61 protein-coding genes (2 of these 61 cut by a window edge) are annotated in these 56035 nt (G+C 62.8%); 35 read left to right on the top strand and 26 right to left on the bottom strand.

The window, feature by feature from the left end; genetic code table 11:
• From HME9302_RS01690 to HME9302_RS01660, 7 genes are all read right to left on the bottom strand, one after another.
• Positions 1-297, bottom strand: partial view of a flagellar biosynthesis protein FlhA gene (locus HME9302_RS01690; RefSeq protein WP_115367391.1) — the beginning only. Its footprint begins 1764 nt before the window's first position; the window shows 297 of its 2061 coding nt (coding positions 1-297); it begins with the start codon at positions 295-297; its stop codon lies beyond the left edge, outside the window.
• A gap of 65 nt (positions 298-362) precedes the next feature.
• Complete coding sequence (locus tag HME9302_RS01685) at positions 363-1382, bottom strand: lysozyme family protein (RefSeq protein WP_230079830.1); 1020 nt, start codon at positions 1380-1382, stop codon at positions 363-365.
• A 70-nt stretch (positions 1383-1452) separates the two neighbouring features.
• Complete coding sequence (locus tag HME9302_RS01680) at positions 1453-1815, bottom strand: flagellar protein FlgN (protein WP_230079829.1); 363 nt, start codon at positions 1813-1815, stop codon at positions 1453-1455.
• Positions 1816-1817: 2 nt separating this feature from the next.
• Entirely contained in the window at positions 1818-2105 is a 288-nt protein-coding gene (locus HME9302_RS01675; RefSeq protein ID WP_230079828.1) for a flagellar biosynthesis anti-sigma factor FlgM, read from the bottom strand.
• 103 nt (positions 2106-2208) lie between these two features.
• Positions 2209-2781 (bottom strand): flagella basal body P-ring formation protein FlgA, encoded by a 573-nt coding sequence (locus HME9302_RS01670; RefSeq protein WP_115365569.1) that lies wholly within the window; start codon positions 2779-2781, stop codon positions 2209-2211.
• Positions 2782-2804: 23 nt separating this feature from the next.
• Positions 2805-3311, bottom strand: a complete 507-nt coding sequence (locus HME9302_RS01665) for a hypothetical protein (RefSeq protein ID WP_147270743.1) — start codon at positions 3309-3311, stop codon at positions 2805-2807.
• Entirely contained in the window at positions 3308-4033 is a 726-nt protein-coding gene (locus tag HME9302_RS01660; protein ID WP_181815648.1) for a MotA/TolQ/ExbB proton channel family protein, read from the bottom strand. Before HME9302_RS01660 ends, HME9302_RS01665 begins: the two co-directional genes overlap by 4 nt.
• Positions 4034-4310: 277 nt before the next feature.
• On the opposite strand from HME9302_RS01660, the gene flgB reads away from it, so the two are divergent.
• From flgB to HME9302_RS01595, 13 genes are read left to right on the top strand one after another with little or no spacing between them, the layout of a single operon-like run.
• Complete coding sequence (gene flgB, locus HME9302_RS01655) at positions 4311-4658, top strand: flagellar basal body rod protein FlgB (RefSeq protein ID WP_115365566.1); 348 nt, start codon at positions 4311-4313, stop codon at positions 4656-4658.
• Positions 4659-4660: 2 nt separating this feature from the next.
• A complete protein-coding gene (gene flgC, locus HME9302_RS01650; RefSeq protein WP_407641303.1) occupies positions 4661-5074 on the top strand; it encodes a flagellar basal body rod protein FlgC in 414 nt (137 codons plus the stop codon).
• A 30-nt stretch (positions 5075-5104) separates the two neighbouring features.
• Entirely contained in the window at positions 5105-5455 is a 351-nt protein-coding gene (locus tag HME9302_RS01645) for a flagellar hook assembly protein FlgD (RefSeq protein ID WP_115365564.1), read from the top strand.
• The gene (locus HME9302_RS01640; protein WP_115365563.1) at positions 5452-6270 is read left to right on the top strand and encodes a flagellar hook-basal body complex protein; all 819 of its coding nucleotides are present in this window, start codon (positions 5452-5454) and stop codon (positions 6268-6270) included. Before HME9302_RS01645 ends, HME9302_RS01640 begins: the two co-directional genes overlap by 4 nt.
• Before the next feature lie 3 nt (positions 6271-6273).
• Complete coding sequence (locus HME9302_RS01635; RefSeq protein ID WP_115365562.1) at positions 6274-7017, top strand: flagellar basal body rod protein FlgF; 744 nt, start codon at positions 6274-6276, stop codon at positions 7015-7017.
• Positions 7018-7041: 24 nt separating this feature from the next.
• Entirely contained in the window at positions 7042-7830 is a 789-nt protein-coding gene (flgG, locus tag HME9302_RS01630; protein WP_115365561.1) for a flagellar basal-body rod protein FlgG, read from the top strand.
• A 23-nt stretch (positions 7831-7853) separates the two neighbouring features.
• Entirely contained in the window at positions 7854-8519 is a 666-nt protein-coding gene (locus tag HME9302_RS01625; RefSeq protein WP_115365560.1) for a flagellar basal body L-ring protein FlgH, read from the top strand.
• Positions 8519-9625, top strand: a complete 1107-nt coding sequence (locus tag HME9302_RS01620; protein WP_115365559.1) for a flagellar basal body P-ring protein FlgI — start codon at positions 8519-8521, stop codon at positions 9623-9625. Before HME9302_RS01625 ends, HME9302_RS01620 begins: the two co-directional genes overlap by 1 nt.
• On the top strand, positions 9622-9990 hold the full coding sequence (locus tag HME9302_RS01615; RefSeq protein ID WP_230079827.1) for a rod-binding protein: 369 nt from the start codon (positions 9622-9624) through the stop codon (positions 9988-9990). The genes HME9302_RS01620 and HME9302_RS01615 overlap by 4 nt, the downstream gene beginning before the upstream one ends.
• Entirely contained in the window at positions 9987-11333 is a 1347-nt protein-coding gene (gene flgK / locus HME9302_RS01610; protein ID WP_115365558.1) for a flagellar hook-associated protein FlgK, read from the top strand. Before HME9302_RS01615 ends, flgK begins: the two co-directional genes overlap by 4 nt.
• Positions 11334-11344: 11 nt before the next feature.
• Complete coding sequence (locus HME9302_RS01605; protein WP_115365557.1) at positions 11345-12262, top strand: flagellin N-terminal helical domain-containing protein; 918 nt, start codon at positions 11345-11347, stop codon at positions 12260-12262.
• A gap of 33 nt (positions 12263-12295) precedes the next feature.
• Positions 12296-13159 carry a flagellar motor stator protein MotA gene (motA, locus tag HME9302_RS01600; protein WP_115365556.1) on the top strand — a complete coding sequence of 288 codons (864 nt, stop codon included), beginning with the start codon at positions 12296-12298 and terminating at the stop codon, positions 13157-13159.
• Between the two features lie 31 nt (positions 13160-13190).
• Positions 13191-14042, top strand: coding sequence for a flagellar motor protein MotB (locus tag HME9302_RS01595; protein ID WP_115365555.1), 852 nt, complete (start codon positions 13191-13193; stop codon positions 14040-14042).
• 47 nt (positions 14043-14089) lie between these two features.
• Here the strand turns inward: HME9302_RS01595 and HME9302_RS13085 are convergent, their stop codons facing one another.
• The 3 genes from HME9302_RS13085 to HME9302_RS01585 all read right to left on the bottom strand — a co-directional run bounded on the left by HME9302_RS13085 (position 14090) and on the right by HME9302_RS01585 (position 17629).
• The gene (locus HME9302_RS13085; protein ID WP_147270742.1) at positions 14090-15232 is read right to left on the bottom strand and encodes a hypothetical protein; all 1143 of its coding nucleotides are present in this window, start codon (positions 15230-15232) and stop codon (positions 14090-14092) included.
• 502 nt (positions 15233-15734) lie between these two features.
• Complete coding sequence (locus HME9302_RS01590; protein ID WP_230079826.1) at positions 15735-16625, bottom strand: alpha/beta hydrolase; 891 nt, start codon at positions 16623-16625, stop codon at positions 15735-15737.
• Between the two features lie 185 nt (positions 16626-16810).
• Positions 16811-17629 carry a flagellin N-terminal helical domain-containing protein gene (locus HME9302_RS01585; RefSeq protein ID WP_115365554.1) on the bottom strand — a complete coding sequence of 273 codons (819 nt, stop codon included), beginning with the start codon at positions 17627-17629 and terminating at the stop codon, positions 16811-16813.
• Between the two features lie 223 nt (positions 17630-17852).
• On the opposite strand from HME9302_RS01585, the gene HME9302_RS01580 reads away from it, so the two are divergent.
• The 19 genes from HME9302_RS01580 to HME9302_RS01490 are packed head-to-tail and all read left to right on the top strand — an operon-like array spanning position 17853 to position 33851.
• On the top strand, positions 17853-19142 hold the full coding sequence (locus HME9302_RS01580; protein WP_115365553.1) for a sigma-54 interaction domain-containing protein: 1290 nt from the start codon (positions 17853-17855) through the stop codon (positions 19140-19142).
• Positions 19139-19519 carry a flagellar hook-basal body complex protein FliE gene (gene fliE / locus HME9302_RS01575; protein ID WP_115365552.1) on the top strand — a complete coding sequence of 127 codons (381 nt, stop codon included), beginning with the start codon at positions 19139-19141 and terminating at the stop codon, positions 19517-19519. The genes HME9302_RS01580 and fliE overlap by 4 nt, the downstream gene beginning before the upstream one ends.
• 3 nt (positions 19520-19522) lie before the next feature.
• The gene (fliF, locus tag HME9302_RS01570; protein ID WP_115365551.1) at positions 19523-21136 is read left to right on the top strand and encodes a flagellar basal-body MS-ring/collar protein FliF; all 1614 of its coding nucleotides are present in this window, start codon (positions 19523-19525) and stop codon (positions 21134-21136) included.
• A complete protein-coding gene (locus tag HME9302_RS01565; RefSeq protein WP_115365550.1) occupies positions 21133-22155 on the top strand; it encodes a flagellar motor switch protein FliG in 1023 nt (340 codons plus the stop codon). Before fliF ends, HME9302_RS01565 begins: the two co-directional genes overlap by 4 nt.
• Before the next feature lie 13 nt (positions 22156-22168).
• Entirely contained in the window at positions 22169-22822 is a 654-nt protein-coding gene (locus HME9302_RS01560) for a FliH/SctL family protein (RefSeq protein ID WP_147270741.1), read from the top strand.
• Positions 22815-24179 (top strand): FliI/YscN family ATPase, encoded by a 1365-nt coding sequence (locus HME9302_RS01555; RefSeq protein WP_115367385.1) that lies wholly within the window; start codon positions 22815-22817, stop codon positions 24177-24179. Before HME9302_RS01560 ends, HME9302_RS01555 begins: the two co-directional genes overlap by 8 nt.
• On the top strand, positions 24163-24564 hold the full coding sequence (locus tag HME9302_RS01550; protein ID WP_115365548.1) for a hypothetical protein: 402 nt from the start codon (positions 24163-24165) through the stop codon (positions 24562-24564). The genes HME9302_RS01555 and HME9302_RS01550 overlap by 17 nt, the downstream gene beginning before the upstream one ends.
• Positions 24565-24621: 57 nt before the next feature.
• Positions 24622-25986 carry a hypothetical protein gene (locus HME9302_RS01545; protein WP_115365547.1) on the top strand — a complete coding sequence of 455 codons (1365 nt, stop codon included), beginning with the start codon at positions 24622-24624 and terminating at the stop codon, positions 25984-25986.
• A 33-nt stretch (positions 25987-26019) separates the two neighbouring features.
• Entirely contained in the window at positions 26020-26595 is a 576-nt protein-coding gene (locus HME9302_RS01540) for a flagellar basal body-associated FliL family protein (protein ID WP_115365546.1), read from the top strand.
• Positions 26592-27530, top strand: coding sequence for a FliM/FliN family flagellar motor C-terminal domain-containing protein (locus HME9302_RS01535; RefSeq protein ID WP_115365545.1), 939 nt, complete (start codon positions 26592-26594; stop codon positions 27528-27530). Before HME9302_RS01540 ends, HME9302_RS01535 begins: the two co-directional genes overlap by 4 nt.
• The gene (locus HME9302_RS01530; protein WP_115365544.1) at positions 27527-27892 is read left to right on the top strand and encodes a FliM/FliN family flagellar motor switch protein; all 366 of its coding nucleotides are present in this window, start codon (positions 27527-27529) and stop codon (positions 27890-27892) included. The genes HME9302_RS01535 and HME9302_RS01530 overlap by 4 nt, the downstream gene beginning before the upstream one ends.
• Positions 27892-28176 (top strand): flagellar biosynthetic protein FliO, encoded by a 285-nt coding sequence (locus HME9302_RS01525; RefSeq protein WP_115365543.1) that lies wholly within the window; start codon positions 27892-27894, stop codon positions 28174-28176. The genes HME9302_RS01530 and HME9302_RS01525 overlap by 1 nt, the downstream gene beginning before the upstream one ends.
• Positions 28173-28952 carry a flagellar type III secretion system pore protein FliP gene (gene fliP, locus HME9302_RS01520; RefSeq protein WP_115365542.1) on the top strand — a complete coding sequence of 260 codons (780 nt, stop codon included), beginning with the start codon at positions 28173-28175 and terminating at the stop codon, positions 28950-28952. Before HME9302_RS01525 ends, fliP begins: the two co-directional genes overlap by 4 nt.
• A gap of 19 nt (positions 28953-28971) precedes the next feature.
• On the top strand, positions 28972-29244 hold the full coding sequence (locus HME9302_RS01515; protein WP_115367384.1) for a flagellar biosynthetic protein FliQ: 273 nt from the start codon (positions 28972-28974) through the stop codon (positions 29242-29244).
• Between the two features lie 7 nt (positions 29245-29251).
• Entirely contained in the window at positions 29252-30034 is a 783-nt protein-coding gene (gene fliR / locus HME9302_RS01510; RefSeq protein WP_115365541.1) for a flagellar biosynthetic protein FliR, read from the top strand.
• Positions 30031-31161, top strand: a complete 1131-nt coding sequence (locus HME9302_RS01505) for an EscU/YscU/HrcU family type III secretion system export apparatus switch protein (protein ID WP_115365540.1) — start codon at positions 30031-30033, stop codon at positions 31159-31161. Before fliR ends, HME9302_RS01505 begins: the two co-directional genes overlap by 4 nt.
• 43 nt (positions 31162-31204) lie before the next feature.
• On the top strand, positions 31205-32662 hold the full coding sequence (fliD, locus tag HME9302_RS01500; protein WP_115365539.1) for a flagellar filament capping protein FliD: 1458 nt from the start codon (positions 31205-31207) through the stop codon (positions 32660-32662).
• 10 nt (positions 32663-32672) lie between these two features.
• Positions 32673-33080 carry a flagellar protein FliS gene (locus tag HME9302_RS01495; RefSeq protein WP_181815647.1) on the top strand — a complete coding sequence of 136 codons (408 nt, stop codon included), beginning with the start codon at positions 32673-32675 and terminating at the stop codon, positions 33078-33080.
• A gap of 45 nt (positions 33081-33125) precedes the next feature.
• Positions 33126-33851 (top strand): pirin family protein, encoded by a 726-nt coding sequence (locus HME9302_RS01490; RefSeq protein WP_115365537.1) that lies wholly within the window; start codon positions 33126-33128, stop codon positions 33849-33851.
• Positions 33852-33897: 46 nt separating this feature from the next.
• Here HME9302_RS01490 and HME9302_RS01485 read toward each other — a convergent pair whose 3' ends face one another.
• Genes HME9302_RS01485 through HME9302_RS01470 form a run of 4 tightly spaced genes read right to left on the bottom strand, consistent with a single transcriptional unit; the run spans position 33898 to position 38331 of the window.
• Positions 33898-35349, bottom strand: a complete 1452-nt coding sequence (locus tag HME9302_RS01485; protein ID WP_115367383.1) for an efflux transporter outer membrane subunit — start codon at positions 35347-35349, stop codon at positions 33898-33900.
• Positions 35349-36449: an HlyD family secretion protein gene (locus HME9302_RS01480; RefSeq protein ID WP_115365536.1), complete on the bottom strand. Its 1101-nt coding sequence runs from the start codon at positions 36447-36449 to the stop codon at positions 35349-35351. The genes HME9302_RS01485 and HME9302_RS01480 overlap by 1 nt, the downstream gene beginning before the upstream one ends.
• Positions 36450-36460: 11 nt before the next feature.
• The gene (locus HME9302_RS01475) at positions 36461-37198 is read right to left on the bottom strand and encodes an ABC transporter ATP-binding protein (protein ID WP_230079825.1); all 738 of its coding nucleotides are present in this window, start codon (positions 37196-37198) and stop codon (positions 36461-36463) included.
• Positions 37195-38331 (bottom strand): ABC transporter permease, encoded by a 1137-nt coding sequence (locus tag HME9302_RS01470; protein ID WP_115367381.1) that lies wholly within the window; start codon positions 38329-38331, stop codon positions 37195-37197. Before HME9302_RS01470 ends, HME9302_RS01475 begins: the two co-directional genes overlap by 4 nt.
• A 131-nt stretch (positions 38332-38462) precedes the next feature.
• On the opposite strand from HME9302_RS01470, the gene HME9302_RS01465 reads away from it, so the two are divergent.
• Positions 38463-39143: a TetR/AcrR family transcriptional regulator gene (locus HME9302_RS01465; RefSeq protein ID WP_230079824.1), complete on the top strand. Its 681-nt coding sequence runs from the start codon at positions 38463-38465 to the stop codon at positions 39141-39143.
• A gap of 16 nt (positions 39144-39159) precedes the next feature.
• Here HME9302_RS01465 and HME9302_RS01460 read toward each other — a convergent pair whose 3' ends face one another.
• From HME9302_RS01460 to HME9302_RS01420, 9 genes are all read right to left on the bottom strand, one after another.
• Positions 39160-40416 carry an alginate lyase family protein gene (locus tag HME9302_RS01460; protein WP_181815646.1) on the bottom strand — a complete coding sequence of 419 codons (1257 nt, stop codon included), beginning with the start codon at positions 40414-40416 and terminating at the stop codon, positions 39160-39162.
• Complete coding sequence (gene kduD, locus HME9302_RS01455; RefSeq protein WP_115365534.1) at positions 40416-41174, bottom strand: 2-dehydro-3-deoxy-D-gluconate 5-dehydrogenase KduD; 759 nt, start codon at positions 41172-41174, stop codon at positions 40416-40418. The genes HME9302_RS01460 and kduD overlap by 1 nt, the downstream gene beginning before the upstream one ends.
• 61 nt (positions 41175-41235) lie before the next feature.
• Positions 41236-41868 (bottom strand): RpiB/LacA/LacB family sugar-phosphate isomerase, encoded by a 633-nt coding sequence (locus HME9302_RS01450; RefSeq protein WP_115365533.1) that lies wholly within the window; start codon positions 41866-41868, stop codon positions 41236-41238.
• A 132-nt stretch (positions 41869-42000) separates the two neighbouring features.
• On the bottom strand, positions 42001-43023 hold the full coding sequence (locus HME9302_RS01445) for a LacI family DNA-binding transcriptional regulator (protein WP_115365532.1): 1023 nt from the start codon (positions 43021-43023) through the stop codon (positions 42001-42003).
• Positions 43024-43062: 39 nt separating this feature from the next.
• On the bottom strand, positions 43063-44340 hold the full coding sequence (locus tag HME9302_RS01440) for a TRAP transporter large permease (RefSeq protein WP_115365531.1): 1278 nt from the start codon (positions 44338-44340) through the stop codon (positions 43063-43065).
• A complete protein-coding gene (locus HME9302_RS01435; protein WP_115365530.1) occupies positions 44340-44810 on the bottom strand; it encodes a TRAP transporter small permease in 471 nt (156 codons plus the stop codon). Before HME9302_RS01435 ends, HME9302_RS01440 begins: the two co-directional genes overlap by 1 nt.
• Positions 44807-45805, bottom strand: coding sequence for a TRAP transporter substrate-binding protein (locus HME9302_RS01430; protein WP_115365529.1), 999 nt, complete (start codon positions 45803-45805; stop codon positions 44807-44809). Before HME9302_RS01430 ends, HME9302_RS01435 begins: the two co-directional genes overlap by 4 nt.
• Positions 45805-46596 carry a 2-keto-4-pentenoate hydratase gene (locus HME9302_RS01425; protein WP_147270740.1) on the bottom strand — a complete coding sequence of 264 codons (792 nt, stop codon included), beginning with the start codon at positions 46594-46596 and terminating at the stop codon, positions 45805-45807. Before HME9302_RS01425 ends, HME9302_RS01430 begins: the two co-directional genes overlap by 1 nt.
• A gap of 14 nt (positions 46597-46610) precedes the next feature.
• On the bottom strand, positions 46611-49487 hold the full coding sequence (locus tag HME9302_RS01420; protein ID WP_181815645.1) for a TonB-dependent receptor: 2877 nt from the start codon (positions 49485-49487) through the stop codon (positions 46611-46613).
• Positions 49488-49638: 151 nt separating this feature from the next.
• Here HME9302_RS01420 and HME9302_RS01415 point away from each other — a divergent pair, with 151 nt between their 5' ends.
• Entirely contained in the window at positions 49639-51342 is a 1704-nt protein-coding gene (locus tag HME9302_RS01415) for a glycosyl hydrolase family 28-related protein (protein WP_115365526.1), read from the top strand.
• A complete protein-coding gene (locus HME9302_RS01410) occupies positions 51339-52370 on the top strand; it encodes a sugar kinase (protein ID WP_115365525.1) in 1032 nt (343 codons plus the stop codon). The genes HME9302_RS01415 and HME9302_RS01410 overlap by 4 nt, the downstream gene beginning before the upstream one ends.
• A gap of 3 nt (positions 52371-52373) precedes the next feature.
• Here the strand turns inward: HME9302_RS01410 and HME9302_RS13215 are convergent, their stop codons facing one another.
• The 3 genes in view from HME9302_RS13215 to HME9302_RS01395 are tightly spaced (at most 47 nt apart) and all read right to left on the bottom strand, a layout consistent with a single transcriptional unit that may run on beyond the window.
• Positions 52374-52616, bottom strand: coding sequence for a hypothetical protein (locus HME9302_RS13215; RefSeq protein ID WP_181815644.1), 243 nt, complete (start codon positions 52614-52616; stop codon positions 52374-52376).
• A gap of 47 nt (positions 52617-52663) precedes the next feature.
• A complete protein-coding gene (locus tag HME9302_RS01400) occupies positions 52664-53713 on the bottom strand; it encodes a phytase (protein ID WP_230079823.1) in 1050 nt (349 codons plus the stop codon).
• A 17-nt stretch (positions 53714-53730) separates the two neighbouring features.
• Positions 53731-56035 carry the 3' portion of a TonB-dependent receptor gene (locus HME9302_RS01395; protein WP_115365522.1) on the bottom strand. It continues 509 nt past the right edge of the window, so 2305 of the gene's 2814 nt are visible here — the last part of the coding sequence; its start codon lies beyond the right edge, outside the window; its stop codon occupies positions 53731-53733.

Raw genomic sequence — 56035 nt, 5'->3', positions numbered from 1 at the left:
ATTGCCATCGACCAGGAACGCGCCGAAGCTTTCGATCACCTGCCCCGCCGCCGCGCCGCCCTTGTGGCCTTCGACCAGCACGATGCGGGTGGAGGCGACGTTAAGCGCCAGCCTGAGCAGGGTCGCGAACAGCAGCACGGATGGAAAGGCGCTGAAATCGAGCGGCTTGGTGGCGTTCAAGGCCGCCATCAGGATGGCGATGCTCAGCGCGATGTTGAGCACGAAAAACGCATCCAGCATGATCGACGGGATCGGCAGCACCATCAGCGTGATGAGCGCGAGGATACCCAGCGGCATGGCCAGTGCGGCGGGCGCGGCGCCGATACTAGGGCCGAATCGCGCTGTGAGGGTCTGAAGATTGCTCAAAGCCCGAACGCCTTGATCTGGCCGTAAGCGCGCGCGGTGCGGGCCTGTGCGGCGGGGGAGAAGGTGCTTGCGGAACTGCCGAAGCTGTCGGCGAGAATGTCGGACATCGCGCGTCTGCCCGCCGGCTCGGGCGCGTCAGGTGGCGTGAGCGCAGCGCGGCGGGGGGTGTAATTGCCAACGTCCGATGCGCTGGTCCGCGTGCCGCGCGCTTCAGCCTGCGCCACGGCGAACTCCTGCGGCAGGCTGGTGGGCACCGGGCCAGAACCGAGCGTTTGCGCGGCGAATGCGGGCGCGGGTTTGCCCTCCATCGCGCGGGTGATCTTCGCCTCGAACAGCTGCATCACCTCGCCGACCGAACGCGGCGCACCGCTGCGTTCGTAGAAGATACCGCGATTGGCGGCGGCTGGGCGTGGCAGGATGGCGGCAGCAGATGTATCGGGCGACTCGCGCAGCGTTTGGAAGAATTGCGACGCCCCGCCCGCACCCAGGAAATGCGCGACATACAGCTCGCTCGGCCCCGGTTCGCGGCCCAGCACCGGCGTCAGCGCGGCGCGGTTGTCCGACGCCAGCGCGCCCGCCATCAGTGCGGATGCCTGCGGATCGAAGCGCAGCGCCATGATGGAGGCACGCTGCGACGGATCGGCAACGCGGGCGCGGCCCGAACTGGTGTCGATGGCCGAAGACATATTGCCCAGCCCCAGCCGCTCGCCATGGCGGCCCAACGTTTCCAGCCAGGTGCTGTCGATGAACTGGTACAGGCCCGATGCGCTGGATGTGCGCGCCTTGGCGCTTGGGTCGAGGCTGGATTCCAGCTTCGCCTGCGCCAGCAGGTAGTCGAAATCCATTCCCGTCCGGTTGGCGGCGCGGGCGATGGCATCGCGCGTTGGCGAAGCGGGCGCGGGCGACGGCGCAGGTGCGGATGTGGCGGAGGAGACAGGCGACCCGGCGTTACGGCCGAAAACCGCTCCACGAATGGGCGGTGTTCCCAACAATCCCATGAAACTGGCTTCGCTCACGAGTGGCATCCCCTGCATCGCCCCGGATGGGGCCTGCGAGGGGTTCAGCAAGCATCATGCCAAATTAAGGTCAGGCGCGCTGGAGCACCATTGCGGCGTTTGGCGAGGTATACAGCCCGGGGCTGCCCGACAGCGCATCCAGCCGCGCGGCCACATTGGTGGCCAGCAGGTTGCGAATGCGGCGGTTGGTCTCGTTTTTCTGGGCGGCGGCCCGCACCAAGGCGCGCCCTTCCTCGTCCAGCGAGCCGGGAATTGCGCCTGCTAGCACGCTGCAAAGCAAATCCTTGCGGTCCGCCGCGCTGGTGATCCCGTCGCGGTCTAGTCCGGCAAGCGACTGCCGCTCCGCTTCCAAGGCGGCAACCATCTGCCGGAGATTGTCGTTCAGCGTGGCGGGCGCGTTCGCATTGCCAGTTTGGGACGCGGGGGATTCCATGGTCACTCTCCGGAACTCAGCATCAGCTTGGCCGCGATAACGGCGTCGGCGATTTCGGTGGGAAGGATCGGGTAATTGCCTTGCTGCAGCGCGCTTCGGATCTGTGCCACGCGGTCGCCATCGACCGGCGGCTGGCTTGCGCTCAGACCGACCGAGGCTTCGACCGTCACGCCGCCATCATCGCTGCGGGCGTGGTTGGTTGCCGTATCTGGGCGCGGTGCTGCGGGCTGGCCGCCCGGATCACGGATAGGGAGCGAGGCGGTTATCTTGGTCATGTCGAAGGACGACATCATCGTTCTCCTTGAACGGTATGGGTTTCAGGTTTCAAACCCTAGAACGGCAGCGATTGCGAAAACTTAAGCAATAAAATTGCGCGTGGTTTCAACACGCTGATTACCCGAGCGGGATTTCCAGCAATCCGGGGCGCACGATCCGGCCGCGCATTTCGTCGCGGTTGCCGGTGGTCCGGCGCCCGGCAGCAGCGGTGGGCCGCACGCGGATCCAGTTGCCCGCCATGCCGTCCTCCAGCGCCTCACCCTGGCGGCTGATGGAAAAACCGCGCCCCTTGATGGTCATGGTCACCACTTCGCCGCGCTTGACGACGGGCTCGTCGCGGGCGGCAATGCTGCGGGCCGCACCGGGACGCTGGGCCGCGCCGTTGCTGCCCCCGGTGACGGCCACGAAGATGCGCCAGCCGCGCGGGTCCGGGCATTCCACGCGCACGGTATCGCGGCGCGGCGTATGCCAGTCAAGCGTGGGCGCGCTGCTGCACCGGGCCAGCCGCAAGCGGCGATCGACGGGGTCTTTCGCACCGCCAAGCGCACCGATCGGCGCGCCGGTAAAGCTTGCCACCGCCGCATCGATCGCGGCCGGATCGGTAAAGCCCGATTGCGCGCTGAGCGGGGCGGCGAGCGGCGCGGATAGCAGGCCTAAAGCGGCAAGGCTGACAGTTATAATGCGGGACATTGCGGTTTCTCCAACGGGAACGGCTAGTCCCGCAGTGCCTGCAAGGGCTGTGCCATATTTAAAGCCGCAGCATGTGGAGCCGCCGCCAGTTGCAGCCCATGCGCCGCCCCCGCCTCTTCGGGATCGGCATCGAAGGAGAACACTGCCGCCACAGTGTAATGTCCGGCAGGCCGCAGCACGATCCGGCTGGCATGGCCCTGCGCCTGCGCGCTGCGCGCCATCGCGCCTGCCGCCGCCCATGCCTGTTCCTGCGTGGCGGGCGTGTAACTGCCGGTGATAGTCAGCCGCTCGCGCGGGTCGCGCTGCTGCATCGCCAACCAGTCGGCAAAGGGCGGCGCATCGAGAGACGCGCGATAGACCGCCGCCGGATCCCCGGAAACGAGATGCGGTGCAGGCGGGGCAATTGTCTGCTTCAAGGGTGCTACCGCCCCGCTCCTTTCGCCGGCCAACGCAGTGGCGGTGGACAGGAACAGGATCAGCGACAAATCCGCCAGCAACACCTGCCAGTTCTGACCGCCTGGCATACTCATGCCGCATCGCCCATCGGAGTAAGCGCTGCCGCTCGGTCAGCTTGCGGCTGCGGAACCGCCCCGCTTGCCGGATGCGGCGTCAGGGCCGGAGCCGTCTGCTCCGCCAGCCAGTCGATCAATTGCTGGCGGGCAGCTTCCTCGCGTTCCCCGCGCCGTTCCAGCATCCGGGCGAGCGGATAGAACAGGAGATGCGCGGCGAGCAGGCCGTACAGCGTGGTCAACACAGCTGTCGCGACGGTTGCCATCAGGGCCACGCCGTCCGGCCCGCCCCCTGTTCCCGTGCTTAGGCCCTCAGCTGGCATCTGGCTCAACGCGAACAGCGTGCCCGCCAATCCGAATACGGGAGCGAGATCGCCCGCCTGCCCGACCACCCGCAACGCCGCATCGCGCGCCTGTTGCCGCCGCTTGATATAGCGTTGATGGGTTGCCAGCAGCGCGCCAAGCGATCGGTCGTGGACCAGCGCATCGGTGGCCTCGGCAATCTCGCTATCGGCCACCGTACAGGGCGGCGCGCGCAAGATGCCGTCGTGCCGGATCGCCTCCACCTGCGGCGCAAGCGCGGCGCGGGTCGCGGTATAATCGAAGCGGGTCCGCCGGGTCTTCGCCAGTTCGCGCCACAGCGCGGCGATGTCACCCGGACCGCAGCGCAGCAGCACGGCGAGCAGCGTGCCGCCCAGCACCAGCGCCGCGCTGAGCGGATCGACCAGCGCAGGCCAGTTCATCGGGCAAATCCTGTTCGGGGAATATCCATGCAGTCCAGAACGGACATCACGCGCCGGGTTTAAGCCCATCAACCAACCGGGCGGCGTTTTCCTGCCGGGGGCGGCAAACGCTTGCCGCCCGATCTGCCGCCCGCTTCTCGCTCGATCCTCTTATCGCCCGCAAACCCGCACAGGTGCGTCCTTCCGGCAAAACTGGCACGCCCTTTGCTTACCATTCACGCGACGACCCACGCCGCCCGCTTTCAATCAGCGGACCCGTAACCACAGGAGATACGCGATGAGTGACAGATTGTTCGGCATCCACGGCGCGGCCCTGGAATTGCGGTCGCAGCGGATGGGGATGCTGACATCCAACATCGCCAATGCCGCCACGCCCGGTTACAAGGCGAAGGATATCGACTTCGCCGCCGCACTGGATGCGCGCGTCGCGGGGGCTGACGTTGCCCGCTCCACCGATGCCGCCACCCGTTACCGCGTACCGGTCATGGCGACGATGGACGGCAACACCGTGGAACTCGCCAACGAACAGATGGCCTTTGCCGAAAATGCGGTCGCCTATTCGGCCACGCTGTCCTTCCTCGAAGGGCGCGTGAACAATATCAAACGCGCGCTGAAGGGGGACTGATCGTGCCTGTTTCCGCGCCGCCCACCAACATCTTCAACGTCGTTCAGCGCGGCATGTCCGCGCAGATGGTGCGCATGAATGCTGCTGCGTCAAACCTTGCCAATGCAGGGTCCGTCGCCGGCAGCGAGGAGGAGGCCTACCGCCCCTTGCGCGCCGTGTTCGCCGAAGATTCCGACCGCCGCACCGGGCTTTCCTCTGTGTCTGTGCAGTCTGTCACGCGCGCCGATGTCGCGCCTGTCAAACGCCACGAACCCGGCCATCCGCTGGCCGACGCAAACGGCGATATCTGGGCCAGCCCAGTCAGCGAAACCGCCGAGATGGTCGAGATGATGGAATCCGCCCGCCAATACCAGAACCTGGTCGAGGCGATGCAGACCGCCAAGCAACTGATGCTCGACACGATGCGCATGAAATAGCGTGAACAATACAGCGAGGATGACGTAATCATGGACATAGGTTCAACACCCGCATTGTCGCCGGAAATCCGGCGCTCCATCGACGCGGTCAATGCCGCCCGGTCCGGCCCCGTCGGCCCCAAATCGGACGCCGGCTTCGGCGCGCTGGGTCAGGGTGATTTCCTCACCCTGATGGTGGCGCAATTGCAGCAGCAGGACCCGTTCGATCCGGTCGATAACAAGGAAATGCTGGCGCAGATGGCGCAGTTCTCCTCGCTTGCCGGAACCGCCGAAACCAACGTCACTCTAGGCGATATCGCCGCCAAGCTGGACGCGCTGATTGCCGCCCAGACCCGGGCCAATTCCACAATGCCAACCACGACGCAGGAGCCTACCCCATGACCTCATTCTACACTTCATTGAGCGGCCTCAGAAACGCTGAGACCGATCTCGGCGTAGTGGCGCACAACATCGCCAATGCCGAGACCACCGGATTCAAGAAATCGAGCGTGGAATTCGCCGATATCGTATCCAACGGTTCGTCCGGCGATCCCCGCATGACGCGCGGGATCGGCTCCACCGTAACCTCGATCAACCAGGATTTCAGCCTTGGCGCGGTGGAACAGACCGGCCGCAGCCTGGACGTTGCGATCGACGGGGACGGCTTCTTCGCCACCCGCAACGAGGAAAGCGGGGACATCAAATATTCGCGCAACGGCAATTTCCAGCTGGACGGCGCGGGCTTCGTCACCGACTTTTCCGACAAGAGGCTGCAGATCTTCGAAACCGACGCCAATGGCGCGGTGACCGATCCGAACACCACGGTCGACGCGCAGATCCCGCCGGTCAACGCCGCCGGGTCCGAATTATCGGGCGTAACGGTGGAAGTGACCGGCATGGTCCGCGCCGCCTATGCCGACGGGTCCACCGCCGACGTCGGGCGGGTGGCGCTTGCCAATTTCCTTTCGCCCAACGGATTGCGAGCCGTTGGCGGCAGCAAATGGGAAGCCACCGGCGTTTCCGGCCAGGCCAGCTTCGGCGTGCCCGGCGTGGGGCAGTTTGGCGAGATGCGATCCGGCGCGCTGGAACGATCGAACGTCAATCTGGCGGAAGAAATGGTCGGGCTGATTACCGCCCAGCGCAACTTCCAGGCCAATGCGAAAGCCATCGACACCGCCAGCCAGCTTTCCCAGACCATCATCAATCTGCGGAGCTGATAGGTGGACCGCCTGATCTACACTGCACTGTCCGGCATGGACGCCGCGATGGACCGTCAGCGCGCGGTGGCGAACAATCTCGCCAACGCGTCCACCCCGGGCTTCCGCGCCGAAAGCTTCGCCGTCACCCCCATGACGGTGAAGTCGGACGCGCTGGAAGCCCGATCGGTGGCTGCAGGCGGCGTGCGCGGCGCGGATATGAGCGCGGGCCGCGTGGTGCCCACCGGCCAACCGCTTGATATCGCAGTGTCGGGCGATGCGCTGATCGCGCTGCAGGCCGAGGACGGCGCAGAAGTTTACTCCCGGCGAGGCGATCTGTCCGTGAGCGTAACCGGCGTGCTGCAGAACGGCGACGGTCGCCCGGTGATGGGGCAGACCGGCCCGATCACGGTGCCGAACGGACAGATACTTTCCATTGCCAAGGATGGCGCGATCTTCGCCGTCGATCCCGCCACGCCCGACGCACCGCCTGCCGAAATCGCGCGGATCAAGCTCGCCAGCCCGCAAGGCTCGGCCATTGCGAAGGACATGGCCGGCTTCCTGCGGGTGGTCGGCGGCGGCGTGCTGCCTGCCGACGCCACGGCCGAAGTCACTTCCGGTGCGCTCGAACAGTCCAACGTCGATAGCGCTGGGACGCTGGTCGACATGATCGAGGCGCAGCGAAGCTTCGAACAGCGGGCGAAACTCTTTTCCACCATGCGCGAACTCGACACCTCGGCCACCCGGCTGATGTCGCTCCGCAGCTAACACGCAAGCAGGAAGGACACACTTATGCCAACCTCCGCCCTCCACGTAGCCCGAACCGGCCTCGAAGCGCAGAACACCCGGATGCAGGTGATCGCGCACAATCTCGCCAATATCGGCACTACCGGCTTCAAGCGCGACCGCGCCGATTTCGAGACGCTGGCCTATCAGGACACGCGCGTGGCCGGACAGCGGTCGAGCGGGGAGACGGCCTATGCCGTCGGCCTCAATCTCGGCACCGGGGTGGCCGTGCAGGGCACCAGCCGCATCGGCACGCAGGGTACGCTGAACACCACCGGCAACGCGCTGGACCTGGCGCTGGACGGCGACGGGTTCTTCCAGGTCGAGCTTCCCGGCGGCCAGCTTGGCTATACCCGCGCGGGCAATTTCACTTTGAGCGCCGAAGGCCAGCTGGTCACACCGCAGGGTTACGCCGTGCAGCCCGCCATCGAAATTCCGCCCGGCGTGCAATCCGTGACGGTCGGCCCGGACGGCACAGTCACCGCGGTGCTGCCCGGCGAAAGCGCGCCGGCGGAACTCGGCCAGCTGACTACCGCAACTTTCGCCAATCCCAACGGCCTTCGCGCCCAGGGGTCGAACTTCCTAGTCGAGACAGCCGCCAGCGGGGCCGCCGAACTGGATGTCGCTGGCACGAACGGACGCGGATCGGTGCGGCAGGGCATGCTCGAAGCGTCGAACGTCAATGTCGTCGAGGAGCTGGTCGAGATGATCGAGGCGCAGCGCGCTTACGAGATCAATTCCAAGATGATCAGCGCGGTCGACGAGATGCTGCGCAACGCCAACCAGACGCTTTGATCCATTTCCCTGTGAGGCTCCTGATGACCATACTAAAACTTGCCATCGTATCCACTGCCGCGCTTGCGCTGGCCGGCTGCATGGGCGGCCCGGCGCGCACGCCCGGTTTCCATGCGGCACTACCAGCCCCGCCCCCGGCGGTGCGCCCGTCGGCGGATGGCGCGATCTATCAGGCAGCGCACGGCTATGCCGCCCTGCACGAGGGCAATCGCGCCCGCCGCGTGGGCGATCTGGTGGTTGTGGTGCTGACCGAAAGCATCGGCACGAACAAGCGCACGAACGGTCAGACCAGCCGCGACGGGTCTGTTTCCATCACCCCGCCCGGCGCAGGCCCGCTCGATTTCCTCAATCCCGATGCCCTTAAAGCTGCGGCGCAGGGGTCGTTCAAGGGAACGGGGAGTGCCGGACAATCCAGCTCGCTCGATGGCGCGGTCGCCGTGACCATCGCCGAAGTGCGCGCCAACGGCACCGCGCTCGTCATAGGAGAGAAACAAATGTTGCTCAGCCAGGGGGACGAATGGATCCAGTTCGCTGGCCTCATCCGGCTGGCCGACGTGGATTACGACAACCGCATCGCCAGCACCCGCGTGGCCGACGCCCGGATCATCTATTCGGGCAAGGGTGCGGTGCAACAGGCGAGCCGCCCCGGCTGGCTGAGCCGTTTCTTCAGCGCCGTGAGTCCGTTCTGATGCGCGCGCTCCTTCCCATATTCGCCGCGCTGTTCGCGCTCTTCGCCATGCTCATCCCGACCCCTGCCCATGCCGAGCGGCTGCGCGATCTTGGCAATTTTCAGGGCGTGCGCGCCAACCAGCTGACCGGATATGGCATCGTGGTCGGCCTCGCCGGAACGGGCGATGATAATCTTGCCTATCTTACACAGGCCATGCGCGGCGTATCCGGGCGGCTGGGAATGCCCCTGCCGCCGGGTGTATCGCCGGGCCTGAAAAACGCCGCTGCCGTTATCATCACTGCCGAACTACCCGCCTTTGCCAAACCCGGCCAGCGGATCGACGTTACCGTCAGCACCATGGGCAAAGCCAAATCGCTGCGCGGCGGAGCGCTGATCCTGACCAGCCTGCAGGGCGCCGACGGCGAAGTCTATGCGCTGGCGCAGGGCAGCCTCGCAGTCGGCGGACTGGGCGTTTCGGGTCGCGATGGCTCCAAGGTTTCGGTCAATGTGCCCACCGTGGGCCGGATCGCAGGCGGCGCGACCGTGGAACGCGGGGTCGGCACCGGCTTCGGCGATCACGGCACACTGCGCTTCAACCTCCACACCGCCGATTTCCAGACCGCCATGCGCCTGCGCAATGCGATCAACATCGAGTTTCCCGGCACCGCGACGATCGTCGACGGGGTGACGCTGGACCTTGTGCTGCCGTTCGGCGGGGATGCCCGGTCCGCCATGCTCGCCCGATTGGAAGGCATTGAAGTGACGCCTGCCGAAAGCGCGGCCAAAGTCATCGTCAACAGTCGCACCGGCACGGTTGTGATCAACAGCGCGGTCCGCCTGTCGCCCGCCGCGATCAGCCATGGCCGCCTGACTGTCAGGATCGAGGAAGACCCGCGCGTGGTCCAGCCCGAACCCTTTGCAAACGGCCGCACCGCCATCGAACAGTCGAGCGAGATTTCCATCGAGCGCGAGGAAGCGCGCGTGGTCCGCATGGACGGCGCGGCGAACCTGTCCGAAGTGGTCGATGCGCTGAACATGCTGGGTGTGGGCGCGGCGGACCTCGTGGTCATTCTCGAAGCGCTGAAGCAGGCGGGCGCGATGCAGGCCGAAATGGTGGTACTGTGAATATCGCCAGTCCCCTCACCATCGGCCCCCCTTCCGCTATCGCCTTGAATGCCGCCGCAGCCGAAAAACCGGCGGAGAACGCTCAGCTGCGCGAGGCTGCACAGGCGTTCGAAGCGGTGTTCCTACGCCAGTTCCTCGCCAGCGCTCGCGCATCCGATTTCGGCGGCAGCGATATCTTTTCCGCCGGCGGCGGTCAGGGGCTCGACCAGTTCGAGGCAATGCAGGACGAACATCTGGCCGACATCGCGAGCCGCACCGGCAGCTTCGGCCTGGCCGACGCGATCGAACGCCAGCTTTCCGCGCATCACACCGTTTCCGGTCGGCCCGCCGCCAGCACAGGTCTTCTCGCGGCTGACACCACATGAGCAGCAATCTCCTCTTGATCGGCAAAAGCGGCGCGCTGGCTGCGCGTAGCGCGCTGGAAACCACCGGCCAGAACATCGCCAACGCCGCGACCAAGGGCTATTCGCGCCGAACGGTCGAGCTCGGCGAAGTGGCATCCAGCGGAGGCGCGGATTTCCGGTCCAACGTGGCCCTGTCGGGCGTGCGCGTTGAAAGCATCCAGCGCTCCAGCTCTGTATTCCTGCAAAGCGAGGCCCGGCGTACCGGCAGCGATCTGGCGCGAGCAGACTCCGAATTGCGCAGCCTTGCAGGAGCGCTGGCCTCTGTCGAGCAAGCGGGTGTCTATCCCGCCATCGTAGAATTCGAAGCCAGCCTTGCCGGCCTCGGTTCCGATCCGCTCGACCAGTCTCTGCGTGCGGCCGTGCTGGAAAGCGCGCGCGCACTGTCCGGAACGTTGAACATCGCGGCCGGATCGCTGGCAGCGGTGAGCGAAGAAGCCCGTTTCTCGGCTCACGACGATGCCGCCCGCGTAACCGTGCTGGCAAGCGACCTTGCCCGTACCAATGTGGCGCTTACTCGCGCTGAAAGCGGCAGCGGCAGCCGGGCGGTCCTCCTCGACCAGCGCGACGCGTTGCTGGCCGACATGGCGCAGCGGATCGGCGTAACCGCAACCTACGATGCCACGGGCCGCGTGGACGTCCGCCTGGGCGACGCCGGCGGACCGGCAATAGTGTCGGGCAACGCGTCCTTCGCCCTCACCGCGACAGACCTGCCGGACGGTACGCTGGCGTACGAAATCGACACCGACCCGCCCGCCGCCGTCATTCCGGTGTCGGGCAGGCTGGCCGGAACCGGCCAGGGCCTGTCCGCGGTGCGCGATCTGGCCACTCAGCTCGACGAATTGGCAGCGAATATTGCGCAAACCGCAAACGACGCGCAGGCGGATGGCATCACGCCCGCGGGCGCTGCCGGACGGCCGCTGTTTTCAGGCAGTACGGCAGCCACGCTCGCAATGTCGCTTACCAATGGCAGCGGCCTTGCCACCGCGCCCGCATCGGCAGGCGCGAACAGCCGCAACACCGCCAATCTGGCGGCCCTGCGCGCGGCGCTCGCGAATAGCGGTCCGGCCAGCACGGCGGACGCCATCCTGTTCGGCGTTTCAAGCGCCGTCGCCGCACGTTCGGTCACCCGCGAGGCCCTGTCCGCGATTGCCGAAACGGCCCAAGTCTCGCTCACCCGGGAAACCGGCGTCGATCTCGATAGTGAAGCTGCCAACCTGTTGCGGTTCCAGCAGGCGTTCCAGGCATCGGGCCGGGTGATCCAGGTTGCCAGCGACATTTTCGACACGCTGTTGGCCATTCGCTGAAGGATGCCATCATGACCTTGCCCACGATCAATTCCTCATCCGCGTTTTTCCGCCGGTCGCTTACCGACATGACCTCGCTTCGCGGGCAGGCGGAACAGCTGCAACAGTCCATCGGCACAGGCACGCGGATCGCACGCTCGTCCGACGATCCGGTCGCTGCAGCTCAGCTGCGCGGACTGGGGAGAGCGGACCGGCTGGCTTCCATCGACAGCGCCAATACGGCGCGCGCGGCGGACGAGCTGTCGCGCGGCGGCGATGCGCTGTCCGATATCGCAGGCGAACTGATCCGCATCCGCGAACTCACCCTTCTTGCATCGAGCGAAGCCACCGGTGCCCAGCAGCGCAGCGTGATCGCGGACGAGATCGACCAGTTGCAGCAAAGCCTGCTTGCCGCCGTAAACACGCGCGGATTGTCGGGCGGTGCGTTGTTCGGCGGGGAAACCGACGGCCCCGCTTACCGCGAGAACGGGCGCGGCGTGATCTTCTACGACGGTACTGCGCAAGCGGGCGAGTTCGATCTGGGCGACGACATTGCCATCCCGCGCGGCATTACCGGGCCGACCTTCACCAATTTCGACGATAACGGCACCCAGACCAATGTATTCGCGTTCCTGACCGACCTGTCCGCTGCCCTGCGCTCATCCGCCGACCCTGCCGCCGCCGCGACCGGAGCGCTGGCCGGGCTGGACGAAGCGTTAGGGCAGGTGAACCGTTCGCAAACGGTGCTGGGCGCGCGTGCCGCCTGGATCGAGATCATCCAGACCCGGCAGGACCAGCTTTCTGAAAGCCGCAGCCGCGCCAGCGCCGATGTCGGCGGCACCGACCTCACCTCCGCCATCGCCGAATTGCAGCAGACGCTGACCGTGCTGGAAGCCAGCCAGGCCAGCTTCGTGCGGATGCAGAACCTGTCTTTGTTCGACGCGATCTGACGCGCACAGACCCTTTTACGAAAGCCCCGAACCATGTTTGCAGCCGCTGGTATCGTCATCCTCCTCGTCCTCGTTTTCGGGGGCTTCGTCATGAGCGGCGGCGCGCTGGGGCCGGTCATGGCCGCGATCCCTATCGAAATGACCATCATCGGCGGCGCTGCCATCGGCGCGCTGGTGGCGGGCAATTCCATGCACGAACTGAAGGGTCTGGGTCGCGGCGTGGCCCGCGTGTTCAAGGGCCCGATGTATTCGGGGCAGGACCATGTGGACGCCATCGCGCTGACCAGCCGCCTGATGAAAGTCCAGCGCGCGGAAGGCCCCGTGGCGCTGGAAAGCCATGTGACCGATCCGCAGAACTCCGCCATCTTCGCTGAATATCCGCGCCTGCTGGCGCAGCCCGCGCTGACCAATCTGGTGTGCGACGCGCTGACGCTGATCGTGGTAAGCTCCGGCACGCTCGACACCCATGCGATCGAGGATGTGATGGACAATGCCATCCGCACCCAGCTGCACGAGATCGAGGAGCCTGCCCATGCCCTGCAGAACCTGGCTGACGCGCTGCCCGCGCTGGGCATTGTGGCCGCCGTGCTGGGCATCGTGAAGACCATGGGTTCGATCGACCAGCCGCCAGAAGTATTGGGCAAGATGATCGGTTCCGCGCTGGTCGGCACGTTTCTGGGCGTATTGCTCGCCTATGGTATAGTCGGCCCGCTGGCCGGCCGGCTGAAGCAGGTAAACGCGCATGACAGCCAGATCTACCAATCGGTGAAGCAGGTCATCATCGCCAGCCTGCACGGCCATCCGCAGCCGCTGGTGGTGGAAAGCGCCCGCAGTGGTCTGCCGCCCGCGCACCGCCCGCCGCTGACCGACCTGCTCGACACGCTGCGGGGCCGCTGACATGGCATCGCAAGCCGTGGGCGCCCCGCTCATGTCACCCCCCGCAGACGCTCCCGCCGAGCCGGTGCGCCCGATCATCGTCAAGAAGGTCTTCGTGACCGAGGCGGGCCACCATGGCGGCGCGTGGAAGGTTGCCTATGCCGATTTCGTCACCGCGATGATGGCGTTCTTCCTGATGCTCTGGCTGCTGGGCGCCACGACCGAGAACCAGCGCAAGGGCCTCGCCGATTATTTTACCCCCACCCTCGTCAAGTTGAAGCAGGAAAGCGCCGGGTCCGACGGGATGCTGGGCGGCAGTTCGATGGTGGACGCAGACAGCTACCCCCACCGCGCCGGGCAGACGGGCAACCGCGAACTGACCATTCCAAAGGGCGCGCAAGGCGGCCCGCAGAAGGAAGATGCCGCGCCAGACAAGGATGGCAAGCGCCACCGCGACCTGAAGGCGAAGATCGAAAAGCGGCTGGAGATGACCGCGCGGCTGCGCCGTCTCGCCCGGCAGGTGCGCGTGATGCGGACGCCCGAAGGCACGCGGATCGACCTCGTCGACGATGCGGAGTTTTCCATGTTCGCGCTGGGCACCACGATCCTCGTCCCCGAAGCGCGCGAGCTGATTACCGCCGTGGCCGAAGTGATTTCGGACGACGCCGCGCAGATCGTGGTGCGCGGCCATACCGACGCGCTGCCGTGGAAGCCGGGCGTGGTGGCCAACAACTGGTCGCTAAGCACCGGCCGCGCCGAAGCCACCCGCCAGGCCATGCTCGCCACAACCATCCCCGAAACCCGCTTCGACCGCATCGAAGGCGTGGCCGACCGCGAGCTTTTGGTAAAGGACGACCCGGCAGACCCCCGCAACCGGCGGATATCGGTGTTGTTGCTGGATTGAAAACCAACATATCAATTAGCAGGTTTTGAAGCTTAATTCAAAATAATCTAGGCCACTTTTTGCACGGTCTCATCCACAAATAATATTATTGCATCAGCATGAGCAATCCCACTAGATGTTAGCGCAGCAATCGCTAGCCCGTAAGGCACTAGGATGTCATGAAAACTAAAAACTTGTCTATCTCGGCGATTTAACCTTGAACTAATACGGGTCATTTCATCTATCCTAATAGTTATCGCGGACATCGCCTTTTTCAGTTCTTCAATGTGAGAATTATTTCCTTCAACCATATTTCGCGCCGTCCGCTCATCAATAGCTGGAACCAAACCTAATGCATTTGATAGATTGCTCATCACAGGTTCGTTAAGTTCACGAAGTTCAGTTTCAGCGGCTTCAGCTTTTGAAATACTGGCTAAATAATCGATGTCGTGACCATGAGGTACATGATCTTGCGCGCCAAGCCAAGATAGACGCATTTCTTGTAAAGAATCTACAGCTTGTATAATTGGAGAGAATAGGCCTTGGGCATTCACCATCGCCTCCATTACTGCGCTTCGGTTTTCACTTTCTGCTGGTGCTTGTTCTAATGCTTGATTCCAATAAGATAATTTCTTTCCAATTTCTTCGAGCTGTTCGCGAAGCATTTTCTCAGCTGAACTAGCAAATCCTGCCTCATTTGCATCGTGATTATTGCTACCTGATTTCATACCAATCGCTATATCAGAATGAGAAGATGACAGGATGTACTGCTCGTGGTGGTATGCTATTAACAGATAAACTGTATAGATCATAAAAGACACCGCAAGGGGAGCAATCGCCAAACTGATGTCAAGAGCAGGCGCCTTAACTTCATTTCCAGTCGCGAAAGAAAGTAGTAACGTGACGCTTGAAGCCCATAATACGTTGCGTTTAGCCTTACGATACTCTTCTGATTTCTTGAAAAAAATTTTTCCGCCGGAACTTGGGGCAATAGCCTCTTGCAATGCACGGAATCTTTGTGCCGTAGTGCGTTTTATACGTGCAAACGCAAGTGAAGCAACGGAAGGAGTCCGATATTCTTTTGAATTTAATACGTTCAACAATTTTTCGTATTTATCTGGATTATGCTTTGCCGTATTAATCAAATTCCGCATTAGGTCTTGCGTTTCCATAAGACCTTTATTCGTTAATTTCTTTTGATCCTTTGTCATGTCCGAACAACTGCATTGTACGATCAGGAAACGATTCGTTTATAATCTGACATTTACGGCAAAACCTAATTGCTTATTTATAGAGTAAAACTATAGAAAAAACTCGCTGGTTTCGCAATCGGTTTCACCTTGATTTTGCATTCAAAATACCGTCAGCCGCACGATAGAAGGGTTTCATACACCCCCATTCTACCTAACTGATCCGGTTCCTTTCTACCCTTGCGGAGCGAACCGATGCCGGAAACGTTCCCCACTCTCGTGCCATCGTCTACGCGTGCGCGCGACCGGCCCAGCTAAACAGCCTTTTTCGCGCGGGTAGGAAACGGCGCATGTGGTTGCGCGGGTGGAGGCAAAGGAAATACTGGTGACGGGCGATCCAGCAGACCTTCGTAACTCGCGGATAATGAAGTTGCTGTTGGACAAGACAAACGATAGCCCGCTGCGTTTCGGCGAAGGGCTACGAGCCTAACCTCGCCAACCGGACAACACCTCGCAATTTAACTTAACGAGGTCGCGTGACCGCATCCGCAAACGCGGCTGTGTCGTCGAGCACTGGTGCTTTGCCTCGGAAAGGACGGGAAAGAGCGGTCAATATTTCGATATGACCGACTTCCGGATAGGTTTTAAGGGTCACTTCCGCTCCCGCCTGCGACAGCATATCACGCAATATCGCGCTGTGTTTCGGGTCCACGGTCGTATCCTTCGCGCCGTGCAGCAGGAGCACCGGCGGGTCGTCCGCGCTCGCATATTCGATCGGCTGAGTGGTTTCCGGCTGCGGTTCGTTGCCGAAAGCCGCCTTGGTTACCGGCCCGTCCAGCGGCAGGAAGTCATACGGACCGGCAAGCCCCACGAAACCACTGACATTCTCGCGCCTGTTACCCAGCCAGCGCGGATCGAGTGCAAGCATGGCCGCATTGTATGCCCCGGCGGAATGGCCCACCAGCACGATGCGCGATGGGTCCCCGCCATAGGCGGCAGCGTTGTCGATCACCCATTCCACCGCCGCTGCATTGTCTTGCAGAAAGGCCGGGTACTGAATGTCAGGCACTAGCCGGTAATTGGGAACGATGACCAGAAATCCGCGCGATGCCAGCGCCCGGCCGACGAACGAATATCCATCTTTCGAGCCGTCCTTCCACGAACCGCCATGAATGAAGACGATCACCGGCAGGTCGGTCTGTAGCGCATCCGAGCGCGCCTTGGCGGGCCGGTAGATGTCCAATTTCTGACGCTCGACGGGTCCGAAGGACACATTCTTGGCAGCCTGCTGCGCGTCCCCGTCCTTGGGGACGAGAGCGTCGAACGCGCCAAGAGGGGAGCAGGCCGACAGCCCCATCGCGAAAGCGAGCAGCAACATGGTTGCCCCGCGCGGAGAGAATGAAACATTGGTCATGACAGAAAGGCCGATAGTTGGAGCGGTGGGGAACCTGCCTATCAACGGTACGGCGCGAATTCGTTCCGTCCGAGGCCCCGTCAGGCACTGAGCACCCCGCGGCGGCACATGGCACACGGGAAAAGGCCCGAAGCTTGCGCCCCGGACCTTTCCTTTCGTTTGCGAACTATCTGTTCCGTTGCGAATTACCGCAGCAGCGACAGCACGTTCTGCTGGCTCTGATTGGCCTGTGCCAGCATCGCGGTGGACGCCTGGTTCAGGATCTGCGCCTTGGCCAGTGCGGTCGTTTCTGCGGAGTAGTCCGTATCCACGATCCGGCTACGGGCGTCGGACAGGTTGGTGGACTGCGTGGTCAGGCTGCTGATCGCGCTTTCCAGGCGGTTCTGTCCGGCACCCAGTGTGGCGCGGGTGGCGCTGACATCGTCCAGCACCAGATCGACATTGGTAATCGTCGTGGCGGCGGCGGCCGTGGTGGTCACGTCGAGCGCTGCCCCGGCGAAGTTCGTGCCGTCGATCGCCTTGCTGGTCAGCGTCACGCTCTGTGTTGCGTCGGTGGCGATGTTAAGCGCCACGTCGGTGCCTGCCGTGGTGCTGAACAGATCGACGCCGTTGAACTTCGTGTTGGCCAGAACGTCGGTAATCTGGGCCTGCAACTGCTTTACTTCGGCATCCATATAGCCGCGGTCATCGGCGGAGTAGGTGTCGGTGGCGCTCTGCACCGACAATTCGCGGACACGCTGCAGCATGTTGGTCACTTCGTCCAATGCGCCTTCTGCCGTCTGGGCCAGCGCAATACCGTCATTGGCGTTACGAATGCCCTGGTTCATGGCGCGGATGTCGGATGTCATGGTGGTGGCGATGGCGAGGCCGGCGGCGTCGTCTTTCGCGCCGTTGATGCGCTTGCCGGTGGAAAGGCGCTCCATTGCCTGGCCCATCATCATGTCGGCCTTGGTGTTGGCGTTGGAAGCCTGGAGGGCGGAGATATTCGTGTTGATTACAGCCATTGGTATGCTCCTGGTTGGTATGCGGTTGTTCAGGTGATGCCGGGGAAGCGAAATGCTGCGGCAGTCACAACAAAGGACGGGCCGGCCCCGCCGCGATTAAGGGACAGGAGGATCGACAGGCCGGAATCCGGCTAGGTAATCCTACCAGGGCTTAAATTACCGCCCCGTTTGTCGCTCACCCCCCAAAGCCTGCTTGTCAAGAGGGTTAACAAGGGGCCGGACGATGCAAGATATTACTGCCAGCGAGACCGCGAAAAATAATCATGGCGGGCTGTGCGCGGCTGGCGTCGCGCAGTTGGAAAGCCGTCCGGGCGATGGTTCGTGCAGGCTTTATGACACCGCCGAACGCCCTGCTTCGCTGCCGGGCGGGCAGGTCGTGACATTGGCCCGGGGCGAGCAATCGCGCCTCACCCGCCTCGCCCCTGCGAAATTCGCACTTGCCTATGACGATGCCGCCGGTACCGGGCCGCTCGCCGCGTTGCATGCCGCGGCCACTGCGCCCGGCCAGCCGGTCTGCGCGGATCCGGCAAGCCTCGCCATGATGGCGGTGGCCGGACGGGTTGCAGCATCGGATATTCCCGTGCTGGTGGAAGGGCCGACGGGCACGGGCAAGGAAGTGCTCGCGCGCTTCATCCACGAACATTCCGCCCGTAAGTCCGGGCCGTTCGTGGCGATCAACTGCGCGGCGATGCCGGAAACCATGCTGGAAGCGCTGCTGTTCGGGCACAAGAAAGGCGCTTATACCGGCGCGACCGAAGCTGCCGAGGGCTTCGTCCGCGCAGCCGATGGCGGCACGCTGCTGCTGGACGAGATCGGCGAAATGCCCATTGCGTTGCAGGCGAAACTGCTGCGGACCCTGCAGGAAGGCGAAGTGGTGCCATTGGGCGCGACCAAGCCGGTGCCGGTCGACATCCGCGTCATTGCCTGCACCAATCGCGATCTTCCCACCGAAGTGGCCGAGGGCCGCTTTCGCGCCGACCTCTATTACCGCCTCAATGTGTTCCCCCTGCAGATCGAGGCGCTGCGCAGCCGGAAGGGGGATATCGCCCCGCTCGCCTTCGCCATGATCCTGCGCCACTGCCCGGCGGAAGGCGCCGTGCCGTTCCTGACCGAAGCGGCACTGGCGAAACTGGCGGCGCATGCTTGGCCCGGGAATGTGCGCGAGCTGGAAAACGTTGTGCGCCGCGCGCTGCTGCTAGCAGGCGATACATTATCGATCGATGCGGAACACATCCGCTTCGACACCGCCGTTCGCAGACTGGGTACTATAGAGCATGCCGCACCGCCAGTGCTGGCAGACGGCAACCAGCTGTCCGACATCGCCCGCCATTCCGAAACGCGCGCCATTCTCGATACGCTGGAACTGACCGGCGGCAGACGCGGCGCAGCAGCGCGGAAGCTCGGCATCAGCGAGCGTACCTTGCGCTACCGCATGGCCGCCATGCGTGAAGCGGGAACCCTGGATAACGCGGCTGCTCAGCAGCCCCGCGTCAGCGCCGGAGCTGTACGGTGAGCGCAATCGGCGGAGCGGGTGCAGCGGGCCTCCAGCAGGTTATCGCTATGCGCCAGCAAATCGTGGACCAGTCCGACGCGCTGCGCGGCCTGCGTGATGCCGGGAGCACCGGAGCCGCCGGATCGCCGGCACCGGTGGATACGGCCAAACCTGCGGGCGGCGGCTTTGCCGATACGCTCGACAATGCGCTCGACACGGTCAAGCAGACGCAGCTGAAATCGTCGGAAATGACCGCCGCCTACGAACGCGGCGAAGTGACCGATATCGCGCAGGTCATGCTGGCGCGGCAGGAATCCGGCGTCGCTTTCGAAGCCACGCTGCAGGTCCGCAACAAGCTGCTCAACGCCTATCAAGACATCATGCGGATGGGGGTCTGATAGATGGCCGACGTGCTTTCCCAGACCACTCCCGCCATGCCGCTGACTGGCGGCACCGACGCCGCCCGCCAAAAGGCTGGGGCGTTCTTCGCGCAGCCCGCCATTCGCAAGGCCCTGCCCGCGATTGCCGGGATCGGCGCGTTGGCGGTGGTGGCGGCCATGTGGATGACGCTCGCCACCGGGCCGAGCCGCGTGCTCTATACCAGCCTGTCCGACGGTGAGCGCGCAAGCGTGGTGGAAACGCTGGAAACCGGCGGGATTGACTACGACATCGATAACGCAACCGGCATGCTCAGCGTGGCGGAGGACGACCTTTATCGCGCCCGGATGCTGGTCGCATCGGAAGGCGGCCTTGCCGCGCCCGAAACCGGCAGCGAGATGCTCAACAACATTCCCCTTGGCGCCAGCCGTACCCTGGAAGGGGAGCGCCTGCGGCAAGTGCGCGAACGCGAACTGATGCTGACCATCGGCGAGATCGACGGGGTGGAAGCGGTGCGCGTGCATCTCGCCACGCCGCAACGGTCCGCTTTCGTGCGCGAGAACACCGCCCCCAGCGCCAGTGTGATGGTGCGCCTGTCGCGCGGCCACAGCCTGACCCCGCCGCAGGTTTCCGCTATTGTAAACCTCGTCGCCGGATCCGTTCCCGGCATGACGGCGGATGCGGTGAAACTGGTCGACCAGCATGGCCGCCTGATTTCCGCCACTGCCGATGCCGGGACAGACCGCTTGAAGATGCAGGCCGACCATGAGGAAAAACTGCGGCTGCAGATCGCCAGCCTGCTCGTCCCGATGCTGGGCGAAGGCAATTTTTCCACCGAAGTGCAGGTCGATCTCGACATGAGCGAACAGACCAGCGCGCGCGAAACCTACGACAAGGAAGGCGTGATCCGGTCCGAGACCGAAATGCGATCGAGCCGCGCCGATGCAGCCGCCGCAGCCGGCATTCCCGGCGTCACCGCCAACACCCCGCCACCAGCGGGCGAGCTGGTGGATGGCGCGCCGGAAGGCACCGATGCGGCTGGCGCTGCCGGCACCACCGACAGCGACAGCACCGCGCGGCGTACTTATGAACTTGGCCGCGAGGTTGCGGTATCCAGCAATGGTCCCGGCACCGTGCGCCGCCTGTCGGTCGCGGTCGCGCTCAGCAAGGAGGCGATGGCCCAGATCGCCCCGGTTACGCCCAAACAGATCGAAACCCTTGTTGCCAGCGCAGTTGGTGCCGACGATCAGCGAGGCGACAAGGTCACCGTGGTAACGGGCAAGTTCGACCCGCTCGTAGTTACCGAACCGCCATTTTACGAGACAAGCTGGTTTGCCGCCATCCTGCGCAACGCGGTGGCGCTGATTGCCGTCATTCTGGCGCTTTGGTTCGGCGTCCGCCCGATGGTCCGAGCGCTCAAGCGCGATGATACTGCCGAACAAGGCGATGTTGCAGCGCCCGTAGATGGGCCAGTCGATGGGGGCGAGCTTCAGGCGTCTAACCCGGCACCGCCGGGTGCCACACGCGATAACGATGCCTTGCGCGAACAGGTGGCACTTGCCCGCTCGCTAGCGACGCAGCAACCAGACCGCGCCGCCACCGCCCTGCGCCGGATGCTGGCGGAGCCCGCCGCATGACCGCCGCGCCAGCATCGACCGCTGCGGGCATCAATAGCGAGGCCGAACGCGCCGCCGTTATCGTGATGCTACTGGGCGACGAGGAAGCAGCCGCCGTACTCGCCAAACTCGAACCTGACGAGCTGAAGCGCGTCGGCGAAACGATGTGCGCGATGGGAGAAATCGGACCCGACCGCATTGAGAGCGCTATCGCCGGTTTCATTGCCAGCGCCGATAACGAGGCCTTACCTGCGTATAACCGCCAGCGCCAGGTGCACACCACGATGACCCGCGCGCTGGGCGAGATGAAAGCGGACAGCCTGATGGCCCGCATCGCGCCCACCACGGCCAACGCCTCGCTCGAACTGGCGCGCTGGCTCGCACCTTCAATTATCCTGTCGCTGGTCGATGGCGAACATCCGCAGGCAATCGCCGTGCTCCTGCTGTTGCTGGAACCGGAACCGGCCGCCGAGGTGCTCAGTAAACTGCCGGCTGCCACCCAGTCGCAAGTGGTAGAGCGGGTCGCGCGGCTTGGTCCTGTATCCGCCAGCGCAGTCGAGATGCTCGACGAATTGCTGGCTGCGCGCATCGCCGCCCGTTTTGGCAAGGCCGCGCTCACCATGGGCGGCCCGCGCGAGGCTGCCGAACTTATCAACAACGCCGCCGCCAGCGTGGCCACGCTCGTGGTGCCGGCGATCGGCGAACGCGACGCCGATCTCGCCCGCAAGATCGAAGCGGAAATGTTTACATTCGCGATGGTGCTGGAACTGGACCCTAAGGATATGGGCCGCCTCATCCGCGACGTGGATGGCGAACAGCTGATAGACGCGCTGCTGGGTCTTCCCGAAGACGACCGCGATCCGGTGTTCGGCGCCATGTCCACCCGCGCTGCCGACGGCGTGCGTGACGAAATGGAACTGCGCGGGCGCATCCGCGGCGAGGACGTGAAAGCCGCACAAAAAGCCATCATCGCGCTGGCTCGCAAACTGGGCGAAAGCGGCGAAATTGCTTTCGGGGCGGGCGATGACGACTTTGTTTGAACCAGCGCCTTTCATGCAAATCGTGCCGGATCCGCAAGCCGCGGACGATCAGCCTGCCTGGCGAGGCGATGGCACGTTTGCGAAATCCTTCATGGCCGACAGGCGTTATGCCCGGGACCGCGCCCCCGCGCCCGAAGCCCCGCCGCAAAACGATGCCCATGCCGCCGCGCTGGCCGAAGCCAAAGCAGCTGGACGAGCCGAGGCCGAAGCCGAATTCGCAGATGAGAAAGGCCGGTGGGAACGCCTCGCCTGCGCTTTGAAAAAGGCCGACGACAGCGCGTGCAAGGCTCTGTCGCAGCGGTTGGTCGCGACGATTACGGCGTTGTGCGAACGCACCTTGCAACCGCTGGCGCTCGACGGAGAGCGGCTGGTTGCCCGCTGTGAGGCAGCAGCGCGGTGGCTGGGCGAAAATAGCGGCCATGTGACGCTGCGCCTGCATCCTGCCGATGTCGACTGCTTCGATCCCGACTGCCTGGAATCGCTGGAATTGCAGATCGACGAGACGCTGGAGCGTGGATCACTGGTGCTGTCCGGCCCCGATGGCGAAGTGCATGACGGCCCCGCCGAATGGCGCCGCGCGATTGCCGATGCTTTGGGCGGCCATTGCGACGAAGATAATACAGGCGATGCAGCCGATACTGGCCGCGCGTCAGACGACAATGCTTGAGCACCTCGAACACCATTTCAAACGCCATGACAAAGCCCGGCTGGCGCTCGATCCCGTCCGGCGCGGGCGAGTACAATCCTGCGATGGCGGTTTATTGGAAGTCTCCGGCCAGCCGGCGCCCATCGGCAGCCTGTGCACTATCGAACCGCAGGATGGTGCGCCCACGCTGACAGCCGAAGTCATCGGCTTTCGCGGTCGCCACAGCCTGATGATGATGTTGGGCGATAGCGTGATGCTGGCCCCCGGTGCGCCGGTCCGGGCGTCCGGGCGAGCAGGCAAGGTGCCGGTTGGCGATGCCTTTCTGGGACGCGCCGTAGATGGTCTCGGCCAGCCGATCGATGGCGGCCCGCCGATCCGGGGCGACCGGCTGTGGCCCTTGGGCGGTCTGCGCGAAACCGCACTGGAGCGCGCAAGCGTGGCGGAACCATTCGCCACCGGCGTACGCGCGATCGATGCGCTCACCACCATGGGCGTGGGCCAGCGTATGGGTATCGTAGCCGGGTCCGGCGTGGGCAAATCGGTACTAATCGACATGATTGCACACGGGGCCGAGGCCGATATCGTAATCGTCGGCCTGATCGGGGAGCGCGCCCGCGAAGTCAGCGATTTCGTATCTGCGCATATGGGCGGCGCGGGCAAGGCGGACCGGGCGAAGCGCACCATCGTGGTCGCCGTACCCGCCGACCATGCCCCCAACCTGCGCCTGCGCGGGGCGCAATATGCCGCTTCGCTGGCGGAATATTACCGCAAATCGGGCAAGCGCGTGCTACTCATCATGGACAGCCTGACCCGCGTTGCTCACGCAGCGCGCGAGATCGCGTTGCTTCTGGGCGAGCCCGGTGCAGCGCGCGGCTATCCCCCCAGTGCTTTGGCTGCGATTACCCGGCTGGTCGAACGGGCGGGCAATTCCACCAGCAGCGGCGGGGCGGTTACCGGGCTTTATACCGTGCTCGCCGATGGCGACGATGCCAACGATCCGGTGGTCGATACGGCGCGCGCCATTCTGGACGGCCATGTCGTTTTGTCGCGCGAACTGGCACAGCGCGGCCAATATCCCGCCATCGACGTGCCCGCTTCGCTGAGCCGGGTAATGACCGCAGTCACCGCGCCCGAACATCTCGCTGCGGCGCGGCAATTTCGTGCGCTGATCGCGGATTACGAAAGCAATCGCGACCTTGTGCTGATGGGCGCTTACCGCGAAGGGGCCGACGCCGATGTCGATCGCGCGATGGCGATGCACCCCGCACTCACCCGCTTCCTGTCGCAGGATGTGGACATACGCGCCGCGCTTGCGGACAGTATCGACGCGCTTGCCGCGCTGATGACGCAGGACGGCATACATGACGCAGAGCACTGACGCCGCGCGGATCGCGCGCTTGCGCCGCATGCAACGCGTGCGCGCGATCGAGCGCACCACGGCCATGCGCGACGCAGCCGAGCAGATGGACCGGCATCGCCGCCTGGAAACGCTTGCCCGGCGCAGCGAAACACTTGCGCCCAAACCGGTGACAGGCCCAGCTTCGGGGGCCGACCTGGCCGCCAGCGCCAGCTTTACCGCGCAGGTTTCGGCCTTGATCCGGCAGACCGCGCAGGACAGCCGCGACGCTGCCGGCGAAGCCACGCTCGCGGCGACCAGACTGGCGCAGGCGGACCACCGCTGCACCGTGCTGCGAGACCGGGCAGACGACGCGGTGCGCGACTTGGCGCGCGACTTGGCACGAAACGTGAAGGGCAAAGGATAACCCAGCGAAGCGCGCAACCGGCGCGCAGCCCGAACGGGCCGGAACGAGGAACCGTGCATGACGAGCCTGCCTGATCTGCTTTCTTCCACACCAATAAAAGGCGCGGAAATCTCCCAGAAAACCGCCGCTTTAGCGCAGGAAGCGGGAACTAGCGATGATGGCGTGGATTTCGCGTCGCTCGTCGAATGGTCTGCGATAATCGATGCGCCGGCCCCGACAGCGACCGCGCTTCCGGCAGCAACCGGCAAGGAATTGCCACCCGGCGGAGAGACGTTGCCGGACCTGCCGGTTTCGCTGCCGAAAATCGCGCAGCCGCTTGCCGCATTGGCGCCAGCCATATCGGCACCGGAAGATGATGCGCCAACCAAGTTCGATGCAGAAACGCTACCCGCCGCAAAGACTTTTCCCCTGCCGTTGCTGAACCGCGCACCTGTCGTATCGGGTGAGATCGGGGAAGTTGCAGAATCCGCCGGTCAGGCTGGAGGGCCAAAGGCCACCAATGCCAAAGGCATGCCCACAGATTTTCGTATCACCAGTATCGACGGGTTCCGGCAGGCCGCCTGGCAAGTGGTTCGCACGGTGGATGCAAGCGGCAAGCAGACCACCACGCACGCCGCCGACGCTCCGACACCCGGCGGGGCGGCACCCGCGCAACCCGCGCAACTCACGTCACCCACGCTGCCCACGCTGGCGGTTGCTGGTATGGCTGTTTCCGGCCCTTTGTACGCAGCGCTGAAGGATATGCGCGGCAGCGTAATGGACGCTGCGACCACGCCGCCGAAGGGCGCATCGGCACCATCCGCCCCCGTAACCGTCGCGGCACCTGAAACATCGGTTGCAGCACCGGCGCAAGTGCAACCGGCACCGTCCGTCACGCTGCAACCCGCGCCGATCGCTTCCGCCACGTCCCAGCCCATTACACAACCTGCACAAGCCGCCCCGACCCACGATTTCGAAGGGCTGGTAGACCGCCTCGCCGCCGCGCGGGAAACCGCCATGGGTGGCCGCGCACAGCTCGCCATGAACCACACCGAATTCGGTCCGGTGTCCATGCGGATGGAAGCGCTGGGAACGGCTGCCGGCGCTGCTGCCGGTATCATGAAAGTCGCGCTCGCCAGCGCCGACCCGGATTTCGCGCCCGCCGCGCAGCACGCATTGGCGCAGGCTGCACAGATCACAACGATCGCCCAACCCGAGCGTGTCAGCGCGGCCGAGGCCTTGCGCGACGCAGCCAGCCAGCATGGCGGCACCAGCACCAATGACAGCCAGGGCCGTGCGCAGGACCGTGATGGCGAAGCTGGCAGAGGCACGCGCCAGCCTACCGAGAACGTGTCCGCCTCCCCCGACAAGGCGATCGACAGGCACGCGCCCGACATCGCTATCCGGCAGGACGAACAGGCCGACCGCGCGCTTTATCTCTGATCCACACCCGACACTTCGACAGGAAACCGACCCATGACTTCGCCTGCAACCGACACCGCCGTCCCCAAGAAAAAGAGCAAGCTCAAACCCCTGCTGCTGGGCGCCGTATTGCTGGCGATGGGTGCAGGCGGCGCAGCGGGCGCGATGCATATGGGTTATATCGGTAGCGCGTCGGCAGATGATGGCCCGGACACGCCGCACCTCGTCCTAAAAGGTAGCGAGGACCCTTATTTCCCCGAAGGCACTGACAAGGAACAATCCGAAGCAGTCGATGGCGAAGGCGGTAGCAAATACCGCACCGTCTATTACAATTTCGAAGAAGGTTTTACATCCAACCTCAAGGATTCCAGCGGGCTCGTGCAGGTCAGCCTGGCTGCTTCCACCCGGCATGACGGGCGGGTTCTGCAATGGCTCGACCGGCACGAATTGGCCGTGCGATCCGCCATGCTGGTAGAACTCGCCAACACCAGCGAGGACGATGCCTATTCGGTTTCCGGCAAGGCGAAGCTGCAGAAGCGTCTGGCCGAGGCCACGAACCGCGTCTTGACGGAACGCGAAGGCTTTGGCGGCGTCGATGCGATCTATTTCCGCAGCTACCTCGTCCAGTGAACCGCGCCCATCCGACCAAGGCCGCGCATTGTGCCGAGCTGCTGCGCGAACCCCGCGCCGCCGCAGATCCTGCGATTGCCGCCGAAGCATTCGGCAAGGCATTTGCCGCCGCGCTGGTACAACCGCTTGCCAGCCTGTTGGGCGGCAAGGCCCCGCGCGTGACCTGCAAGCTGGAACGCGCCGACGCGTCGGTCTGCGTGACCGACGGCGGCGCGCTGGCTGCACATTTCCTGCTGGAAGACGACGTCCGCCCGCATGCCATTGTGGCGACGCTAGGCGGCGCGGCTGCACTGTCGCTATGCGACCGCGCGTTTGGCGGAACCGGCGAAACCGCCGATCCCCTGCCGGAAACCATGCCGATGTCCGCCAATCTCATGCTGGACCGCTTCGGCGCAGTTCTGGCGCGCGCTTGCGGATCGGCCCTTGGCGAAGGCAATGCGGTTTCGCTCGTGCGCCGTAGCGATGCCGTCGCCCGGATCGTGCCATTCGGGCGGATCGCGGAATGTTTCGTGTTGACGCTGGAGGTTTCGGAAGAAGCTGGGGCCGCGCCTGATGAAAACGCATCTGCCTCGTGGAGCATCCGGCTGATTGCTGATGTCCCCGGCCTATCGGCTTGGCTCCGTGCCGCCGAAGACAGCGCGCCATCCGCCGCTCTGGACAAGACGGACCAGACTACCACGACAACCAGCCCGATCTTCGGCGAGATCGACTTACCGCTGCGCGCGACATTGGCGGATATCAAGCTACCGCTGTCGCGTCTTTCGCGCCTCTCGCCCGGCGACGAGATTCCGCTGCCCTTGCGCCGCGATGTACCGCTGACGGTTGGCGGCAGGGGGCGCAATGCACGGATTATCGCGCATGGCACGGTCGGCAATTTCGACGACCGAGCCGCTCTGCGGCTGACCAGAATTTCCACCCAAGGGGACCGACCATGACCACTGATATTGCCGGCGATATTGCAGGCGACATTGCGGGCGACATCGCCGCCGAAGCCGCGCCGCACAAACCCGCTCCTGCTTCCGCGCCGGCTGGCGGGCTGGACTTCTTGCGCGACGTCGATGTCTGCGTTTCGGTCGAACTGGGCCAGACTACCATGCGCCTGAAGGATGTGATGGCGCTGGGGGAGGACAGCGTGGTCCCGCTCGACCGGATGACCGACGAATTGCTCGACGTACAGGTCAATGGCCGCACCATCGCCCATGCCGAAATCGTCAACAATGACGGGCGGTTCGCGCTGCGCATCGTGCATATGGCGGGCGAAGATGGCGGACACATGTCCGGCGGCGGAAACGGCTGATGGGCTGGTATATTCTCAAACTGGCACTGCTGCTGCCGCTGCTCGGCCTGATGATCTGGGGCTGCCTGTATTTGTCGAAACGGATGCAGGACAAATTGGCCCGCCCCGGCGCGGAAAAGGCCGTGCGGCTGGTCGAAACCAGCCTGCTCGCACCCGGCGTCAGGCTGGCCGTGATCGAGTTTCGCGGGCGGGAAATCCTTGTCGGCAGCACCAAGCAGGGCCTCACCCGGCTCGCGGAGGCTGACGCGCCCGGCAGGCCCGTCATTGCGGAGAACCCGTCGTGAAACGGTATTTCATTGTTGCGGTTGCGGTCGCAGCGGCCTTCCAACCCGAATTGGCGCTGGCTCAGGACGCAGCGGGTTCCGGCGCCGGGGCAAGTATCGGCGGCGCGCTCGAACGGGCGCTCGACGGCGCTTCGGAAGGGGGCGAGGCGCCCTTGTCGCTATCGTTGCAGATCCTGCTCCTCATGGGGCTGCTCACGATCCTGCCTGCACTGCTGCTGATGATGACCAGTTTCACCCGCATCCTCATCGTATTGTCGATCCTGCGCCAGGCGCTAGGCCTGCAACAGTCGCCGCCGAACCAGGTCCTCATTGGCCTGTCGCTGTTCCTCAGCCTGTTCATCATGGCGCCCACGCTCGACACGGTGAACCGCACCGCGATCGAACCCTATGCTGCAGGCACGATGCAGGCGGAGCAGGCGATCGAGGCGGCGGGGGACGCGTTCCATGGCTTCATGGTTAAGCAGACCCGCCAGAACGACCTCGTGATGTTCGCCGATATCGCCGATGCCGGCAGGTTCGAAAATCCGCAATCCGTGCCGTTCTCCATCCTGCTGCCCGCATTCGTCACCAGCGAGTTAAAGACGGCATTTCAGATCGGCTTCATGTTGTTCCTCCCGTTCCTCGTCATCGATCTGGTGGTGGCCAGCGTGCTGATGAGCCTCGGCATGATGATGCTCAGCCCGACGATCGTGTCGCTGCCATTCAAACTGCTTTTGTTCGTGCTTGTCGATGGCTGGGCCATGCTGATGGGCAGCCTCGCCATGAGTTTCGCGTGATGGGGAGCTTCGCATGATGATGGACGATTCCGCTTCGCTGCTGGCACTGGCCGACCGGATGCTGTGGGTTACGGCACTGATCGCTGCGCCGATCCTGCTTTCGGCGCTTGCCGTCGGGCTGCTGGTCGGGGTGATTCAGGCGGCAACTTCGGTAAACGAACAGACGCTGACCTTCGTACCCAAACTGGGGATGATCGCGCTGGTGCTGGTCCTGTTCGGCGCATCGATGATGACCATAACGGGCGATTTCTTCGCCGATATCTTCGCGGCTATCGCGGATATTTCCGGATGACGCAGCCATGATTTTGCCGGATTTCGGCTTTGGCGGGATCGAGGACCAGCTGTGGATGCTACTGTTCGTGATGATCCGCTGCGGCGCGGCCATGCTGGCGGCACCGATCTTCGGCGCAGCAGGCGTGCCGGTGCAGGTCCGCATCGTGCTGGCGGGTGCGCTGGGCGTGTTCATTCTCGCCTGGGTTCCCGTCACCGTGCCGCAGGATCTGTTCTCGCTTCCGGGAGCGGTAACGATCGCGGGCGAGGTGCTGATCGGACTGGCGATGGGCTTCGTCCTGCAACTGACATTCGCCGCGCCGGTAATCGGGGCGGAACTGATTTCGGGCACCATGGGCATGGCCATTGCCACCGCAATCGACCCTAACTCAGGATCGCAATCGGGCGCTTTGGGGCAATATTTCGGCATCGTCCTGACGTTGGTATTCCTTGCCGTGGGCGGACATCTGCTGTGGCTCGACCTCGTCATCGAAAGCTACCGCAGCCTGCCACCGGGTGCGGGCGCGTTTCGGCCCGAAGACGGCGCGCAGATTGCCGCCTTTGCCGCGCGCATGTTCGCCACCGGCCTTGCCATCGCGCTGCCCGTCACGCTGGTGCTGCTGCTGGTGCAATTGGCGACCGGCGTCGTCAGCCGCTCGGCCCCGTCGCTCAACCTGTTTGCGCTCGGCCTGCCCGCCGGTATCCTGGCAGGGCTCGTAGCGCTCATCATCTCCTTTCCGCTGATGACCGACCGCTTCGTCGAACTGTCGCGCGCAGGCATCGAACAGGTGGCGGAGGTCGCCCGGATATGAGCGATCAGGCCGGCGAAAAATCATTCGATCCGACACCCAAGCGCAAGGCGGATGCAGCAAAGAAGGGCGATGTGCTGCGCTCCAAGGAGCTGGCCACCGCGGTATCGATGGCAGTCGGGGGCGTCTGGCTGATGCTGGCGGGACCATGGCTGTTCGGAAATGTCGGCAGCGCGGCGCGCGCGGCGTTCGAATTCGAGCGAGACAGCATCGTCTATTTCGCACCCGAACAGCTGATGACCGGCCTGCTCGGTTCGATCCTGCCGCCGATCCTGACGCTGGGCGGCGTGGTCATGATCGCGACCGTCGCATCGCAACTGGGCTTCGGCGAAGGGCGTTTTCTGATGGGCAATCTCGCGCCCAAGGGATCGCGCCTCAATCCGGCCAATGGCTTCAAGCGGATGTTCGGTACGCAGGGTCTGGTGGAACTGGGCAAGAGCATCCTCAAGCTGGTGCTGCTGAGCGGGCTGACCGCGTGGTGGGCGTATCACAATGTCATGCCGCTGCTGCGCCTTGGCGATGGCGATCTGGTGGCGCAGCTTGGCGCCGCGTGGGATGCGATGGCGCAGCTGCTGATGCTGTTGTCTGTGGGTCTTGCGCTGATCGCGCTGATCGATTTCCCGATCCAGTTGCTGCGCCGTCTGGGCCGGCTCAAGATGACGCAGCAGGATCTGCGCGACGAGGACAAACAGGCGGAAGGTTCGCCGGAAAAACGCATGATGATCCGCCAGCGGCAGCGCAAGATGGCGCGCGGCGGCGTGGCGAAGGCGGTGGGCGAGGCGCAGTTCATCCTCACCAATCCCAGCCATTTCTCGGTCGCGATGACTTACGATCCGGAGCTTGCATCCGCGCCCGTGGTGCTGGCCAAGGGCCGCGATGAAAAGGCGTTGGCGATGCGCGAACTGGCGGGCGAGCTGGATATCCCGGTGCTGGAATATCCGGCGCTTGCACGTTCGGTGTATTTCACCACCCGCGAAAATCAGGTGATCCGCGCCGAACTCTATGCCGCCATCGCCAGCATCCTTGCCTTTGTGTTTTCCCTGAAGCGCGGCACCCCGATTGCCCGCCCCCTGGTCAGCGTACCGGTCGAGCTGCAATTCGATGCCACCGGCAAACTGAAGGCGGCATAGCGCACGCCCTTAACATGCGGCCCGCCCGGCCGTTCTCGGGGGCATGGAAACCACTGCTACACAGAACACCGGCTCGCGCATCATCTCTACTTTGGGGGTAGGCAGCGGGGTGGATATGGTCCAGCTGGCAAGCGACCTGTCCGAAGCGCGCTTCATGGCACAAAAGGCGCGGCTGGAGCAGCAGAGCGAGACGCTGGACACGCGCATCTCCTCCGCCGCGGCGCTGCGCGGGCAGCTTACCCAGCTGGCAACCGCGCTTGGCGACCGGGTTCGCAGCGGCGACCTGGCCCCTGCCGCCACCATCGGCAACAGCGCCGTAGCCAATGTGTCGGTGGGATCGGGCAGCGCACCTTCAGGCACCTATTCGCTGGAAGTGACCAGCCTCGCCGCATCGCAGACGTTGGCCAGCAAGACCTATGCGAGCGGCGCGGCCACTGTCGGGGCAGGCACGCTGGATATCAATTTCGGTACGGTTGCGGGCGCGAATTTCACCGCCGACACCTCCCAGAACACCCTGTCGATAGCAGTGACGGCGGACGATACGCTGGAAACGCTGGCGGCAAAGATCAACCAGGCGGGCGGTCCGGTGCGCGCCTATGTGGCCACTAACGCAAACGGCGCGCAGCTGGTCATGAAAGGCGATGAGGGTGCGACCGGCGGTTTTACAATCGAGACCACTCCGAGCGGCGTGACCCGCCTGCCCGGTACTGCCGCACGTGCTGGCGAGCTGGATTATCTCAACTGGCAGCCATCGTCGGACACCGGGCAGCTTAAACAGACGGCTGGCGATGCCGCATTTCTGCTGGATGGGGTGGAAATGACATCCGGCTCCAACACCGTATCCGGTTTGCCCGGCGGGCTGTCGCTGACGTTAAAACAAACCAATATCGGCGCACCGACCACGATTGGCTTCAGCGATCGCACCGCAAACATCGCCGGCCTGATGAGCGATTTCGTCGCCGCGCTGAACGACATTACCGGCACCTTGCGCGAAGCCGCCGCACCGCTTGGCGGGGAACTGGGCAGCGATCCCGGCGCGCGGGCACTGAAGCGGGCCTTTGCCAGCATGACCACCGCGGTCGTAATGCCGAACGCCGTGGCGGGCGCGCCCAATACGCTGGGCGATCTGGGGCTTGTGCTGGGCCGCGACGGTACGTTCTCGCTCGACAGCAACCGGTTGAACGCCACGCTCGCCACCGATCCGGAAGGGGCAGCCGCCATGTTCACCACCGGCATTCACGGGGTCTATGCCACGTTCGACAAGCTGGCCCGCAACACCGCAAGCCGCAAGGATCCCGGCTCCCTCGCCGGATCCGAAGCACGTTACAATGCGCAGTCGGAACGGATTGAGGACAAGCTTGCACGTATCGCCGAACAGCAGGAAAGCTTGCGCGAACGCCTGACCAAGACCTTCGCCGCCGCCGACCGCAACGTAAACGCATCGCAATCCACGCTGAGCTTCCTGCAAAGCCAGATCGCGGTCTGGAACGCGGACAAGTGATATGACCCTGATGACACAACTTCAAAACGGGTCGCACAACGGCGCACGAAATGGGGCCGCCGCCGCTTACCGCCGGGTGGAACTGGACGCGCTGGTGCTGGGTTCCTCCGGTCCGGCGCTGGTGCATCTTTGCCTTGGCGAGGCCATCGCCGCCCTCGACCGGGCAGCCAGTCCCATTGCCGGGTCCCAGCGCAGCATCCGGTCCGCTGCCCTGTGCCGTGTTTTGCTGGCGCTATCCGCCCTGCGCGCCGGGGTGGACGCGGCAAAGCCGATCGGTCCGGCACTTCTTGAGATCTACGCGGCGGCAAGCGATGCGGTGACTGCCGCAACGCTGCAATACCGCGCCGAACCGCTCGCCCGCGTGCGGCAGGACCTGTGCGATCTGCGGGACGCGATCCCGCGATCTTCCGCCCCTTGACAGGGTTCCTATATAAGACGGGCAACCCCAGTGGGAGAACCCGATATGACCACCGACACCGCTACACTCGCCCAGGTAGAATTGCGCGCCTTCGACACGCTCGGCGCTGCGAACCATGGCTGGCTCGACGCGCGCCATCACTTCAGCTTCGCCAGTTATCATGACCCCGCCCGCATGGGCTGGGGCCCACTGCGCGTCTGGAACGACGATCATATCGCCGCGAAATCCGGCTTCCCGCCGCACAGCCATGCCGACATGGAAATTATCACCTATGTCAGGAAAGGCGCGATTACGCATAAGGACAGCCTGGGCAATGAAGGCCGTACCGAGGCAGGCGACGTTCAGGTCATGAGCGCGGGTAGCGGCATCCAGCACGCCGAATATAATCTGGAGCCGGACGAAACCAGCCTATTCCAGATCTGGATCATGCCGAGGGAACGCGGCGGCAAACCAAGCTGGGGCGCGCGTCCTTTCCCCAAGGCCGACCGCACCGGCCAGATGCAGGTGCTCGCCAGCGGATACGATGGTGACGGTGATGCTCTGCCGATCCGGGCCGATGGCCGAGTTTACGGCGCTACGATGGTACCGGGAGCCACGATTACGCACGACATCGCCGGAAATCGCCTCGCCTATCTGGTGGCCGCGCGCGGTAAGTTGGTAGTGAACGGAGTAACGGTCGATGCTCGGGACGGTTTGGCCATACGCGGCGGTCGGCTGGAAATTCGCGCGGAAGCGGACAGCGAATTCGTGATGGTGGAAACGGCCGAATAAACTTCGCCCGACATGCGGGACGAACCGGGTCTGGTTCGGCTGCCGGTCAGTCCATTTCGTCCTGCATGTCAGCCCCGTCACCATAGGCTCCGCCGCCGCCCAGCACCTGCCATAGCACCACACGCGCGCGGCGGGCCTGACCCAGAGCTGCGGCAGCGCGTTCGCCGGAGGCATCGGCGGCGCGGCGGGCTTCCAAGACTTCGAGGAAATTGCTCAGACCGGCGCGAAACCGTGTATCCGCCAGCCGTGCCGCGCGCTCCGCCGTATCGCGTTCGGCATTGGCGGCGGCCAGTTCGCGGTCGGCGGCGGCGATTACGCCGTAACCTGCTTCCGCCTCGCCCAGCCCGGTATAGACCGCCCCGCGATAGGCCTGGAACGCCGCGCGCTTGTCAGCGGCGGCAAGGTCGATCTCCGCTTCCACCCGCCCGAAATCCACCAGGGGCGCAGCGACGGCAGCGACCAGTGAACCGACGATGGAATCCGTGTCGAACAGGTCGGCGGGGCTGAAGGCCAACAGGCCTAGCGTGCCGGACAGGCTGAAATCGGGGAAGCGACTGGCGGCGGCGGCATACAGCTCCGCATCGTTGGCCGCCAGATTGGCCGCAGCGGCGAGCACGTCGGGACGGTTCGACAAGAGGACGGCAGGCGCGGCTGCGGGCGCAGGGGGAAGCGCGCCGGTTTGTTCGTACCCGGCGCCCTGAGCCAACGCCGCCGTCACGTTTTGTGCAGGGGTCGCCGTCAGCGTAACCAGCCTACCGACCAGCCGCGCGCGTTCGGAGCGCAAGCTTTCCAAACGCCGCCGCGATGCCGCTGCCGCACTTTGCGCGCGAACCCGGTCAAAACCCGGAGCGATACCTGCTTCTTCGCGCACCCCGGCCAACCGCACGAGCTCGCTCGCTGCATCGAGATCCTGTTGTAGCGCTGCGGCGCGCTCGTCCAGCGTGCGCCAATCGATTACACTGGCAGCAATTTCCGCGACCAATGCTAGCCGTATCGCAGCGGCCTGCGATCCCGCCGCGTCGACGCGCAGCGTTGCGGCACGGTCCCGCAAGCGCAGACGGCCGAAGATGTCGGGGTTCCAGCTGGCGTTGAGGTTCGCGCCGTAGCTGACCTGTTCGGTGTCGATATCGATGCCGGGCGGCAACGCGCCGCCGAACTGGGCCGGATTGGTGCGCGTCGCCGTGACATTTCCGCCAGCGCCAATCGTGGGTAGTCGTTGCGCCCCGGCGCGCGCGGCGCGGGCCTGCGCCGCGTCGACCCGGGCAAGCGCCTCCGCCAGGGTGGGCGAGCCTTCCAGAGCAGCGGCGGCGAGTGTCTCGAACGCGGGGTCGCCCTCTGGCAACAACGCGCCCACGCTCGCGCCGGTCACGGCATCGGGCGCATAGGCGAAATTTTGCGGCAATTGCGGTATGGGCGTCGAGATTTCAGGTGGCGGACCCGCAACACAGGCGGACAGTGCCAGGGCCGATCCGAACGGCAGAAGCAGGCGATGTCGCATCATTCGTCCTCGGCAGCGGCGGCGGCCGCAGCTTCGGCCGCCTGTTTGCGCGCGGCCTCTCGGGCGCGGGCGTTGGCCGGGATGAATGCATCGACCTGTTGGCCTACGCGGAACAGGCCCCGGGTCCGGGCGGTCGGCGCGGGCAGCGCATAAATTACCTGCAGCACCCGTACATCGACGCGTTCCGCCGCGGTGTTGGTGAGCGAGCGTTTGGGCACGACTTGCGGTTCGGCGCGCACGAAGCTCGCCTTCACCTGCCGGTCGGCCGCCCCGCGCGGGGACACGGTCGCAGGCTCACCCAGCGCGATCTTGCCCGCCTCGTCCTCGTCGATATCCACCCGGATATGCAGTGGGCGCGTCTGCCCCATCTGGATGTAACTGGCCGCACCGCCGCCACCGGGCTGCCCGGCGCTGACGAACTCGCCCGGGCGGATATCGACGCTAAGAATTTCACCTGCGATCGGGGCACGCACGACCAGCCGGCCAAGCTCGGTCTGCGCGCTGCCCGATGCGGCCTGCGTGCTGCGCAGCCGGGCCTGTGCCGCATTCAGCCGCGCTTCGGCAAGCTGGCGGCGCTGGCGTGCGCTGGCGGCGTCGCCTTCCGCGCGAATGACTTCGGCCCGGCTGACGGCGGCGGGATCGGAAATGCCGCGATAGAGCGCAAGCTGGCGGCTGGCTGTCTGTTCCGCCGTGCGCGCTTCGGCGATAGCGGCGCGTGCTTCTGCAATGGCGGCGCGTGCCTCGCCCCCGGCGGCTTGCGTTTCGGTCAGGCGTGAGCGGGCTGCACGGTCATCCACCGTGAACAGCGGCTGGCCCTTCTCGACATAGTCGCCCGGCTCGACACGTAAATCGGTGACGAGGCCGGATAGCGCGGTGCCGATATCGATCAGCTCGCTCGATGGTTCCACCACACCACTGCCCGCGACCCGTGCCGCTTCCGCCAGTTCGCCGGTCGCCTTGGGTGGCTGTTCGCGCGGATCGGCCAACTCACGGTCGGGCTGGCCCGCCATGATGTAGAACACCGCCAGCACCAGCGCGAGAACCGCGATGATCGGCAGCACTTGCCTCGAAAAGCTGACATTGTCGGGCAGCAGTCCCATAATTCGGTCCTTCAGTGTCCGTCCGGCATTTCGGTGCCGTCATGTATGATATTGCCGTCTTCCAGCACCAGGATGCGGTCGGCGAGGTCGAAAATGCGATTGTCGTGAGTAACGATGATGACGCTGCGATCTTCCGCCACCGCCACTTCGCGCAGCAGGTCCATCACCCGGCGGCCAGATCGTGCGTCGAGCGCTGCAGTCGGCTCGTCGCAAACCACCAGCCGGGGTTCGTGAACGAGTGCACGGGCGATGGCCACGCGCTGTTGCTGGCCGCCGGATAGCTGGCTTGGCAGTTTGCTCGCCTGATCCGCGATATTGAGTTTTTCCAGCATCTCGGTCGCGCGCCGCCGCGCCTCGTGCCGGTCCATTCCTTGCGCAATCAGCGGCACGGCGGCGTTGCTGGCCGCATCGATGCTGGGGATCAGATTGTACTGCTGGAATATGAAACCGATATTTTGCAGCCGGAAATTGACCAGCTCGGTATCCGACAGGCCGTAGATGTCCGTGCCGAACACCTCCACTTCGCCCTGCGTCGGATAGAGAATGCCGCACATGATCGAAATGAGGGTCGTCTTGCCCGATCCGGATTCGCCCACCAGGAACGTCAGCTCGCCCGCGCGCACATCGAGGTCGATGCCGTGCAGCACCGTGATGGTTTGCTGCCCGGCCTCGAAATCGCGCGTCACTCCGCGCGTGGAAATGGCGTTGGACACAGCTTCGTCCGTGGCTGTCTCGTGCAGCGGGCTCACCGGAACACCGCCGCCGGTTCGGTCTTCAGTACGCTGCGCAGCGCCAACCAGCCGGTCAGCGCGAGGATAATGGCCACCGCAACCAGGCTGATAAGCGGCACCTGCCACGGAATATAGAAGCCCTTGAAGGTCGGGTTCGCGGAAAACCCCTGGATGAACGCGATCGTGCCCAGCACGCCCAGCCCGTATCCGATCAGGCCCACCAGCCCCGCTTGCGCGGCAACCATCCGGCGGATCTTGGCATTGGTCACGCCAATCGCCTTCAGCGCGCCGAACTGCTTGATATTGTCGCGAATGAATAGGCTGAAGGTCAGGCCGACGATAGCCACACCGACAATGAAGCCGAGCGCCACGGTAATCCCGAAATTGAGCGGAATACCGGTGTTCTCGATGATGAAGTCCACCCCGTCGCGCGCGAATTCGTCACGGGTGCGGGCGCGCAGGCCGGTTGCTTGCGTGATACGCTGCGTCAAAGCTTCGGGCGGCACGCCATCCACCGCTTTCACCAGCACGAAGCTCATCCGGTTGCGGGTACCGGGGACATATCCGAGTGCGCGGGAATAGCGGGTGTAGAGCACCACCTGACTGGTGAAGCTGGGGATCGCATCGACGATCCCGCTGATGATGGCACGGCGGTCGTTCAGTTCCAGACGTTGCCCTATCGGAGAAATCTCCGGCGGGAACATGCGCGTCGCGCCGACATCGTCGATCAACACTGCATCAGGGTTGTCGAGCGCTGCGAAATCGCCTTCCACCATGCTCTTGGGCAAACCGATCAGCGTGGCATCGTCCACCCCAATCACCGTTACCCCTTCCAGGTCGCCATCTGCCGTCCGGACCGAGGCCCCTGCACGCAGATGCGGTACGGCCCAAGACACGCCGGGCACTCCGCGCACCTTGTCGAGCGCAGTTGCGGGTAGCGGAAAATTCACATCGGTGGTGCGGCTGACCGGGTCCATCACCCAAATATCTGCAGTTGCCACATTATACGCGCCGCTCGCGCCGCGTTCGATCAGATTGACGAAAATCGTCAGCTGCTGGGTGATAAGCAGAGTGGAAAAGGCGATGCCGAACAGAAGCCCGTAGAACTTCTGCCTGTCGCCCGTCAGCATGCGGATCGCGATCCAGGTCATCCCGGCAGGCCCATCGATGTTCCGCCTTTCCACCTCGGCTACCGAAACGGCGATCGGCAACACGGGGTTGCGCAAGTCTGCCGCACGGTCGATATTGAACGCTGGCGTTTAACTGAACGGGTGAGTTCACTTTGTCAAGTAAGGTTGGATCGATTGGAACTGGTTCGGGCAAAGTCGAATCCGACGGGTCCGAATACAAGGATATCGAACGGCGCAGTGGCCGCCCGACCGACCTTGCCAAACGCGCCGCCATCATTTCCGCCGCCTCGCATTCGTTTTTCGAACATGGCTATGGCGACAGCTCGATCGAGCGCATTGCGGCAGACGCGGATGTATCCAAGGTCACGGTCTACAACCACTTCGGCAACAAGCGCGCCTTGTTCAGCGCCGCTGTGGAAGCCGAATGTGAGAAGATGCGAAGCCACCTTTTGTTCGACGACCATAGCGGCCCGCTGCGCGAGCGGCTGGTGGCGTTTGGGCATGCAATGCTGGCCTTCCTCGCACGCCCGCAGATGATCCGCTTCGAACACCGGATCGCCGCCGAGACCGAACGGGAACCGGAACTCGGCATCGCATTTCTGGATGCCGGCCCCCGCCGGATGCACAGCGCTTTGTCCGGCCTGATCGCCCGCGCAGCCGATCGGGGAGAACTGGTAGTCGACGATCCCGATACCGCCGCAGAACAGCTCGCCTCCATGGTCAAGGGGCTTGGCGATCTGGAACGCCGCTTCGCCGGAACGGTGGATGAAGCGGCAGCCATCAAACGGGTCGACAACGCCGTCGACGCATTCCTGAAAATATACGGCGTTTAGATCTGCATGTCGCGACTTATGGCAGGGCCGCGAGCGTCATGTCCTGTGCCGCGTCTGGAAACAGGGCGGCCAATTCGGCATACTCGGCGCGCATCCGCTCGATCCGCCCGCGGTCGAGGTCACTATCCGGAAACGGCCAGCTTGCAGGGTCCGCCGCATAGCGCGCGAGGAACTGGCGCGCCGTATCCAGCCCGCGTCCATCCTCCAGCCGAGTTGTCCATAGATCGAGGCCCACGCATTCCGCGATCGTCGCCAGCCGTGCCGCAGCCTCGACCGCGTAAACCGAATAGTGCCAACTTCGCGTGCGCTTTAACTCTGCAATGAAGCGCCCCTGCCGGTCCATCTGCCGGCCGAGCCGATATTCCGGAAACGCCTTCGCCACATTTTCCGCGGCGTTTTCGGCACCTGCGAACAGAGCGAAGTGAGCGAGGTAGAAATCGTAGAACAGGCCGTGATTGTTGGCTTTACGCATCTCGTCTTCACCGTTCTCGCTGGTTGCCATCCAGACCACGAAATCACGGTACCATGCGCGAAGCGCGTTATGTTCGTCTGGCGACAGCACGTCTGTGGGTTCCAGCAGGCCGGCCGCTTCCACGATCGTGGACAAATGCGATGCTTCGATGATGCCCTCGCCGCGTCCCGCGACCTTGCCCGGGATGCCCTGCGCAAAAGCGAAACTGGGGTTCATCCGCGTGGCCGGGGTGATGAACCATGTCCGCAACAACAAAGCGGCATGGCGCGCGTAACGCTCTTCTCCCGTAACATAATGACCCACGGCCAGATCGCGCACAGCGTTGGCCAGGTTTCGAAGTCGGTCCTTGTCGAATTCCGGTCCGTCGCGCTCGGGGTTAACCTCCCCATCCTTGCGGATATAGGGCAGACCGTCTTTCTTTTTCGGATCGGGCCACCAATAAGGGCCGATGGAAACGTAATCATTGGCGGACGCACCCGGCGGAAGTTTCGTCTTGTCGGTCACGCTGTAAGGACCGCTGGCGAGCGCGCTTTCCGCGGCGCTGCGAATGCCTTTCGCAATTTCAGGGTCCGCTGCCGCCGCGGCCTTTATCCCGTGCAGCCAATCAGGACGCCAGAGGAACGTGCGGCGGCCGTCGAAATCGGCGGCGTAGCCTGCGCTGCCGCGGCATTGCGGGGATGGGGATGGGGAAGGAGCCGGGGCCGGGGATGGGGCATCCTGCGCCGAAGCGGCTCCCAAACCGAAGTTCGAACCTGCGATCAGGCAGGCAATCCCGAACGCGCGTAAAAGGCCGCCAGCCATTAGCGCGCCAGCCATCCGCCATCGACGGCGAGGATATGACCCTGCACATATTTCGCAGCATCTGACGCGAGGAACACCGCCGCTCCGCCGATGTCGCCGGGTTCGCCCCAGCGCCCTGCCGGAATCCGCTCCAGTATCTGGCGGTTGCGATCGGCATCGTCCTGCAGGGCGGCAGTGTTGTTGGTCGCGATGTAGCCCGGCGCGATAGCATTCACATTGATGCCTTTGGCCGCCCATTCATTTGCGAGCAGCTTTGTCAGCCCACCCACCCCACTCTTGGAAGCGGTATAGCTCGCTACGCGAACGCCGCCCTGGAAAGTCAGCATGGAAGCAATGTTGATGATGCTGCCACCATCATGCGCGGCCATGTGCCTGCCCGCAGCCTGACAGAGGAAGAACAGCACTTTCAAATTGGTGTCGAGCACCGCGTCCCAGTCGTCCTCGCTAAATTCCAGCGCGTCGCTACGCCGGATTATCCCGGCATTATTGACCAGCACGTCCAGCCTGCCGAACGCTCCCATTGTCTCGTCCACGATCCGCTGGCATGGTTCGATGGAAGAAAGGTCCGCCATGACCACATGAGCGCGCACACCGGCAGCTTCCACCAGCGCGCGCGTTTCGGAAGGATCCCGGCGTGCGGTCAGCACCACATCCGCGCCTGCATTGGCCAGCGCGACGGCAATCCCCTGCCCGATGCCGGTGTTGGCTCCTGTTACGAGCGCGACTTTGCCCGAAAGATCGAACGGGTTGCGTGTCATGATGTTTCCTTGTCGGTGTCAGGTAATCTCAGATGCGCGGTCCATAGCCGGACGGAGGCCGTCAGACGCTGCGAAGATAGTCGCTGATCGCCTCGTCCTGCGAATTGGCGTAGAACTGGTCGGCGAATTTCTCACCCGCGATGGCGGATTTCAGGAGCTCCTGATCGACATTCTTCAGGACGGTCAGCATGTCGTGGCAGGTAGCCTTCTTCAAGTCGGCCAAAACTCCGCGATTTTTCTTCATGATCGCGGCGCGCTCCTTGGGATAGCCTACCCCGCTCTCACCTTCGAACAGCTTGCGATAGCAATCCTGCAGGTTCAGCTCTGCCGCCCAGCCGAAGCCCTTGGCATAAGGCATCGCGATGGCGTTTCCGTCGTTGATCTGCGCGAATAGGAAGGCATCGGTCGGGTCGATTACCAGGCCGCAGAACACGCCCGGCATCGCATTGGCGGCCAGCATCGAACCGGACCCCGTCCCGCAGCCGGTCACTACAAAATCGGCTGCCCCTGAGTTGAGAAGAATACCGGTCAGCAGCCCGACCATCGGGTATGTAACCTGCGCGCCATCGTCGGCGGTATACATCCCGTAATTGTGGACTTCGTGCCCCAACGGTTCGACGACCGAAGTCAGCGCATCGTGGATAATGCCATTTTTCGCGGCCTGGCTGTTCTCGTTGATAAGAGCAATTTTCATGAAATCTCGCTTTCCCCGGTTGATACGTCGCGCCGGTTCCGGCCGACCGGATTGCGCGTTTGTTCGAAACGTAAGGTAACCGGTGTCATTTAACGATGCAAGCGCGGATCGCAGCCCGTCGTTTATAGCCTTTCAATCCTGCGGTGGCGGACCGACCGAGTCGCGTTTTACCAGCACCGACGGCAGCAGGGTTTCAGCGACCGGCGCATCTTCAGGCCCGGCAATTAGCTTGCACGCCGCGATCCGCGCCATATCGGATATGGGCCAGCGAACGGTGGTAAGCGGCGGCCAGACATGGTTGGACAGCGGCGTATCGTCGAAGCCCGCGATGGAAAGGCCGCGCGGCACTTCGATGCCCTTGCGCCGAGCGGCGATCAGCGCACCCACGGCCATTTCATCGTTCGAGGCAAAGATTGCGGTGGGGCGGGTCGCTGCTTCCAGAAGTTTGGTGGCAGCTTCCATGCCGGACTCGAACGTGTAACCGCCCTGTTCGATAAGTTCGGTGCGCACTTCCAAGTTGGCCGCCGCCAGCGCTTCTTCATAACCCAGCCGTCGCTCGATGGCAGAGCGGGAGTTGCTGCGGCCTTCGATCAGGGCAATGCGCTTGTGACCCTTGCCCGCGATGTAACTCACCGCCTCGCGCACGGCTTCTCGGTCGTTGGATGTGACCATCCTGTCCGGTTCGTCCAGCGCGACGGATGCCATGCGGACATATTTGCACCCCGCATCACGGCACACCTTCGCCAGCTCGTCATTCTCTGAAATAGGCGGCAACAGGACGATGCCATAGGGCCGTTGGCGTTCGATAAAGGCGCGTAAATCCTCGGCTATGGTCGGGCTTTCGCGGTCGACCGGCTGCACCATCAATCCGAATGCGGTACCTTCCAGCGCTTCCAGCACACCCTGTTGCACTTTCACCAGGAATTGCGCGTTCGGGTTGTCGTGCACGGCGGCAATGATGAAATTGCGCCGCAGCGCCAGCGCGCGGGCCTGCGGGTTGGGAACATAGCCGATATCCGCAATTACGGACTGGACGTGCTCACGGGTCTTTTCGCTTAGCAGCGGGGAGTTGTTGATGACGCGGCTGACCGTTTTCTTGGACACTTCGGCCAACCGGGCCACATCGTTGATCGTCGGATTGCCCTTGTCTGCCATGCGGGACCCATAGCCCTATTGGGATAGCCGGGAAAAGGGTCAGAATGCGCGCGGCAATGCCAGCGACAATTCCGGCACGAACGTCACGATGACCAGCGCAGCGAGCAAGGTGAAGTAAAACGGCCAGATCGTCTTCACCAGGGTCGCCACAGGTATTCCCCCCACGGCAGAGCCGACAAACAGGACGGAACCCACCGGCGGTGTGACTAGTCCGATACCCAGGTTCAGCATCAGTATAATTCCGAAATGCACTGGATCGACGCCCGTTGCCATCACCACCGGCAAGAAAATCGGGGTGGTGATCACGATCAGCGGCGCCATATCCATGAAGGTACCAAGCATCAGCAACATCACGTTGATGATCAGCAATGTGAGGATCGGATTGTCCGTCATGACTCCGATCAGGGAAGCCAATGCAGCCGGCACTTCCAGCAGGGCCAGCGCGAAACCGAACGCGGTTGCCGCAGCGATTATGAACAGCACCATGGACGCCGTGCGGACCGACTTTTGCGCCGCTTCCCAGAACCCGCTCCAGCCCAGATTGCGATACACGAAGGTGCCGACCAGGGCCGTATAGATAACTGCGATGGCAGAGCTTTCGGTGGCGGTGAACACTCCGCTCAAAATGCCGCCCATGATGATTACGGCGGTCATCACGCCGGGCAAGGCGAACAGGCCGGCACGCAGGAACTTGTACCAGCCGGGAAATTCGCCGCGCGGTAAATTGCGGCTTCGCGCGACCAGCCATGCCGTCAGCATCAGCATGGCGCCGGTCAGCAGGCCGGGCATTATACCGGCGAGGAACAGGTCACCGATGGACACGCCAACCCCTGAAGCAGCGGCATAGATTATCATGTTGTGCGACGGCGGGATCAACAGCCCGACAATCGCCGCAGTTACGGTTACATTGACGGAATAGTCCCGATCATAGCCCTTCTCGTCCATCAGCGGCACCATCGTGGAACCAATGGCCGAGGCGCTGGCGATGGCAGAGCCGGACACCGCGCCGAACATCATTGACGCGCCGACATCGACCAGCCCCAGCCCGCCGCGCACCCGTCCGAAAGCCGCATCCGCCACGCGCACCAGCCGGTCGGCAATACCCGCACGGTACATCAGGTCCCCAGCGAAGATGAAGAACGGGATCGCCATCAATGTGAATACGCTGATCCCCGCCGCCATCCGCTGGACCGCCACCACCAGCGGAATGTCGATCACGAGGAACGTCGCCAAAGCCGCGCCAAACAACGAGAAAGCGACCGGCACGCCAAGCGCTAGAAGCAGCAGCAAAACGCCCATCAGAACCAGAATTTCCATCAGGGTTCACCCCGCCAGCGGGCATGCATCCGGCCAAGCGAAAAGAGTGCGATCAACAGGCCCGACAACGGTATCGCCAGATACGCAACCGCTCGGCTAATCCCGAGCGAGGGGATCACGAAATCGCGGACCATCCATGCCAGCATCGCGCCATAAACGCACAGCACCAGCCCAAATACCGCGATGAGGGCATGGATCGCAATCCGCAGCCATTTGCGCCTGTGTTCGGTAAGCCGGTTCTCCAGCACTTCGATCCGGATATGGAACCGCTCCCACACACCGGCGGCGGCGGCGAAAAATACGTACCAGATCATCAGCAGCAAGGCCGTCTGTTCCGACCACGAAGGGCTGGAATTCAGAACGAACCGTCCGAATACCTGCCAGCCAACCACCGCAGTCATCAGCACCAGACCCGCCGCACCTGCCTTTATCAGCAAGCTGGATGCCTGATCGGCAAGCCCCCGCTTCATAGTCCGCCCTCCCGCTGGGCGAGTATCTTGTCCACCAAGGCGCGTTGTTGCGGCGTGGTGATAAATTCGTCCCACATACCGGTCATCCGCGCGGTGAAAGGCGCAGGATCGACCTCGTTCACGGCCACACCGGACTGCATCACGATGGCGCGGCTCCTGGCGACCTGCGCGTCCCACAGTTTGCGCATATAGGGCACCGAATCCTTTGCCGAGCGCCGCACGATGTCCCGGTCCGCCGCCGAAAGCTTGTCCCAGCTGACCTTGGACATCACGAACACTTCGGGTGCGAGCAAATGCCGCGTCAGGCTGTAATAGCGTGCGACCTCGAAATGGCGGCCGCTTTCGAAGGACGGCCAATTATTCTCCGCTCCGTCGATCACCCCCTGGGCCAGCGACTGGTAAACTTCGTCGAGCGGCATCGGCGTTGCATCCGCGCCCAGCGATTTCACCATCGCCACATACAAATCCGAACCCGGCACGCGCAGCTTGAGGCCGCGCATATCGTCAGGCGTTTCGATCGGGCGCTGCGTGTTGTAGAAACTGCGTGCTCCGGAATCGTAGAAGCACAGGCCGATCAGGCCGTGCCGTTCCAGGGAGGCGAGGATCTCCTCCCCGATCTCGCCATCCAACGTGGTGCGCATGTGGTTGGTGGATTCGAACAGGAAAGGCAGTGCTGCCACTGTCGTCAAAGGTTCGATGGAATTGAGCGGAGCCAGGTTGACGCGGTTGAAGTCCAGTCCGCCGAACGTAGTGATTTCCAGCGTATCGCGCTCGTTGCCCAGTTGCCCGCCGGCATACATGTTGAGGCCCAGCCGCCCTGCCGTTCGCTCAGATAAAAGCTCGCCGAAGCGCAGCACAGCCTGCACTGTAGGATAATCGCGCACATGCGTATCGGCCGCCGTAAATAGTCCGGACAGGCGCATTTTGCAGGCTGCAACACTTGCGGTCGCGCCCAGGATCGCGGCGCGGCGGGAAAGGCGAAAGCTCCCATCCATCAGCGCGTATCAGCCGCCGGGACGAGTTCCAGCTCCAACTGGCCGAGCGCACCGAAATCGATTGCCGACTGCGCTCCAGCCAAGGCTTCGTGCACTCCGGTAATCGCGCCGCATGAGATATAGGTGCCTTCCGGCAAAGCAAAGCCCCGCCTAGCGGCATGGTCTGTAAGAAATTCGCGGGCCGTAGCCACGCCGGTTTGCAGTTTCGCCAGCTCCTTAGTCCCCACGCTTCGCCCGTCGATCACCGTATCGACCCGCACCGGTTGGTCGTAGTCCCGCCAGTCGGTAATCTCGTCCCCGATCAGCAGGCCGCGATTGTTGCCGAAGTCGCAGATGACGGCAATGGGGCCATAGTCGTTGATATCGGGGACCGGGCTGCTCGCGATCTCCGCCCCGATAAACAGCCGGTCATCGTCCCCAGTTTCCCCCATCCGCAGGACGAATTCCGGTTCGATGGCCGCGAAACCGCTCGTGAACACGGGCATTTGCGCGCGTTTGTTGCTGTCTACCTGCACCACCGACTGTTCGAAAATTGGCCCGCACAACCATTTTGCGTCGAAGCGCGAAAGGAATGCCCTCGGCACACCGCCGACCTTCCACCCGGCAACCCGGTCTGGCCATTTCGCCCGCGAGGCGTCCTGCACATCATACGCTTCGTCCAGGGTCGCCGGTAGTTCCCCCGGGAAGCCGGGCAGCGCGCGCATATCCATCCTCGCCTTCAGCAAGGCTTCGGAAATCGCGCGCTGCCCGGCCGGGAGAGCTGCTGCAAGCGCCGTATTGCGAATTGTCAAAGCCTTGCGCCCGATCAGAACCTGCCGCGCAGGCCGAGAAAGTAGCGCGTTCCGGAATAATCGGACTGCGCCAGATTGTCCCGAGTCGGCCGGTAAAAGACATTCGGTTCGTCGAGAATGTTCAGCACCTGAAAGCGCAATTGGAGATTGTTCAGAATGTCGTAGCTGGCTGAAAAATCCAGAAAACCCTGATCTTCCGTGAACCGGTTCTGCGTTGTGCGGAACGGTTTGAAATAATCCGAACGCCATTTATAGGCCACGCGCGCACTGAAATTGCTCGTTTCGTAGAACGCGGTGGCATTCATCGTATGCTTGGAATAGCCAGGAATGTTTGCAGGCTGGGTGAAGTCAGCAATCGCGTTACCGGACACCACGGTCGGGTCGGGAAATTCAAAGTTGGAATCCGCGAAGTTGTAGCTGGCCTGGAAGCCCACCCCGAAGTCGAACTTGTGCTGCGCACTGACTTCGAAACCGAGCAGTCGGCTCTTGTCGTCCGAATTGACCGTGCGGCCGATGACGACCTGCTGCGGCGCACCATCGACGATCAGGGTCAGCGGCGTGACATCGGTGCGGAAGCCGGTCGAAAGTTGCTTGGCATAACCGGCGATAGCGAGCGAAGTCGTCGGCCCGGCATACCATTCGAACGAAACATCGGCATTCCATGACTTCAGTGGTTCGAGGAAAGGGTTGCCGCTGGCACTGACGATACTGCCAAGATCGCCCAGGTCCGCTTCGTTGTCGAAGTCCAGCCCGGCGGAAAGCGCCTCCTGGTCGGGCCTGGCAATCGCGCGGTAGGCGGCAAGGCGCAACAATTTGTCCGGTGCAAGTTCCAGGATCAGGTTCGCGCTGGGCAACACGTTGGTGAAATCGTTGGTTTCGGTATTGACCGTAGGTTCGCCCACCCTCGTGATGATGAGCGAGTTGGGGTCCTGCGGATCGGGCGCAGTTTCCAGATCGGAACTGATACCCACCGATGTTATGTCGGTACGGATGACGCGCACTCCGACATTCCCGCGCGCCGGGACCGACCCGAATTGTGTGTCGAAATTGGCCTGCACATACCCTGCGTAGGTTTTCTCGGTCACTTCGGCATCGTCCGGTGAGCGAGTGGACACGCCGTCGCCCGGAAGGCCGACATCGGGGCCGCCGGTAAGGGCGGCAAACAATGCGCGTGCGTCCCATGTTGCGAAAGTCAGCCCCTCAATCGGTGTGTCCGCGCCTTCGTAAAGGTCGTCGACGATGAAGAAGTCCTGCCGGGCGTCGATCGCCCCGCGGCTGTCATATCCGGCCACCAGTGGGAGCGAACCGCCGAACTCGCCGGTCGCCGCATTGAAGCTGTCGATACCGTCATCATGCAGGCGGAAGCGGTCGCCATACCGGACACCCGCTTGCAGGCTATCGATGAACCCGCCCATTTCGTAGGTTGCGTCGAACCGGAACGCCATGATCTCGTCGTCGATGTTCTCCAGCCGGCGACGGGCACGGGCGCCGTTGTCGTAGATATCGTGATTGTCGAGGTCGAACGCGAGCCCGGTATTGGCTTCCACTGCCGATACGTCGGTAAGGATCAAATTCGGCACGTTCAGCCCGCGCTTGTCGATTTCGTAAAGCACGCGGCGGTTGGTCCGGATACGCATATCCAGTTCGTCCTGCCGGCGTTTGGTCTGCGAATAGGCACCATCGATAGCCAGGATCAGCGGGCCGGTACGCCATTCGATATTGCCGCCTAGGCCCACATATTCCTCGGTCCGCTGGCGATATACTGTTTGGTTCTCCAACCGGGTTTCACCCGTCCAGTTAAGCAAGGCCCCGGTCTCGGAAATGACGAGCGGTACGATGTCCCGGCGGCCATCGGCCACGACCAGGTTCGCACGCTCCTCGATATCGTCGCGATAGGAATATTGCGCGTCGAGGTTGATTTCCAGATTGGGTGTCGGCGCATATTGCACGGCGCCGAGGATCGCATCGCGGTTGGCCTCGGTCGCCTGCGCACGATAAATATACTGGTTGGAAACGAAATAGAACTGGTCCGACGCGCCATTCGGAACACCATTCGCATCGGTATCGAAAGCGCAATTGTTGCTCTGGTCGACACCCTCGATCGTATTGCACGGGCGATAGGTGGAACTGCTGGTGTAGATGTCTTCGGGTGCGGTATCGCGCCGCAGCTGTCCGCCGATCGCGATCCCGATATCGCCGTCGCCCAGCTTGAATTGGTCGACATAGGAAGCGGTCAGGCGGTAGTTGAACGGATCGCCGTCAACAACCCGATCCTCATAATCGCTATAGCCGCCGAGAGCCTGGATCTGGATGCGCTGCTTGCCATAATCGAGCGGACGCAGGGTCTGCAATTCGATCACGCCCGACACGCCGCCTTCGATGAAGCTGGCCTGCTGCGACTTGTATATGATCGCCCCGTTGATCAACTCCGACGGGAACTGCCCGAAATTGACATCGCGGCCATCGCTGCCGGACGACACTTCGCGGCCGTTGATGTAGGAAGACCCCAGGAATGCGCCCAGCCCGCGTATCGACAGTTCCGACGCGCCGCCCTTGAACCGGTCCGACGTAACGCCGACAATCCGCTCCAGCGTTTCCGCCACCGAAAGGTCGGGCAGATCGCCGATATCCTCGCCCACAATCGCATCGCCGATAACATCCAGTTGACGCTTGGCTTCCAGCGAATTTTCGATGGTGCGCGCAATTTCGCCAGTCACGATGATCGTATTGGGGTCGTCCGACAGAACTTCCGACGTGTCCTGCGGTTCGCCCACCTGCGCCATCGCCGCGCCTTGCGGAATGAGCGACATGGTGCCGAGCAGCAGTGCCGACTTCAGCAGGCGTATATGATTCGGCTTGGTGCCGTTCAAAAAGTTGCTGTGACTGCGCATGTAACCTCCCATAAAAGCATTCTCTCTTGCGAATCTTGTGCTCGCTCCGGTTGCCGATCGCTAAGGAATGACACCGGTTAACCCAATAATTGACACCGGTGCCATTGAACGTCAATAGTCAAGGTGGGAAACGATAGGGAGAGGTGCATTCATGCGACACTTTGTTGGCAAGCGACTGGCATCAAAGGCTTTATTTTGCGCGTTTGTGGCGTTTACAGGCAGCTCACAAGCTGTGCTCGCGCAGGATCTACCTAAAATTCTCTCCAACCCGGAAACGCGCGATCGGCATTACCTGCCGGACTTTTCCTACGCCGGTTATGAATTCGGCATCCAGCCCATTCCCGATGTGACCGCCGAGATTGCGGTAGCAGATTATGGGGCGGTGCCGGATGACGGAATTGATGACAGCGCTGCCATCAAACAGGCGCTCGCCGCAGCGCACTCCATGGACACGCCAGTGCGTGTCCGCTTCGACAGCGGGCGCTACCAGCTTTCCGAAATCCTGTGGATCGAGCGCAGCGGTATTGTCCTGTCCGGCATGGGTAGCGGTGATAATGGGACGGAGCTTTATATGCCCCGCCCGCTGAACCAGATCGACGATGGCGGCGCGCTGACTGAAATCCGCGCTTATCTGAAGGAAGAGGACAAATACGAGCGGCAGAAGAGCGCCAATCTGGACGTTCTGTTTTCGGAATACAGCTGGAGTGGGGGTTTCCTCTGGACCCGCGTCCCCGGCGGCCGTCACGCAACCTACCTCAAACGCTACGACCGCGAAATCGAGAAGCCGGCCGACATCGCTTCGGCCAAACGCGGAGAGCGCCATTTGGAAGTGCGGTCAGCGAGCGGACTGTCGACAGGCGATGTACTGCAAATCCATTGGCACAACAGGGCCGGCCCGGACGGCGCACTGATTGCATCGCTCTATGGTGATACCGACCTGAAGATTGGCGCCCGTCATTGGGAAAGCCCGGACCGGCCGCTTGTGCGTCAGGCGACCCGCATCGAAGCCATCGACGGCAACCGTGTCACGATTGCGGACCCGTTGCTGCACGATATCAATGGGGAGCTCCCGGCGTACTTTGCCAAATGGGACCATCTGTCCGAAGTCGGCATCGAGAGTATCGCCCTCACCTTCCCCGAAAATCCTTATTTCGGGCATCATAACGAGGCTGGCTACAACGGCATCTATTTCACCGGCGTCCATAATGGCTGGATCCGCGATGTCCGCGTGACCAATGCCGATAGCGGCATCCTGACCGACGATCTGGCCAATGTAACGATTGCGAACATCGTCACCGATGGCGACCACAAGGCGCATTACGCGGTCCACGTCGGCAACGTACACAATGTACTGATTGATGGGCTGGATGTGATGAACCCTACCCAGCACTCCCTCAGCTTCAACACGCAGGCCACGAAATCGGTCTACCGCGATGCGGAAGTCTGGACCACACCGACGCTCGATCAGCATGCCGGGGCCAACCACCAGAACCTGTATGACAGCGTAACTGTACACGTTGCACCGAATGACCAGGCGGAGGACGGCACCCCGCTCTATGATCTCTTCAAGGCAGGCGGTGCAGGTTACTGGCAACCTGGGCACGGCCGTTACAACACGATCTGGAACCTAAACATTCGTGTCGAAGGCGGTGTGGAAGCTGACGCACCAATCGCTATCGTTGGTAAATCTGAAGGGCCGGAAGCGCGCGTCGTGGGTGTATTTGGCAACCGCCCAATCCTGTTCGACTACAATCCGGAACCGTACTCTGAATCGATGGGCGAGCGTGTCACGGCGGCACCGTCCCTGTACGATTACCAGCGCAACCAACGACTTTCGGGCAGGAGCGCGAAATGAGCGAATTCCTGTCCTTCGGCGAAATCATGCTTCGCCTGAAAACGCAGGGCCATGAACGGTTCTTCCAGTCCCCCGTGTTCGAAGCCACGTTCGGCGGCGGCGAAGCGAATGTGGCCGTGGCGCTGGCAAATTATGGTTTAGATGCAGGTTTTGTATCGGCCCTACCCGATAATGATATCGGGGCGGCAGCAATCGGTGAACTGCGCCGCTTCGGTGTCGATACCAGCCACATCCGCCGTTCGGGCGACCGCGTTGGTATCTATTTTCTGGAAAGCGGCGCCAACCAAAGACCATCCAAAGTGATCTACGACCGTGCGCGTTCGTCGATCTGCGAGGCTGGTCCGGGAAATTTCGATTGGCCTGCTATATTCGACGGCGCAAAATGGCTTCATATCACCGGCATCACACCGGCCCTAAGCCAGTCGGCAGCCGACGTCAGTCTGGAATGTGTGAAAGCCGCTCAGGCAGCCGGCGTCACCGTGTCATGCGATTTCAACTTCCGCGGCAAATTATGGAAATACGGCAAGACGGCGCCCGAGGTAATGCGAGATCTGGTCGAACATGTGGATGTCGGCATAGCGAATGAGGAAGACTGCCAGAAGTCGCTAGATATTTCGGTCGATGTGGACGTTGAGTCGGGCGAGCTCGATACGGCAAAGTACGAAGCGCTGTCGGAAAAGGTGCTCGATATCTATCCTGGCATGGCCGCCATCGCGATTACCCTGCGCGAAAGCCTGAGCGCAGACCGCAATAATTGGTCTGCCTGCCTGCGCACGCGGGACGGCGGCTTCAAGCTTTCGCGCCGCTACGAGATGACGGACATCGTGGACCGCGTCGGCGGTGGCGACAGCTTTGCCTCGGCCTTGATCTATGGGCTCAACGCCTATGACGATCGCCAGCAAAGCCTGGAATTCGCCGTTGCAGCGAGCTGCCTGAAACACTCGATCCTAGGTGATTTCAACCGGGTCAGCGTACCGGAGGTCGAAAAACTGATGTCGGGCGACGGTTCGGGCCGCGTGCAACGCTAGCTGCTACCAAATCGAAATTGCATGGCGATCAGACAGAGAACGCGGCGCCAGCATCGCTTCACAAATTTCCCTGGTCCTATTTCCGAAAAACCGGTTCGCCTGTTGCTGCTTTTTCGTCGGATTATTCAACGGCATCCTGAAAGCGAACCGCGTTCCTTCGACTGCCGAACCGACCGGAAGCGTACCGCCAAGCGCCTGGGCAATATCCCAAGGGGTCGCCGCAATGTAATGGTCGATACCCTTCAAAGTCGATCCGACACGCGATGACATTGATCACTGCGCCGGTTGGCGGCTTATTTGCCGGCCGAGGTCTTCTCGACAACGGTCGTTTGCGCGACGCCAACGGAGAGAGCTTTCTCGATCGCGCCTAGCGGTACGAACTTGAAATTCTGCGCTCCCGCTCCGTTCTGACCATCTTGCGCAACGAATAATCCGCCCGGAAAATCGGGCCCGAAGTCTCCGCGCCTGGCTTCGATCCCATCGGTTTCCTCAGTGCTTCCGAAAACGCCCGCGGCGATGCGGAATCTGCCCGCAGGTGTCAGGTCCGGCAGGGTGTACCGCATATAGGTGTTATCGCCCTGACTGGACGCGTAGAGCCAACCGCCCGTTTCGCCTTCTGGAACCAGCGCCAGGCCTTCGAGGTCTGCAACCAGGTTTCGGTTGTCTACCGCCGCGACGAGCTGGCCTTCGCTCGCACCGTTTGCGAACCGCCACACACCGCCTGCTTCTTCGCCGATATAGAGGTTGCCATTGCGTGCATCGATAGCGCATCCTTCGGGCTGGCTGGGTACGCGCATTTTACGCAAGGGTTTAATTGACGGGGCAGTCGAGACGGCAATTTCCCACTCGCCGATATTGCCTTCCTTGGGGGCGGTATAGACAATCAGGCGGCCGTCCTTCTCGTAACCACAAATGCCGTATCCCTCACCAGATCCGGAAGGCAGGGTGGCGATCTCGCTCAATTCTCCGCTCGAAGTGTCCAGGCGAAACAGCGCAATGTTCGCATTGGCGAGATCGCTCCGGTCGCTGGCGAAAACAATCACGCCTTTATTGCCCATATCGGCCAGATCGACATTATTGAGCGCGGGGCGGGCAAAAAAATGTTTCACCTGTCCGGATAGGTCGTAGACGTAGAGGCCGCCCTTCTTGTCGGTCGCCACCACCAGGCTCGCAGCTGGATTGGCAGCATTGCGCCAGATCGCAGGGTCATCGGCCGCATCTTCGTTCGCAGTGCCTACAGGCGCGGTCTCCGCCACCGCATAAACCGGTACCGCTGGATTGCCACTAACGGTGATTGCGGAGCAAGAGGCGAGCAGGCCCGCAGCCCCTGTTGCGGCTGCCAAGTTGCTGATCCCACGCATCAGAATGTCACCCGCGCGCCGAATTTCATCGTCCAGTTGTATTCCTCGAACTGGTAGAGGTTACGGCGTCCGCCCAGCTCGTTGTAAGCAAAGTATTTCGCATTGTTGATGTTCACCCACTCGTAATAGAGCTGGATGCCGTCATTGATTCGGTATTTCGCACTTAGATCGAGCTGGAAATGGTCGTCGACATATCGGTCGAGCTCGACCACGTCGGACAGTTCATCCAGATATCTGTCGCGATAGGTTCCCGACAATCGGACGTCGACCGGACCCTTGTCGTAGCCGAGCGAGAAGTTCGCAGTGTGCCGCGAGGTAGTGGGCAGGGTGATAGAGCGCGGTCCATCGCTGGCGACTGTCGTCACCTCGCCGCTGCTGTCGGTAAAGGTGTAATTTGCTTGCAATACGATACCATCCAACGGACCTTTCAGCGTCTGTGCGAAACCCAACTCTATTCCCAAGATTTCCCCATCCTGCCCGTTGCTCAGGATGGTCGCTTCGTCGAAGGCCACTCCGCGGAAAATCCCCCCGGCATCGCTATTCTGCTCGTAGATGAAATCATCGAGGCTCTTGTAGAAAAACGAGGCGAAAATTGCGCCGTTGGAACCAAGATAATACTCGGCCGCAGCATCGAAATTCCATGCCTCGGCGGGGAGCAGGTCGGGATTGCCAAACTCGCCCTCACGCTCGCCGTCATCGGCTTCCTCAACGGCAATGCGTGGCGCCTGCTGGAAGGGGCCGGGCCGCACGATGGAGCGATAGGTCGCAGCGCGCAAGATCAGGTCCGGCGCTGCTTCATATCGGACATTTATACTTGGCAACCAGTGGTCGTAATCCTTGTCGATTTCTACAGGTGTCACGATCACGGTATCGTCCAGAGCAGTGCCGCCACCGGGCAACGCTCCGTCCTCCTCGACCAGCAAAACATCGTTGCCGCGCAGGATGTTCGAAGTGTTTTCGTACCGCACACCGGCAATAACAGTCAGGTCGGAACTATCCCATCGGCCCAGCAGGTATCCTGCCAGGATATCCTCATCGACCGAGAAATCGGACACGGCAGAATCGAATTGACTGTCGATCTCCTGAAATTCGAACTGGTCGAAATTGTCGCGAAAAAATTCAGTTGCCGCAGTGTAGCCTGGCAGCGGGGACAGGTCGGCTAACCGATATGTCGGTCCTTCACCCAAAGCGTCGGCAAGTGTATAATCGTCAGCTTCGTAAAACTCGACCGTCGCATCGAACGATTTCTCGCGCCATCGTCCTTTGAAGCCGCCCTGCACGGTGAAGACTCCTGAGCCGGTAAGGAATTCGCGGCCGATATCCCATTGTGCGCTGTACTCCTCGTCCTGCGCAGAGGACAGGACGACGAATTCGACATCGTTCAGTTCGTATGCCGAAGGGGTAAAGAAGTCACCGGGATCGGCCAGTACGGAATAGAGCGGCACGCGCGCGTCGGATACATCAAAGCCGACCTGCAACCCCTCCTGTTCGTATTCGCGCTCGAACTGGGTGGGATCGACGCTACCATTTTCAAGCTCGGTCGATTTTGCCCAGCTAGCCGAGTATTCGGCGAACCAACCGCCCCATTTGCTTTCGCCACCGAAGGTCAGGCTGCGGATTTTCTGACTTTCGAAGCGATCCTTGATGTCGCGTTCGATTGTGATGGCCTCGTCATCGCTGAAGATCAGCGCTTCGGTGCTACCCGAGGCATTGGCGTCACCGAGGTCGAAGGTCAGGCGGCGGCGGAATTCCTGATCGTCGAACTGGCTGTATATGCCGCGAACATACAATTCGGTTGTCTCTCCGGCACGAAAATCGAGGCCCAACGTGGCACTGATACGTTCCCGTTCGACATCATAGTCGCGATACTGGAATTCTTCAGCGTAGACGAGATCGCCATCACGCTCCCAGTCATCCGCCTCGATATTATCGGTTTCAAACTCCCGATTGTAATATGAAAGCCCGCCCGACACGCCAAAATTGTCGCTGATGCGGGTGGAGAAATCTACGCTGCCTTTGGGTGAGAGCCTGTCGGCCAACTCGTTGTAGCTGCCTTCGGCCTTGACTGTGAGCAGATCCTTGCGACGATCGAACGCGCTGGTAGTTTCGATTTCAATCGACGCGCCGATCGTGTCGCCATCCATGTCCGGCGTCAGCGATTTTTTTACCTCGATGGATTCGATAATGTCACTGGAGATAACGTCCAGCGCGACGCCGCGCGTATCGCTTTCTGGTGAAGGTAACCGAACCCCGTTCAGCGATGTGGCGTTGAGGTCGGGACTAAGACCGCGGACGGAAACAAAC

Origin of the sequence: Alteripontixanthobacter maritimus (assembly GCF_003340475.1) — a bacterium.
Lineage (GTDB): Bacteria > Pseudomonadota > Alphaproteobacteria > Sphingomonadales > Sphingomonadaceae > Alteripontixanthobacter > Alteripontixanthobacter maritimus.
The sequence above is the reverse complement of the archived record's forward strand: the minus strand, read 5'-3'. Positions and strand labels throughout refer to the sequence as shown.

Bases quoted from the DNA above. Each gene is read 5' to 3' on its own strand.
- HME9302_RS01550 (WP_115365548.1), top strand. From the start codon at position 24,163: ATGACGCAGAGCACTGACGCCGCGCGGATCGCGCGCTTGCGCCGCATG.
- flgG (WP_115365561.1), top strand. From the start codon at position 7,042: ATGCCAACCTCCGCCCTCCACGTAGCCCGAACCGGCCTCGAAGCGCAG.
- HME9302_RS01525 (WP_115365543.1), top strand. From the start codon at position 27,892: ATGGGCTGGTATATTCTCAAACTGGCACTGCTGCTGCCGCTGCTCGGC.
- HME9302_RS01450 (WP_115365533.1), bottom strand. From the start codon at position 41,868: ATGAAAATTGCTCTTATCAACGAGAACAGCCAGGCCGCGAAAAATGGC.
- HME9302_RS01515 (WP_115367384.1), top strand. From the start codon at position 28,972: ATGGACGATTCCGCTTCGCTGCTGGCACTGGCCGACCGGATGCTGTGG.
- fliD (WP_115365539.1), top strand. From the start codon at position 31,205: ATGGAAACCACTGCTACACAGAACACCGGCTCGCGCATCATCTCTACT.
- HME9302_RS01675 (WP_230079828.1), bottom strand. From the start codon at position 2,105: ATGTCGTCCTTCGACATGACCAAGATAACCGCCTCGCTCCCTATCCGT.
- HME9302_RS01585 (WP_115365554.1), bottom strand. From the start codon at position 17,629: ATGGCTGTAATCAACACGAATATCTCCGCCCTCCAGGCTTCCAACGCC.
- HME9302_RS01580 (WP_115365553.1), top strand. From the start codon at position 17,853: ATGCAAGATATTACTGCCAGCGAGACCGCGAAAAATAATCATGGCGGG.
- HME9302_RS01665 (WP_147270743.1), bottom strand. From the start codon at position 3,311: ATGAGTATGCCAGGCGGTCAGAACTGGCAGGTGTTGCTGGCGGATTTG.
- HME9302_RS01440 (WP_115365531.1), bottom strand. From the start codon at position 44,340: ATGGAAATTCTGGTTCTGATGGGCGTTTTGCTGCTGCTTCTAGCGCTT.
- HME9302_RS01505 (WP_115365540.1), top strand. From the start codon at position 30,031: ATGAGCGATCAGGCCGGCGAAAAATCATTCGATCCGACACCCAAGCGC.
- fliR (WP_115365541.1), top strand. From the start codon at position 29,252: ATGATTTTGCCGGATTTCGGCTTTGGCGGGATCGAGGACCAGCTGTGG.
- HME9302_RS01415 (WP_115365526.1), top strand. From the start codon at position 49,639: ATGCGACACTTTGTTGGCAAGCGACTGGCATCAAAGGCTTTATTTTGC.
- HME9302_RS01645 (WP_115365564.1), top strand. From the start codon at position 5,105: ATGGACATAGGTTCAACACCCGCATTGTCGCCGGAAATCCGGCGCTCC.
- HME9302_RS01670 (WP_115365569.1), bottom strand. From the start codon at position 2,781: ATGTCCCGCATTATAACTGTCAGCCTTGCCGCTTTAGGCCTGCTATCC.
- flgB (WP_115365566.1), top strand. From the start codon at position 4,311: ATGAGTGACAGATTGTTCGGCATCCACGGCGCGGCCCTGGAATTGCGG.
- HME9302_RS13085 (WP_147270742.1), bottom strand. From the start codon at position 15,232: ATGACAAAGGATCAAAAGAAATTAACGAATAAAGGTCTTATGGAAACG.
- HME9302_RS01620 (WP_115365559.1), top strand. From the start codon at position 8,519: ATGCGCGCGCTCCTTCCCATATTCGCCGCGCTGTTCGCGCTCTTCGCC.
- HME9302_RS01490 (WP_115365537.1), top strand. From the start codon at position 33,126: ATGACCACCGACACCGCTACACTCGCCCAGGTAGAATTGCGCGCCTTC.
- HME9302_RS01640 (WP_115365563.1), top strand. From the start codon at position 5,452: ATGACCTCATTCTACACTTCATTGAGCGGCCTCAGAAACGCTGAGACC.
- HME9302_RS01530 (WP_115365544.1), top strand. From the start codon at position 27,527: ATGACCACTGATATTGCCGGCGATATTGCAGGCGACATTGCGGGCGAC.
- HME9302_RS01540 (WP_115365546.1), top strand. From the start codon at position 26,020: ATGACTTCGCCTGCAACCGACACCGCCGTCCCCAAGAAAAAGAGCAAG.
- HME9302_RS01590 (WP_230079826.1), bottom strand. From the start codon at position 16,625: ATGACCAATGTTTCATTCTCTCCGCGCGGGGCAACCATGTTGCTGCTC.
- HME9302_RS01595 (WP_115365555.1), top strand. From the start codon at position 13,191: ATGTCACCCCCCGCAGACGCTCCCGCCGAGCCGGTGCGCCCGATCATC.
- HME9302_RS01410 (WP_115365525.1), top strand. From the start codon at position 51,339: ATGAGCGAATTCCTGTCCTTCGGCGAAATCATGCTTCGCCTGAAAACG.
- HME9302_RS01565 (WP_115365550.1), top strand. From the start codon at position 21,133: ATGACCGCCGCGCCAGCATCGACCGCTGCGGGCATCAATAGCGAGGCC.
- HME9302_RS01555 (WP_115367385.1), top strand. From the start codon at position 22,815: ATGCTTGAGCACCTCGAACACCATTTCAAACGCCATGACAAAGCCCGG.
- HME9302_RS01460 (WP_181815646.1), bottom strand. From the start codon at position 40,416: ATGGCTGGCGGCCTTTTACGCGCGTTCGGGATTGCCTGCCTGATCGCA.
- HME9302_RS01605 (WP_115365557.1), top strand. From the start codon at position 11,345: ATGACCTTGCCCACGATCAATTCCTCATCCGCGTTTTTCCGCCGGTCG.
- flgK (WP_115365558.1), top strand. From the start codon at position 9,987: ATGAGCAGCAATCTCCTCTTGATCGGCAAAAGCGGCGCGCTGGCTGCG.
- HME9302_RS01485 (WP_115367383.1), bottom strand. From the start codon at position 35,349: ATGCGACATCGCCTGCTTCTGCCGTTCGGATCGGCCCTGGCACTGTCC.
- HME9302_RS01430 (WP_115365529.1), bottom strand. From the start codon at position 45,805: ATGGATGGGAGCTTTCGCCTTTCCCGCCGCGCCGCGATCCTGGGCGCG.
- HME9302_RS01680 (WP_230079829.1), bottom strand. From the start codon at position 1,815: ATGGAATCCCCCGCGTCCCAAACTGGCAATGCGAACGCGCCCGCCACG.
- motA (WP_115365556.1), top strand. From the start codon at position 12,296: ATGTTTGCAGCCGCTGGTATCGTCATCCTCCTCGTCCTCGTTTTCGGG.
- HME9302_RS01435 (WP_115365530.1), bottom strand. From the start codon at position 44,810: ATGAAGCGGGGGCTTGCCGATCAGGCATCCAGCTTGCTGATAAAGGCA.
- HME9302_RS01495 (WP_181815647.1), top strand. From the start codon at position 32,673: ATGACACAACTTCAAAACGGGTCGCACAACGGCGCACGAAATGGGGCC.
- HME9302_RS01420 (WP_181815645.1), bottom strand. From the start codon at position 49,487: ATGCGCAGTCACAGCAACTTTTTGAACGGCACCAAGCCGAATCATATA.
- HME9302_RS01480 (WP_115365536.1), bottom strand. From the start codon at position 36,449: ATGGGACTGCTGCCCGACAATGTCAGCTTTTCGAGGCAAGTGCTGCCG.
- kduD (WP_115365534.1), bottom strand. From the start codon at position 41,174: ATGACACGCAACCCGTTCGATCTTTCGGGCAAAGTCGCGCTCGTAACA.
- HME9302_RS01470 (WP_115367381.1), bottom strand. From the start codon at position 38,331: ATGACCTGGATCGCGATCCGCATGCTGACGGGCGACAGGCAGAAGTTC.
- HME9302_RS01560 (WP_147270741.1), top strand. From the start codon at position 22,169: ATGCAAATCGTGCCGGATCCGCAAGCCGCGGACGATCAGCCTGCCTGG.
- HME9302_RS01445 (WP_115365532.1), bottom strand. From the start codon at position 43,023: ATGGCAGACAAGGGCAATCCGACGATCAACGATGTGGCCCGGTTGGCC.
- HME9302_RS01545 (WP_115365547.1), top strand. From the start codon at position 24,622: ATGACGAGCCTGCCTGATCTGCTTTCTTCCACACCAATAAAAGGCGCG.
- HME9302_RS01660 (WP_181815648.1), bottom strand. From the start codon at position 4,033: ATGAACTGGCCTGCGCTGGTCGATCCGCTCAGCGCGGCGCTGGTGCTG.
- HME9302_RS01625 (WP_115365560.1), top strand. From the start codon at position 7,854: ATGACCATACTAAAACTTGCCATCGTATCCACTGCCGCGCTTGCGCTG.
- fliF (WP_115365551.1), top strand. From the start codon at position 19,523: ATGGCCGACGTGCTTTCCCAGACCACTCCCGCCATGCCGCTGACTGGC.